Source organism: Micromonospora sp. CP22 (genome assembly GCF_009712475.1).
GTDB lineage: Bacteria > Actinomycetota > Actinomycetes > Mycobacteriales > Micromonosporaceae > Micromonospora.
This window is the reverse complement of sequence record NZ_VCJO01000015.1, coordinates 56,519-105,083: the sequence shown is the minus strand read 5'-3', so window position 1 is coordinate 105,083 and position 48,565 is coordinate 56,519. Positions and strand designations below refer to the sequence as shown.

Here is a 48,565-nt window from a genome sequence, read left to right as displayed (position 1 = left end):
TGCAGGTGTCGGCCTACCCGGACCACTACGCCCAGTGGGAACAGCAGGCCGCCGACCTGGTCGCCGAGCACTGGAACAGCTGACCTCTACCCCGTGGTGAGAACTCAACACCCGAACTGGCCGGAGCCCGCACCCTGGGGTCCGGCCAGTTCGGCGTCTGACGGCCGGTGCATGCCGTGCGGGCCCGATCCGCCGTGCGCCCCGGTTGCGGGTCCCGGCGAGGATGGGGCGATGTCTGCGTGGGACAAGTGGCGGGGCCGCCTGGGCACGGTCGTCGGTACAGCCGGACTCTCGGTGTTCATGCCGGTCACGGCCTGGGCATCGTCGGGCGGCGGCGAGATCGTGGTGCGGGCGGGACAGAACGCACGCCCCGCCAAGCCCGGGTTCAGTGGCGTCGACTGCTGCCTGATGGCGGTCTTCGGCATCGGCCTGCTGGTGGTGCTGCTCATCAAGCTCGCCCGCAACCGCCCCCCAGACTGACCCCACCCGCACCGCCCAGGCTGGCCGATGCCCTCCGGGCGAGCGGCTGGCCAAGGTCGCCCCCAGCCGAACCACCGATCAAGCCACCTCAGCCCGAGGCGACCAACTCCACCTCGTACCCCTGACCGTCCGTCAGGTACCCGGCGTACGTGTCGGGCCCGCCCGCGTACGGGTGCCGGTCGGCGAAGAGCAGCTCCCACCCGTACGCCGGTGCCTGCTCGACCAGCCGGTCCACGACGGTGGTCGAGCCCGCGTGGAAGGCCAGGTGGTTGAGGCCCGGGGCGAGCCGGTCGTGACGGCGGCCGGAGAGGGCGGGTGACTCCTCCAGCACGAGATAGGTCGAGCCGAGCCGCCAGGAGTGGCCGTTCGGCCACTGCTGGAACGACGTCCAGCCCAACTCGCCGAGCAGCCAGCCCCAGCTACGCATTGCCGAGTTCAGGTCGGGTATCCAGACCTCCACGTGGTGCAGCGCACCGAACGTCACCGGCCTCCGCCCGGCACCCATAGCACGTCTCCGTCCGGATTTGCCGTTCTTGACAGGATAAAGAGCAGATCCGACAGGCGGTTGAGATACTTTGCCGGGAGGTGGCTGGTCCGGTCGGGGTCGTGTGCGACGAGGGCCCACGCCGACCGCTCGGCGCGCCGGGCGATCGTCCGCGCCGCGTGCAGCAGCGCCGCGCCCGCGGTGCCGCCGGGGAGGATGAAGGAGTCGAGCTTGCTCAGGCGCGCGTTGTACTCGTCGCACCAGCCCTCAAGGCGCTCGACGTACTCCTCCGTGACCCGCAGCGGCGGGTACTTGGGCTCCGGTTCGACGGGGGTGGAGAGGTCGGCCCCCACGTCGAACAGGTCGTTCTGGATCAACCCCAGCACCCGGCGCAACTCGTCGTCGAGCTGGCCCAGCGCGAGTGCCACGCCGAGCGCGGCGTTGCACTCGTCGACGTCGGCGTACGCGGCGATACGCGGATCGTTCTTCGGCACCTGCTCGTTGTTGCTCAGCCTGGTCATGCCGGCGTCGCCGGCCTTGGTGTAGATGCGCGTGAGGTGGACGGCCATGACGCACAGCCTACGGATACCGGACCTGACGATCCCGGCGCGGCCGGACGCCGGCACGGGTTGGCCTGCGGGTGTCGGCCCGGGAGACGCCGGTGACGCCGCGATCACCGACGTCGACGTCATCCGGGTGCACGGTGGTGCCCGGCTGGCCGGGACGGTGCACGTGGTGGGGGCGAAGAACTCGGCGTTGAAGTTGATGGCCGCCGCGTTGCTCGCCCCGGGCCGGAGTGTGATCACCAACGTGCCACGGATCACCGATATCGCCATCATGGGTGAGGTGCTGCGCCGCCTCGGGTGCGACGTACGGTTCGACGCCGACGACCCGGTGGACCCGATGGTCACGGCCGGCGGGGTGGCCCGCTCCCGCTCGGTCACCATCGACGTGCCGGAGCAGCCGGGCGTCGAGGCCGACTACGACCTGGTCCGCCGACTGCGGGCGTCGATCTGCGTGCTCGGTCCGCTGCTGGCCCGGCGCGGGTACGTGCGGGTGGCCCACCCCGGTGGTGACGCGATCGGCTCGCGGGGCCTGGACATGCACATCTCCGGGCTGACCCGGATGGGCGCGGAGATCTCCGGCGAGCACGGCTTCGTGATCGCGTCGACGCCCGACCGGCTGCGCGGCGCGGAGATCGTGTTGGACTTCCCGAGCGTCGGGGCGACCGAGAACCTCATCATGGCGGCGGTGCTGGCCGAGGGCACCACCGTGATCGACAACGCGGCCCGCGAGCCCGAGATCGTGGACATCTGCACGATGCTCCAGCGGATGGGCGCCTTGATCGACGGCGAGGGCACCTCGACCATCACCATCGTCGGCGTACCCCGGCTGAACCCGGTCCGGCACGCCACGGTGGGGGACCGGATCGTCGCGGGGACCTGGGCGTTCGGTGCGGCGATGACCCGGGGCGACGTCACGGTGACCGGTGTCGACCCCGCGTTCCTGGAGGTCGCGCTCGACAAGCTGGTGATGGCCGGCGGCATGGTGGAGACCCGGGCGGACTCCTTCCGGGTACGCATGCAGGAGCGGCCCCGGGCGGTGGACGTGGTGACTCTGCCGTATCCGGGCTTCGCTACCGACCTGTTGCCGATGGCTATCGGCCTCGCCGCGCTCAGCGAGGGCGCCTCGCTGATCACCGAGAACATCTTCGACGGCCGGTTCATGTTCGCCAACGAGATGATGCGCCTCGGCGCGGACATCAAGACCGACGGGCATCACGCGGTGGTACGCGGCCGGGAGCGGCTCTCCGGCGCTCCGGTACGCGCGACCGACATCCGGGCCGGTGCCGGGCTCATCATCGCCGGGCTCTGCGCCGACGGGGTGACCGAGGTGTCCCACGTGCACCACGTCGACCGGGGATATCCCGACTTCGTGGCCGACCTGCGGGCGCTCGGCATCGAGGTGGAGCGGGCCACCGCACCGGAGGAACCCGAACTGACCATCTGAGCTGCCTTAGCTATCGTTCAGGCTCGCCGACTAGGGTGCAGACAGACACTCATTCGTAGCGAGGGAGAAGCAGCATGGCGGGTCGACTCGCGGTCATCGGTGCCGGGTTGATGGGTTCGGGCATCGCCCAGATGGCGGCCCAGGCGGGCTGGCACGTGGTACTGCGGGACCTGGACGACGCGGCGACGAAGCGCGGTCTGGACGGCATTCGACGGTCGCTGGCGAAGTTCGCCGAGAAGGGCAAGCTCTCCGACGACGACGTCGAGGCGACGCTGGGGCGGATCACCCCCACCACCGAGCTGGAGGCAGCCGCCGACGCGGACATCGTCGTCGAGGCGGTCTTCGAGAAGTTGGAGATCAAGCACGAGGTGTTCCGCGCGCTGGACAAGATCTGTCAGGCGGACGCGGTGCTGGCCACCAACACCTCGGCGATCCCGGTGACCCAGATCGCGGCCGTCACCGAGCGTCCGGAGGCGGTCGTCGGCACCCACTTCTTCTCGCCGGTGCCGATGATGAAGCTCTGCGAGCTGGTTCGCGGCTACAAGACCAGCGATGCCACCCTGGAGCGGGCGAAGTCCTTCGCCGAGGGGATCGGCAAGACCGTCGTGGTGGTGAACCGCGACATCGCCGGTTTCGTCACCACCCGGCTGATCTGTGCCCTGGCCATGGAGGCGGTCAAGCTGGTCGAGGCGGGTGTCATCTCCGCCGAGGACCTGGACACCGCCTGCAAGCTCGGCTTCGGGCACGCGATGGGTCCGCTGGCCACCGTCGACCTGACCGGTGTCGACGTGCTGCTCAACGCGACCCGCAACATCTACACCGACACCGCCGACGAGAAGTTCTTCCCGCCGGAGCTGTTGCAGCGTATGGCCACCGCCGGTGACCTGGGCCGCAAGACCGGCCAGGGTTTCTACTCGTACTGACCCGCTGCGGGGAGGGCCCGGCCGGGCCCTCCCCGGCTCAGCCGTCGCGGCGGGTGGTCCAGCGGAAGGTGGTCAGGCAGAGCACCAGACCGATCACGCACCAGACGCCCAGCACCAGGGCGACGCGGGTCAGCTCGAACGAGCCGCCGGGTTCGTCCGCGCCGAAGGTCTCCGGCAGGAACACCGACCGCAGCCCCTGGCACATCCACTTGAGCGGGAACAACGCCGCGACCTGCTGCATCCAGGACGGCAGGTTGGTGAAGACGAAGAAGACCCCGGAGATGAACTGGAGCACCAGCGCGACCGGGGTGACCACCGCCGAGCCGCTGCGGGCGGTCCGGGCCAGCGACGAGATGGCGATGCCGCAGAGCGTGCAGGCGGTCACGCCCAACCCGCTGACCCAGCCGAAGGTCAACCAGGCCGTGGTGGTGCTCGGCAGGTCCAGGTCGAACAGCGTCACCGACACCGCGAGCAGCAGCGCGGTCATCACCACGCTGATCACCAGTACCATGATCACTTTTCCGGCGAACCAGACCCACTTGGGCATCGGCGTGCCGCGATAGCGCTTGAGCACCCCCCGGTCCCGCTCGATCGGGATCCAGATGCCGAGGTTCTGGAAGCTGACGGTCATCAGGCCGGTCGCGATCATGCCGGTGATGAAGTACTGCGTGTAACTCACCCCGGGCGCGATCTCCTCGTTGAAGATCGACGCGAAGATCAGCACCATGATGAGGGGGAAGCCCAGCGTGAACACGACGGACTCGCGGCTGCGTAGGAACTGCCGGATCTCCAGCCGTCCCTGACGCAGGGCGAGGCCGGCTGCGCCGCGGCGCCGGGCAGGTGAGGCCGTGGTGACCGGCTGCGCCGGTTTCGCCGTGGTGGTCATCGGTGTCCGATCATCGTCAGGTAGATCTCCTCAAGGGTGGGCCGGGTGACGGTCAGGCCGGGCACCTCACCGCCGAAGCGCGCGGCGAGTTCCGCCACCAGCGCCGTCGGCGTCGCGCTCTGCGCGCTCTCCAGGGTGCCCTCCGGCGTACGCCAGGAGACCGTGGCCAGCGCCTCCTGCCGGTTGCCGAGGCGGTTCGGCGCGGCCACCTCGACCAGCCGGCCGGCGGCGATCACCCCCACCCGGTCGGCAAGCGCCTCCGCCTCGTCCAGGTAGTGGGTGGTCAGCACGATGGTGGTGCCGGCCGCCGCGAGGTCGCGGATCAGCTCCCAGAACTCCCGCCGGGCCTCCGGGTCGAAGCCGGTGGTCGGCTCGTCGAGGAAGAGCAACTCCGGGCGGCCGACGATGCCGAGCGCCACGTCGAGCCGACGCTTCTGACCGCCGGAGAGGGTGTGCGTACGGGCGCGGGCCTTGGCGGAGAGTCCGACCCGCTCGATCACCTTGTCGGGGTCGTCGGCGTCGGCGTAGAAGCCGGCGAAATGGTGTACCACCTCGGCGACGCAGAGTTCGTCGAACTCCCCGGTGCCCTGGAACACGATGCCGACCCGTTCGCGCCAGTCGCGGGGCGGGTCGGCCGGGTCGACGCCCAGGACGCGCACCTCGCCGGCGTCGCGTTGGCGGTAGCCCTCCAGGATCTCGACGGTGGTCGTCTTGCCGGCGCCGTTCGGCCCGAGCAGGGCGAACACCTCGCCCCGGTGGACGTCCAGGTCGAGCCCGGCGACCGCGAGACTCTCGCCGTACGTCTTGCGCAGCCCTCGGACGCGGATCGCGGCGTCGTCACTCATGCCGTCAAGTGTGCGGCCCACCCGCATCCGGCGTCGGCACCGGGGGGTGGTGGTACCCGCCACCGAAGGCGGGTTGTACCAGGGCGTCCGCCCTACCGCGCTGTGTGGTTTGGCACAGCCCGATGTACTGGACGGTAACTTAAACTCCGGCCATGGACGAGAAGTCACTCCCGGGCCGGCTGCCGGAGCGCGACCGCCCCTGGGTGATGCGCACCTACGCGGGGCACTCCTCGGCCGCCGAGACCAACGCGCTCTTCCGCCGCAACCTGGCCAAGGGGCAGACGGGACTCTCGGTCGCCTTCGACCTGCCCACCCAGACCGGGTACGACCCCGACCACGACCTCGCCGCCGGTGAGGTCGGCCGGGTCGGTGTCCCGGTGTCGCACCTGGGTGACATGCGCAGGCTCTTCGACGGCATCCCGCTGGCCGACATGAACACCTCGATGACCATCAACGCCCCGGCGATGTGGCTACTCGGTCTCTACGGCACGGTCGCCGCCGAACAGGGTGCCGAACTCGCCCGCTGCGCCGGCACCACACAGAACGACATCATCAAGGAGTACCTCTCCCGGGGCACGCACATCTTCCCGCCGGCTGCCTCGCTGCGGCTGACCGCCGACGTGATCGCGTACACGCTGCGCGAGATGCCACGGTGGAACCCGGTCAACATCTGCTCGTACCACCTCCAGGAGGCCGGGGCCACCCCGGTGCAGGAGGTGGCCTTCGCGCTGGCCACGGCGGTGGCGGTGCTCGACGCGGTACGCGACGGCGGTCAGGTCCCGGCGCAGCGCATGGGCGACGTCGTGCAGCGGATCTCGTTCTTCGTCAACGCCGGGGTGCGCTTCGTCGAGGAGATCGCCAAGATGCGCGCGTTCGGCGCGCTGTGGGACGAGATCACCCGCGAGCGGTACGGCGTCGAGGATCCGCGACAGCGTCGCTTCCGGTACGGCGTGCAGGTCAACTCCCTCGGCCTGACCGAGGCCCAACCCGAGAACAACGTGCAGCGCATCGTGCTGGAGATGCTGGGCGTCACCCTCTCCCGCACGGCGCGGGCGCGGGCGGTGCAACTGCCGGCCTGGAACGAGGCGCTCGGCCTGCCCCGCCCGTGGGACCAGCAGTGGTCGCTGCGCATGCAGCAGGTGCTCGCGTACGAGTCGGACCTGCTGGAGTATCCGGACCTGTTCGACGGCTCGCACGTGATGACCGCGCTGGTCGACGAGATCGTCACGGGTGCCCGCGCCGAGTTGGCGACGGTGCTGGAGATGGGCGGTGCGGTCGCCGCGGTGGAGAGCGGCTACCTCAAGAGCGCCCTGGTGGCCTCGCTGGCCGACCGGCGGCGACGGATCGAGGCCGGCAGTGACGTCGTGGTCGGCGTCAACCGGTTCACCGAGACCGAACCGTCCCCGCTGACCGCCGCCGGTGCCGAGGCGGTCGTGCAGGTCGATCCCGCCGTGGAGGTCGCCGCCTCGGCGGCCGTACGCGCCTGGCGGGCCGACCGCGACGCGGCGGCCGTGGACGCGGCACTGGCCCGGCTGCGCGCGGACGCCGCGACCACGACGAACCTGATGACCGCCACCCTGGAGTGCGTCCGCGCCGGGGTGACCACCGGCGAGTGGGCGGCGGTCCTGCGCGAGGTCTTCGGCGAGTACCGGGCGCCGACCGGGCTGACCGGCGCCTCCGGCAGCGGCGGCGACGAGGGGCTGGCCGAGGTGCGCGCCCGGGTCGCCGCCACCGCCCGGGAACTGGGCAGTGGACGTCTGCGACTGCTGGTCGGCAAGCCGGGCCTGGACGGGCACTCCAACGGTGCCGAGCAGATCGCGGTACGCGCCCGGGACGCCGGCTTCGAAGTGATCTACCAGGGCATCCGGCTCACCGCAGGGCAGATCGTGGCCGCTGCGGTGGAGGAGGACGTGGACCTGGTCGGGCTCTCCGTGCTCTCCGGCTCGCATCTGGCGGCGGTGCCGGCGGTGCTCGACGGGCTGCGGGCGGCGGGTCGCCCGGAGTTGCCCGTGGTGGTCGGCGGGATCATCCCCGCCGGGGACGCCGAGCAGCTGCGTGCGGCCGGAGTTGCGCGGGTGTTCACCCCGAAGGACTTCGCCCTGACCGGCATCATCGACGAACTCGTCACCGTCATCCGACAAACCAACGACCTGTGCCGGTAAGGAAGGGCACCCTGTTAACGCCTCGTGTATAGCAAGGGCCCCCTGCTAACACCGTGCTGCTGACACCTGCTGCTTACCGAGCCTGACGTCAACGGTGGCTGTAGGTCATGCAGTCGGCCAGGTCGGCGTCCGGGCCGACCCGGATCGCCGGCGCGTGGCACTCCAACTGCTCGTTGTGCCGGCAGTCGGCGCGCTGGCAGGCCCCGACCTGGGCGGTCTGCCCGTCCAGGCCGGCCCGCACGGCGGGCATCTCGATGAAGGTGTGGCAGTGGGCGTGGTCCTGGCTGCCGATCGTGATGGCGAAGGCGTGGCAGTCGCCGGTGTGGTTGTACGCACAGGCGGCGACCACACACTCCTGCACACGGGGCATCTCCATTGCCGCGGTCATGACCCGACCCCTTCCAGTTGGTTGCCCCAATTGTAGGTTTTGGGGCTGGTTGGGGTGGCGATTCGGTCGAGCCGACGACCGAGGTCAGACGCGGAAGCCCGCCTCGCGTGCCGCCTTCCGTTCCCGGCGCCGTTCCGCCCGACGACGCAGCAACCAGGGGAGGAAGAGCACCAGCCCCACCAGGAAGGCGAGCACCAGCACCGGCAGCACGATCGCGACGAGCGACATGACCACGCTGGTGGCGTCCTCGGCGGTGCTCGCCACCGGCGCGCCGAAGCCGGCCGTGGCCGCGTTGATCACCGGCCGGGCGGTCGCCTTCAACAGGTGTACGCCGAGCGCGATGAGCACCCCGACCAGCACCGGCAACCACTGACCGCCACTGGCGAAGAAGCTGTCCGGGTCACTCACGGTCACCGTCTCCGACGCGGAGCCGGCCCCGAACGCCAACCCGCCGGCCGTCGGCCGGACCACCGTCTGCACCACGTCGTTGATGTGGTCCACCACGGGAACCTTGTCCGCCACCACCTCGACGACCAGCAGCACCGCGAGGATGCCCAACACCCACTCGTTGCCGAGCCACTGCCACCCGCCAGGCAGGTCGATGACACTGGTGAACCGGGCCAGTAGACCCATCACCAGCAACGGAACGTAGGCGTTCAGCCCCGCTGAGGCGGCGAGGCCGGTACCGGTGAGTACTTCGAGCACCATCACAGCATGGCACCGCCGCGCCAGCGCTGCTCGGTGGCGATCTCCGGTGACTCCGCTACCCTGCTCGGGTGCGGTTGGTGATTGCGAAGTGCTCGGTGGATTATGTCGGACGGCTCTCGGCCCACCTGCCGCCGGCGACCCGGCTGTTGATGGTGAAGGCGGACGGATCGGTGTCCATCCACGCCGACGACCGGGCGTACAAGCCGTTGAACTGGATGAGCCCGCCGTGCCGGCTGGAGGAGGCTCCCGGCGTCTGGCGGGTGGTCAACAAGGCCGGTGAGGAGTTGCGGATCACCCTGGAGGAGATCTTCCAGGACACCTCGTACGAGCTGGGTGTCGATCCAGGGCTGCGCAAGGACGGCGTGGAGGCGCACCTTCAGGAACTGCTGGCGGCCAGCCCCGAGGCGCTGGGTGACGGGTACACCCTCATCCGCCGCGAGTACATGACCGCCATCGGGCCGGTCGACCTGCTCTGTCGGGACGCCGACCAGGGCACGGTCGCGGTCGAGGTGAAGCGTCGCGGCGAGATCGACGGCGTGGAACAGCTCACCCGCTACCTGGAGTTGCTCAACCGGGATCCGCTGCTCGCCCCGGTCGCCGGGGTCTTCGCCGCGCAGGAGATCAAGCCGCAGGCGCGGGTGCTCGCCACCGACCGGGGGATCCGTTGCGTGGTGGTCGACTACGACCGGCTGCGCGGCATCGAACGCGACGAACTGACCCTCTTCTAGCTAGACGCCGTCGGTCGTCGGTTGGCTCGGCGCGGCCCGGTGACCGTCTTGCCGGCCGCCCGCGTCACCTGCCGTAGAGCAGCTTGACCGCCTTCACCAGCCGGGCGACGTCGTTCGGGGTGCGGTCGAACGTGGTCGAGGGCAGCAGGGAACGCCCCCGGCGGCGGGTGACGGACTTGGCGCGGGCGAACTCACGCAGCCCGTCCTCGCCGTGGATCCGGCCGAAGCCGGACTCGCCGACGCCGCCGAAGGGCAGGGTGGACATGCCGGCGAAGGTGAGCGTCGAGTTGACCGAGGCCATGCCGGAGCGCAGCCGCCGGGCGATCGCCACCGCGCGCTGGTGTCCGAAGACCGAACCACCCAGCCCGTACGACAGGGCGTTGGCCCTGGTCAGTGCCTCGTCGATGGTACGCACCCGGTTGATGGTCAGAGTGGGACCGAAGGTCTCCTCGCGTACGGCGGCGGCGTCCTCCGGTACCTCGACCAGCACGGTCGGGTGCGCGTACGGCGGTCGGACCGCGTCCGACCCGCCGAGCACCGCACGGCCGCCACGGGCCAACGCGTCCTCGATGTGCCGCCGGATGACGTCCAGTTGACTCGGCATGGTGATCGGACCGATGTCGGCGTCGGGGCCGACGGTGAGGCGTCCGGCGCGTTCGACGACCTTGTCGACGAACGCGTCGAAGACCGGCTCGACCACGTAGGCGCGTTCGATGCCGATGCAGGTCTGTCCGGCGTTGGTCATCGCTCCCCAGACGCACGCCTCGGCGGCGGCGTCCAGGTCGGCGTCCACGTCCACGATCATGGCGTCTTTACCGCCGGCTTCCAGCAGCACCGGGGTCAGCGACTCGGCGCAGGCCGCCATCACCTTCTTCGCGGTGGCCGTCGACCCGGTGAAGGCGACCTTGTCGACACCGGCCCGGCACAGGGCCGCGCCGACGTCGCCGAGGCCGTGCACCGCGGTGAGCACCGGGTGTTCGGGCACCACCTCGGCGAAGCTGTCGACGAGCCACTGACCGACGACCGGGGTGTACTCGCTCGGCTTGAAGACCACCGCGTTGCCGGCCGCCAGCGCGTAGGCGATGGAGCCGACGGGGGTGAAGACCGGATAGTTCCATGGACCGATCACGCCGATGACGCCGTGCGGCTGGTACTCCAGATGGGCCGAGAACTCGGCCAGGACGAGCCGCGAGCGGACCCGACGCGGGCCCAGCACCCGCCGGGCGTTGCGGGCCGCCCAGTCGACGTGCTCAACCGCGGTCACGATCTCGACGAGCGCGTCGGCGACCGGCTTGCCGCCCTCGGCGTGTATCAGGTCGGCCAACTGCTCCATCCGCTGCGCGAGGAGCCGTCGCCAGCGCAGCAGACGCTCCCGCCGCCCGGTGAAGCCGAGACCCGCCCACCACTGACCGGCTGTGCGGGCCCGCTCGACAGCACGTTCGACGTCGACCGGGGTGGTGACCGGCACGCGCCCAGTCTCGTCGCCCGAGGCCGGGCTGGTGGAGATGAGGTGATCGCCCTGGATCGCCGGGGTGCCGGGGGGTCGCACAGCCGTCATGGCGGAAGTCTAGACCTGAGGATTACTCGCTGGTAGGGGTCGGGGAAAGGGGGGTTCCTGCTGCCCGTCAGGGTGGCTGAATCGGACGAACCTCCTGATCGGGTCGGTAGTTCCGGCACCGACCGTCGTGGAAGATGTGAACGCAAAGCACCCGGACGGTTACCGGTAGACATCCGGCTGGATGGTGGAGGTGAACACCTGGTGGTGACAGGCTGACCCCGGGGGATCGTCGCACGGGTGGAGGGGCTGACTGTCCATGGAGGAACATCCGCAACTGATGCCGCTGTTGACCGTGGCCGCCGGGCCGATGCGAGGGCGACGATTCCGGCTGCCACGCCGACCGCAGGTGATCGGCCGCGATCCGGCGGTCGACATCGTCGTGCACGATCCGCACCTGAGCCGTCGACACGTCGAGATCTGGCGGACCGGCGAGGGGTCCTCCCTGGTGGATCTCGGATCCACGAACGGCACCTGGGTGAACGGCCTCCGGGTCACCGAGGTGGTTCGCCTCAGCGACGGCGACGTGATCCGGATCGGCGGCACCGAGTTGCGGTTCTTCGACCCGAGCGTGGCACGGACGGACCCGGTGGGGCTCAGCTTCGAGCTGCCCCGTCAGGAGCGACGCCCGAGCCGACCGCTGCCCGCCACGGTCGCGACGCCCGTGGTGCCGGGGCCGTCCGGCGCGGCGGTGGTCGGCGTACCCCGCTGACGACCGTCCGCCCACCGGTCCGGCCCCTGGCCGCCGCCCACCGGAGGCGTCCTTGCCGGGTGGTTGCCGGCCACATGGACCGACGGTGCCGGTCGTGGCACCATGCCGCAAATGAGGACACAGCGGCAGGCGGTCACCGCGAACGGCATCAGCCAGTCCGTCCTGGTGGCCGGACCCGTGGACGCAGCGCCGGTGCTCCTCGTGCACGGCAACTGCTCCTCGGCCGCCTTCTGGGAGCCGCTTGTGCGCCGTCTGCCGGAGACGTTGCGGGTGGTGGCGCCGGATCTGCGCGGCTACGGCGACACCCAGACCGCCCCGGTCGACGCCGGTCGTGGCCTGACCGACTTCGCCGACGACGTGGCCGCGTTGCTCGACGAGCCGTCGCTGTTCGCCGAGGGTGTCCGGCCCGTGGTCGTCGGTCACTCGCTCGGCGGGGGAGTGGCGATGCGCCTGCTGGCGGACCACCCTGACCGGGTCGCCGGGCTGCTGCTGGCGGCACCCGTGTCCCCGTACGGCTTCGGGGCCACCCGCGACCTGGTCGGCACCCCGACCACGCCCGACCTGGCCGGTGCCGGTGCGGGCACGGCGAGCGGTGACTTCGTCGCGCGGCTGGTCGCCGCTGATCGCGGCACCGAGGCGCGGACCAGTCCGCGCAGTGTGCTGCGGGCCGCGTACGTGGCGGACCCCTCCTGCCTCGGCGACGACGAGGAACTGCTGCTCGACAGCGTGCTCTCCACCGCGACCGGCCCGGACAACTACCCCGGCGACGCGGTGGGCTCGCCGAACTGGCCGGGTAGTGCGCCGGGCGCTCGGGGAGTGCTCAACGCGCTCGCGCGTTTCCGGGTCGCGGAGGAGATGGTGGCGGTCACACCCAAGCCTCCGGTCACCTGGATCCGCGGCGACGCCGACGTGATCGTCTCGGACACCTCGCTGTTCGACCTGGCCCAGCTCGGGGCGCTGGGGGCGGTGCCCGGCTGGCCGGGGCGACAGGAATGTCCGCCGCAGCCAATGATCGGGCAGACCCGAGCGGTGCTCGACCGGTACGCCGAGGCCGGCGGCACCTACCGGGAGGTGGTGCTGCCGGGCTGCGGACACAGCCCACACCTGGAACGCCCGACGGAGTTCGTCGCCGAACTGCTCGCCCTCGCCGGGGTCGATCCGGCCTGACCATTCCGGCCAGGGTCGGCCGGCGGGGTGGCGGAACCCGGGCACCGGTGACATGTGCCACCGCGCCTCGACAACTGTGCGTGACGTGGCAGACTCGCGCGCATAACCTTAGCGGCCGTTCACGTCCGGCCGTGTCGTCGCGGACAGGGGAGGGCGGGTCGTGGCGCGCGAGTTCACCAGCGTCGGTGTGGTGGGTCTGGGCACCATGGGTGCCGGCATCGTGGAGGTCTTCGCCCGTAACGGCATCGACGTGGTGGCCGTGGAGATCTCCGACGCCGCGCTCGACCGTGGGCGGACGATCCTGACCGGTTCGACGGACCGGGCGGTGGCCAGGGGGAAGCTCGCCGAGGCCGACCGGGACGCCCTGCTGGCCCGGATCAGCTTCGCCGTCGGGTTGGACGCGCTGCACTCGGTGGACCTGGTGATCGAGGCGGTACCCGAACACCTGCAGCTGAAGCAGCGGATCTTCGCCGAGCTGGATCGGGTCTGCAAGCCCGACGCCATCCTCGCCACCAACACCTCGTCGCTGAGCGTGACCGAGATCTCGGTGGCCACCACCCGCCCCAACCAGGTCGTCGGCATCCACTTCTTCAATCCGGCACCGGTGATGAAGCTGGTCGAGGTGGTACGCACAGTGGTCACCTCGGCCGACGTGGTGGCCGACGTGGAGGCGCTCTGCGAGCGACTCGGCAAGGTCGACGTCACCATCAGCGACCGGGCCGGCTTCATCGCCAACGCGCTGCTCTTCGGCTACCTCAACCACGCCGTCGACCTGTTCGAGTCCCGCTACGCCACCCGCGAGGACATCGACGCCGCCATGAAGCTCGGCTGCGGACTGCCCATGGGGCCGCTCGCGCTGATGGACCTGATCGGTTTGGACACCGCGTACGAGATCCTGGACACCATGTACCGGCGGGGTGGCCGGGACCGCCGGCACGCCCCAGCGCCGTTGATCAAGCAGATGGTGACCGCTGGGCTGCTCGGCCGGAAGTCCGGCCGGGGCTTCTACACCTACGAGCGGCCCGGCTCGCCGAAGGTCGTACCGGACGAGCAGACGCCGACCACGACGGACCCGACGCCGACCGACTCAGCCGCGACCAAGGCGACCAAGGTCGGCATCGTGGGGTCCGGGACGATGGCCACCGGGATCATCGAGGTCTTCGCCACCGCCGGTTACGAGGTCGTCTCGGTGACCCGGGGCGCGGAGCAGTCGGCGAAGGTGTTCGAGGCGGTGCAGACCTCCCTCAACAAGGGCGTCGTCCGGGGCCGGCTCGCCGAGGCGGACCGGGACGCCGCGCTCGGCCGGATCAACTGGTCGGCGACGCTGGAGCACCTGGCCGACGTGGATCTGGTGGTCGAGGCGGTGGTCGAGGAACTCAGCGTCAAGAAGGCGCTCTTCGCCAGCCTGGACGAGATCTGCAAGCCGGGCGTGCTGCTGGCGACGACCACCTCCTCGCTGTCGGTGATCGAGATGGCGATGGCCACCCAGCGCCCGGCCGACGTGGTGGGCCTGCACTTCTTCAACCCCGCCCCGGTGATGCCGCTGGTGGAGATCGTCCGGACGATCCGTACCTCCGCCGAGACCGTCGCCACCGCTCAGGCCGTCACCGCCGCGTTGGGCAAGACCGGCGTGGTCTGCGGTGACCGGGCCGGTTTCATCGTCAACGCCCTGCTCTTCCCCTACCTCAACGACGCGGTGCGGATGCTGGAGGCCAACTACTCCACTGCCGACGACATCGACCACGCGATGAAGCTGGGCTGCGGCTACCCGATGGGGCCGTTCGAGTTGCTCGACGTGGTGGGTCTGGACGTGGCGCTGGCCATCCAGCGGGAGCTCTACCTGGAGCTGCGGGAACCCGGTTTCGCCCCGGCGCCGCTGCTGGAGCACCTGGTCACCGCCGGCTATCTGGGTCGCAAGACCGGCCGGGGGTTCCGCGACCACACCCGCCGCTGAGCGGTTCGCGGCGCACCGCCCGTACGCTTGATGACGTGAGTCCCCGTCGCAACCGTCCCCGCCGTGACGACACGGTGCGGCTCGACGTCGAGCGCGCCCGGCACGGCGTCGCCGCGGTCCAACAGTGGCGGGACGGCGAGTGGCAGGTACGCGGGATCAGCGGCGGCGCGTCCACCAAGACGTACCGCTGTCCCGGGTGCGATCAGGAGATCCGCCCGGGTGTGGCGCACGTCGTCGCCTGGCCGGCGGACGACCGGGGTGACCTCACCGACCGGCGGCACTGGCATACCGGCTGCTGGCGGGCCCGGGACCGGCGGGCCCCGGTGATCCAGCGCGGTCGGCGCAACGGGAGACTGGAGGCATGAGTTCACCGATCCGTGCCTCCTCGATCCTGCCGGGGCGTCGGGAGGACATCGAGCTGCACACCGCGGACGACCTGCGGTTGGTCGGCGAGCTGGCCCGCCCGGTCGACCGGGAACCGGCCGCGACCCTGGTCTGCCTGCACCCGCTGCCCACCCACGGCGGGATGATGGACAGCCATGTGTTCCGTAAGGCGGCCTGGCGACTGCCCGCGCTGGCCGACCTGGCCGTGCTCAGGTTCAACACCCGGGGCACCAGCAGCGTGCGCGGCACCAGCGAGGGCAGCTTCGACTCCGCCGTCGGTGAGCGCTTCGACGTCGCCGCCGCCATCGAGTACGCCGAGTTCCACGAGCTGCCGAACATCTGGCTGCTGGGCTGGTCGTTCGGCACCGACCTGGTGCTGCGCTACGGCTGCGATCCGGCGGTGACCGGGGCGATCCTGCTCTCGCCACCGCTGCGTTTCGCCGGCCGGGCGGACCTGGACACCTGGGCCGAGTCGGGCAAGCCGCTGACCGCGTTGGTGCCGGAGTTCGACGACTATCTGCGCCCGGAGCAGGCTCGGGAACAGTTCGCGGCGGTGCCGCAGGCCGAGGTGGTCGGCGTACCCGGGGCCAAGCACCTCTGGGTCGGCGACGCCGAGACCGTGCTGGACGAGGTGGTCCGGCGGGTCAACCCGGCGGTGTCGGTGCCACTGCCGACCAGCTGGGACGGCCCGATGGAGACCGGCGACGCCAGCGCGTACGCGGACCGGACGGTTGCCGCCTTCGCCGACACGCCGGTGTCGGGTCCACCGCAGCGCCGGTCCGAGTGACATCCGCCGGTGCGGGGTCGGCCGGTCAGCGGGCATCCTGGCGGGGGATCACCACCTCCCGGAGGATGAGCTGGACGGCGGCCACCGTCGGGATGGCGATCAGCGCGCCGATCACCCCCACCAGCGACACTCCGAGCAGCGCGGCCACCAACGCGGCGACCTCGTTGACCTGCACCGAACGCCGCATGATCTTCGGGTAGATGAGGTAGTTCTCGATCTGCTGGTAGATCACGAAGAAGACCACGCAGGCGATGCCGACCGAAGGCTCGGTGGCGAAGCCGACCAGGCTGACGATCACGGCACCGAGGGTGGCACCGATCTGCGGGATCAGGTCGGTCACCGCGACGACCACCGCCAGCGCGAACGGGTACGGCAGACCGACGACCAACGCGAACACGAAGGTGCTCGCGCCGGCCAACACCGCGATGACCAGCGCGCCGACCATGTACGCCCCGACCTTGGTCAGGATCTCGTCACCGATCAGTTGCACCCGCTGGCGACGGGAGCGCGGCACCAACGCGTAGGCGAGGTCGCGCAACCGGTCGAAGTAGACCAGGAAGTAGATGGTCAGCACCAGCACGGTCAGCACCCGGAAGACGGTGCCGAAGACCAGTTGGGCACCACCGAGCACCCCGCCCAACGCCCGGCCGACCACGTCCGCGCTGGCCGCCTCCTGAGCACGGCGCATCAGGTCGAACCGCTCGACCAGGTCGTTGACCGTCTCGTTGCGGCGCAGCGACTCCAGGTAGCTCGGCAACTGCTCGATGAACTGGCCGGACTGGGTCACGATCGGCGGCACCAGCGCCAGCACCCCGGCGGCGAGCAACGCCACCACGACCAGGACGACCGTCGCCACGGCCAGTCCGCGTGGAAAGCCCCAGGACCGTAGCCGGAGCACCGCCGGGTGCAGGCCCACCGCGAGGAAGAGGGCGATCACCACCAGGACCAGGATTCCCGCCGCGTTGCGCACCCCCAGATAGACCGCGTACGCGAGCAGTACGCCGAGCGCGCCGGTGAACCCGACCAGGAAACTGTTACGCCTCAGGGGACGCCCGGGAGTGCCGAAGCGCCCTCCGTCCGGGTGCGCCGCCGCGCCGACCGCCGAGGTCTGCGTACCGTCGCCGGTGGGTGTCGCCCGCGAGCCCGGCGGCGTGTTCTCCGTGCTCTCGCCGGACTGCGAGGCTGGCGGCGGTGTTGCGGGCCGCTGGCGCGGGCGTGGTCCGCCCCCTTGCTGCTCCCGCTCGGTGGGTCCCGGCTCGGCCTCGTCGGGCTCGTGCTGTGCCATCCGGTCTCTCCGTCGAGTGGTCCGGCAGTGCCGTCGGGCCATACTGCCCGGTTCGAGGTCCGTTCGGCACCCGCAATACCACCGTCCCAGCTCTCGCCCGAGCCGGTCGGCCGTACGAACCCTCGTCGCCGACCGTACGGCGATTCGTCCCCGGTCGCACGCTTGCCCTGCATGATCGCCCAGAGCCCGGGGTGGGACCGCTGCGCTCGGAGTGTGGTCGACCGGGCCGGACGCTGGACCGCCGGCCCTGGGGCGCCGAGGCCGAGGCCGCTGGGCCGCGCCCCCCCCGGGGGGTAGATGGTCAGTCGGAGGTGACCTTGCTGGGCTTGGCGCTGCGCTCGTCGGTGGTCGGCTTGGTGGGGCGCTTGCCGTTCTCGCCGGTGCTGGTGATCTTCGTCGGGGTGGCACCCCGGCCACCTTCGCCGGGCACCGCCGCCACCGTGGGCTCGCCGTCCAGTCCCTCGCTCGCGGTGCCGCCGTCGACGCTGGTCGGCTCGGTCGGCGGTCGGGTCGGCGAGGCGTCCTCGACCGTGGTGACCGGTTCCGCCACCGGCTTCGTCGCCGGACCGGTGTCGTCCGTGCTCGTACGGTCACCGGCCGGGGCGGAGTCGCTGGTCGGGCCCGCGCCGGTGGCCGTGTTGGTGGCGGGCACGCCGTCGCCGGAGGGCTGGGCACCGTTGGTCGAAGGGCTGGTGAGGAGTGCGCCGTTGGGCGACACGCTGGCGGGCGCGGACGCGGCCGAACCGTCGGGCGTCGACGCGGCCTGGAGCCGCAGACCGAGCAGCTTGCGCTCCAACTCGTCGGACTCCTGCCGGGACTTCCACGTCTCCTGGCGCAGGTCGGCGAGCTGCTGCTGGGCCTTGGCGATCTCCAGCATGACCTGGGCGAGTTGCTGCCGGCTGGCGGCGGCCTCCTGCTGCGTGGCGGCGAGGTGCTGCTGGGTGGTGGCCAGGTGCTGCTGGGTGGTGGCCGCGTACTCCTCGAACTGGCGACGGGACGAGGCGACGTACTCGTCGGCCTCCCGTCGTACGGCGGTGACGTGCTCGTCCGCCTCGCGCCGGGTGGTCTCGGCGTACTGGTCGGCGTCGCGGTGGGTGGTGGCCGCGTACTCGTCGGCTTCGCGCCGGACGGTCGTGACGTACTCGTCGGCCTCGCGTCGCTTCGCCGCCGACTCGGCCTCGGCCTGGCGCAGCAGCTCGCCGGCCTGCTCCTCGGCCTGCGCGCGGACCGTGGCGGCCTCCTGCTCGGCGGCCTGGCGGATCTGGTCGGCGCCCTGCTCGATCTCGTTCTTCCGCGCGGTGTACTCCGCCTCCAGCTGTGCCCGACGGGTCTCGAAGTCGGACTCCAGCTCGGCGGTACGGGCGCGCATCCGCTCGTCCAGCTCGGCGCTGCGGGTCTTGTACTGCTTCTCCAGCTGATCACGGCGGGCGGTGAACTCGCGTTCGGCGGTCGCCTTGCGCTCGGTCAGCTCCCGGTCGGCCGCCTCGCGTCGGCTGTTGACCTCCTGCTCCACCCCGGCCCGCCAGGCACCCAGCTCCTGCTGTGCCTGCGTTCGGGCATGCTGCACGTACGCCTCGGTCTCGCTGCGCATGCGCTGGGCGTACGCCTCGGTCTCGGCACGGGTGCGCTTCGCCGACTCGGCCGCCTGGGTGGTCAACCGCTCGGCCTCCTGGCGGGCCTTGTCGCGGGTGGCCCGGCCGGCCTCGGTGGCGTCGTCGATGATCTGCTTGGCCTCATGCTGGGCCTTGGCATGGGTGGCCCGCCCCGCCTCGGTGGCCTGGTCGACCAGCCGTCGCGCCTCCTGCTGGGCCTTCGCGTGCACCTCCTTCGCGGCGTCGCGAAGCTGGGTCGCCTCCTGCTGGGCGGTGGCCAGGGCCTCCCGGGCCGCCTCGCGCAGCTTGGTCGCCTCCTGCTGGGCCCGAGTGTGGATCTCCCTGGCGGCGTCCCGTAGCTGGGTGGCCTCCTGCTGGGCGGTGGCCAGGGCCTCCTGAGCGGACTTGCGCAGCCGGGCGGCCTCCTCCTTCGCAGCGGTCAAGGCGGCTTCCGACTCCGCCCGGCGAGCCTCGGCCTGCCGTTCCTCCTCCGCCCGCCGGGCGGCCAGTGCGATCTCGAAGTCCTTGAGCGCGGTCGCGGCCTCGGCGCGCGCCTCCTCGATGATGTGCTCGGCGGCGGCCCGCCGGGCCTCGATCTCCTCGTGGGCGGCGGAGAGGATGTCCTCGGCCTGCTCCTCAGCCAGCGTGAGGATCTGCTCCACCCGTGGCCCGAGGTGTCGGAAGGCGGCCCGGTCGACGACCCCGACCTGCTTGCGCACCTGGGCGAGGTCGCGTTGCAGCACCTCGACCTGACCGGCCAGCTTGTGGATCTGGGTGTACGCCTGTTCCCGTTCGGCCGCGAGCGCGGCGATCTCGTGCTCCGCACGAGCGACGTAGCGGTCGACCTGCCGTTTCTCGTATCCCCGCAGAGCGGACTCGAAGCTGGGCTCCGTGGTCACGTCCCCGCCGAGCGCGAACAGTTCCTCGCCGTGCGACATGCTCCCATCCTCACACGCATCGGGCCCTCCTGGGGCGATACGGACGCCCCTGTTGGGAGCTACTTCACGACCTGGAGAGGGGTACTGCGGACGCAGGGCGGCGCGGGGTGTCACCGGTCACCCGATGTCACCCCGCGCCGTGGATCATGCCCCGGTACGGGAGGCGGCTCAGCTGGCCGACTCGGCGGCGGCGGGCTTCTCGGAGCCCTCCGCCTTGGCGTCCTCCGCCTTCGTGGCCTCGACCTTGGCGACCACCGCGTCGGCCACACCCGGCACCAGACCGGCGAGACCGGCCAGGCTGGAGCGGATCTGGACGAGCTGGGCGGTGACCGCGTCCTTCTGCCGGGTGAGGTCCTCGACCTCGCGGCTGGCCGCCTGGGTGGTCAGCTCGGCCTCGGTGCGGGCCTCGTTGAGCAGGCGCTGCGACTCGGCACGGGCCTCGTTGAGCGTCCGCTCGGCGAGCGCCTTGGCCTTCTCCACCGTCTCGGTGGCGCTGCGCTCCGACTCGACCCGGCGGGCCTCGGCCCGCTGCTCGATCTCCTTGGCCCGGTCCTGCGCGGCCCGAGCCCGCTGCTCGGCCTCGTTGACCAGCTTCTGGGTCTGTGCGACCTGGGCGGCGTGCCGCTCCGACTCCTCGCGCTCGGCCTTCTCCCGCCGCTCCGCGAGCTGCAACTCCAGGGCCTGGAGGTCCTTGTCGCGCTTGTCGCGGGCGTCGGTGAGCAGCTTCGTCGCCTCCGCGCGCTTATCCTCGGCCTCGCGGGCGGCCTTGGCCCGCTGCTGGGTGATCTCACGCTCGGCGGTGGCCCGCAGGGTGGCCACCTCGCGCTCCACGGTGGACTTCAGTTCGGCGACCTCGTGGGCGGTCACCGTACGCAGCTGCTTGGTCTCCCGCTCCGCGTCGGCGCGCAGGGTGTCGGCCTCCCGCCGGGCCTGGACGCGGACCTCTGCGGCCTCGCGCTCGGCGGCGGTGCGGACGTTGCCCGCCTCCCGCTCGGCGGTCGCCTTCATGGCCGCCGCCTCGGCGCGTGCCTTGTCGGTGATCTCCCGTGCTTCGAGACGGGCGGCGGAGAGGATCCCCTCCGACTCGCGCTTGGCCTCGTTACGGTGGTCGTTGGCCTGCTCCTCGGCGAGCCGGAGGATCTGCTCGACCCGGGTGCCGAGGCCGGACAGCGTGGGCCGGCTGTTCTCCTCCAGCTGCTTGCTGGTGTCGGCGAGCTTCTGCTCCAGGGCCGTGAGCCGCTGCTCGGACTGCCGGAGCCGGCGCTGCGCGTCGTTGAGCGCCTGCTCGGCGTCGGCGCGGTCCTTGTTGGCCTGGCTCAGCGCGGCGTTCAGCCGGCCGATGAAGTCGTCGACCTGACCGGTGTTGTATCCGCGCAGGCCAACCGTGAAATCTGGCTGCGAGTTCGCGTTATCGAAGAACGCGAGAGGGGAGGACTGCTGCTGGGGCATTGGGACATACTGGCAGACCCCCCGGGGTGCTTCGCAAGAGCGTGGCGTCCGCATTACATGGTCAACACCACCGGGTGGCCGACCGCGCGATCTTGCCAGCTCCGGGGCGAGCCGGACGGGCGGAGCGGGTCCCGGAAAAAGGGCCGTGGGAGCTAGTCCCACGGCCCTTTGTTTCCGGCGTCGGCCGGTCGCACGAATGGGGGTCCGACCGGCTGTGTGGAAAGCCAATCGGCGATCACCGAATGGCCATCCGGGCCTCGGCCGTCAGGTCAGCGCCCGCGGAACCGGTTGATCGCCTCGGCGTGCCGGGCCCGCAGCTCGGGGTCACGTACGCCGAGTCCGTCCTCAGGGGCCAGGCAGCGGACGCCGACCTTGCCCTGGTGGGCGTTGCGGTGCACCTCGTACGCGGCCTGGCCGGTCTGTTCCAGGGCGTACGTCTTCGACACCGTGGGATGGACCCTGCCCAGCGACACCAGCCGGTTGGCCTCCCACGCCTCCCGGTAGTTGGCGAAGTGGCTGCCCACGATGCGCTTGAGGTGCATCCAGAGGTAGCGGTTGTCGTACTGGTGCAGGAAGCCGCTGGTGGAGGCGCAGGTGACGATGGTGCCGCCGCGCTTGGCGACGTAGACGCTGGCGCCGAAGGTCTCCCGGCCCGGATGCTCGAAGACGATGTCCGGGTCCTCACCGCCGGTGAGTTCCCGGATCCGTTCACCGAAGCGCCGCCACTCGTCCGGCTCCTGGGTCTGTTCGTCCGACCAGAACCGGAAGCCCTCGGCGGCGCGGTCGATGACCAGCTCGGCACCCATCCGACGGCACAGTTCCGCCTTCTCCGGCGAGGAGACGACGCAGACCGGGATGGCGCCACCGTTGAGGGCAAGCTGGGTGGCGTAGCTGCCCAGGCCGCCCGAGGCGCCCCAGATCAGCACCACGTCACCCTGCTTCATGTTCGCGCCGTGATGCGACACGAGCTGCCGGTACGCCGTCGAGTTGACCAGGCCCGGGCTGGCCGCCTCCTCCCAGCTCAGGTGCGCCGGCTTGGGCATCAGCTGGTTGGCCTTGACCACGGCAAGCTCGGCCAGGCCGCCGAAGTTGGTCTCGAACCCCCAGATTCGTTGCTGTGGGTCGAGCATCGTGTCGTCATGGCCGGCCGCGTCCTCCAACTCGACCGACAGGCAGTGGGCCACCACCTCGTCGCCCGGACGCCAGCGGCTCACCCCGGCACCGACCCGCAGCACCACCCCGGCCGCGTCCGAGCCGACCACGTGGTACGGCAGGTCGTGCCGCCGGGCCAACTCGGAGCTGCGGCCGTAGCGCTGGAGGAACTTGAAGGTGGGTAGCGGTTCGAAGATGCTGGTCCAGACGGTGTTGTAGTTGATGGCGCTGGCCATCACCGCGACCAGGGCCTCACCCGGGCCGAGTTCGGGGGTCGGCACCTCCTGTAGGTGCAGCGCCTTGCGGGGGTCCTTGTCCCGGGTCGCCAGGCCGTCGAACATCCGGGTCTCCTCGGCCCGGACGACCACGCCCCGATAGCTGGCCGGCACCGGTAGTCCCGCGACGCCGGCCAGCTCGCGCGCCGGGTCGGTCGACCCGTCCGCCGCCATGATGGCCTCAACGATGTCCTGCACGGTGACCTCCGGTTCTCGCCGCGACGGCGGCGGGCCTGGGGCTGCCATCGTCGACGCCGGTCGGTGGCGGTCACCATGTCGGCCGCCACCACATCCCGCGCCTTCGGGCTGCTGTGAGGCCGGAGGTTACTGAACGGTAGCTTGGGTGGATAGCCTGCTGTGAAAAAGTGCATCGGCCACTGCGCGGAGGTGCGCGCTCGCCCGAGCGAACATGCACCTCCGCGCCGTGCGCGGGTGGTCAGTGGGGTGCGTCGGCCGGTTGCACCAGCTCGACCAGCACGCCCCCGGCGTCCTTGGGGTGGACGAAGTTGATCCGGGAGCCGGCGGTGCCGCGTCTCGGGGTCTCGTAGAGCAGCCGCAAACCGCGCTCGCGCAGCGCCGCGCAGGCCGTGTCGATGTCCGCCACCGTGTACGCCACCTGCTGGACGCCCGGACCGTTGCGGTCCAGGAACTTCGCGATCGTGGACTCCGGGGACAACGGCGCGAGCAGTTGCACGCAGCCGTCCTCGGTGCGGGGCCCGACCGCCAGCATCGCCTCCCGGACGCCCTGCTCGGTGTTGGTCTCCGTGTGCACGCAGCGCATGCCGAAGGTGCGCTGATAGAAGGCGACGGCGGCGTCGAGGTCGGCCACCGCTATCCCGATATGGTCGATTCGGAGTAGTCCGATGTCTGTGACATAGTCGGCAGCGGGCTCGACGGGGGAGTTCTCAACCATGACGTTAGTCTGGCCGAACAGTCGTTAAGGCGTACAGGTCGGCACCCCCCCCTCGGAGGCAGGTATGGCTTCGGTGATCGTCAGCGGCGCGCGGACCCCGATGGGGCGCCTGCTGGGAAACCTCAAGGACCTACCGGCGACGAAACTCGGCGGCATCGCGATCTCCGCCGCGCTCGAACGGGCGGGAGTCGCACCCGACCAGGTGCAGTACGTGATCATGGGCCAGGTGCTCCAGGCCGGCACCGGGCAGATCCCCGCCCGGCAGGCGGCCGTCGAGGCGGGCATCCCGATGTCCGTACCGGCCCTGACCATCAACAAGGTCTGCCTCTCCGGCCTGGACGCGATCGCCCTGGCCGACCAGCTGATCCGGGCCGGTGAGTTCGACATCGTGGTGGCCGGCGGCATGGAGTCGATGACCAACGCCCCGCACCTGCTGCTCGGCCAGCGCGGTGGCTACAAGTACGGCGACGTGGTGGTCAAGGACCACATGGCGCTCGACGGGCTCACCGACGCCTGGGACTGTTGCTCGATGGGTGAGTCCACCGAGCGGCACGGCCACACCCGGGGCATCACCCGCCGCGAGCAGGACGAGTTCGCAGCTGCCAGCCACCAGCGTGCCGCGGCCGCGCAGAAGAACGGCCACTTCGCCGAGGAGATCACCCCGGTGGTCATCCCGCAGCGCAAGGGTGACCCACTGGTGATCAGCGAGGACGAGGGGATCCGGCCGGACACCACCGCCGAGTCCCTGGCCAAGCTCCGCCCGGCGTTCACCGCCGACGGCACCATCACCGCCGGCAGTTCCTCGCCGATCTCCGACGGGGCCGCCGCGGTGGTGGTCATGAGCAAGGCGAAGGCCAAGGAGCTGGGCCTGGCCTGGCTGGCCGAGGTGGGAGCGCACGGCAACGTCGCCGGCCCGGACAACTCCCTGCACTCGCAGCCGTCCAACGCCATCCAGCACGCGCTGCGCAAGGGTGGTCTGAGCATCTCCGACCTCGACCTGATCGAGATCAACGAGGCGTTCGCCCAGGTCGGCATCCAGTCGACCCGTGACCTCGGGATCAGCCCCGACAAGGTGAACGTCAACGGCGGCGCGATCGCGCTCGGTCACCCGATCGGCATGTCCGGTGCCCGGCTGGTGCTCACCCTCGCGCTGGAGCTGAAGCGGCGTGGCGGTGGCACCGGTGCGGCGGCGCTCTGCGGCGGCGGTGGCCAGGGCGACGCGCTGATCATCCACGTTCCCGACCCCACCGAGACCGATCTGTGAGCGAGTCGAACACCCGCGTCCCGGTGGCGGCCGCCGGCTCGGTGCGCCGCAGTCGGGACGTCCCGATGCTGGTCGAACGGGCTCGCGACGGTGACCCCCGTGCGGTCGCCCGGCTGATCACCCTGGTCGAGTCGGGCGACGAGACGGTCCCGGCCATCGCCGCGGCGCTCGCGCCGTACACCGGGCGGGCCCAGGTGGTCGGCCTGACCGGCTCTCCGGGCGTGGGCAAGTCCACCACCACCAACGAACTGGTCCGGGCCCTGCGCAGCCGGGGCCATCGCGTCGGCGTGCTGGCCATCGACCCGTCGAGCCCGTTCACCGGCGGTGCCATCCTCGGCGACCGGGTGCGGATGCAGGACCATGCCACCGACCCCGGCGTCTACATCCGTTCGATGTCCAGCCGGGGGCACCTCGGTGGGCTGTCGGCGGCGACTCCGCAGGCGGTGCGGGTGCTGGAGGGCGCCGGCTGCGACGTGGTGCTGGTCGAGACCGTCGGCGTCGGGCAGGCGGAGGTCGAGGTGGCCTCGCTGGCCGACACCACGCTGGTGTTGCTCGCACCCGGCATGGGCGACGCGATCCAGGCGGTGAAGGCCGGCATCCTGGAGATCGCCGACGTCTTCGTGGTCAACAAGGCCGACCGGGACGGCGCCGACGCCACCGTGCGGGACATCCAGGGCATGATCGCGCTGGGTGAGCGCGGGCCCGGTCAGTGGCGTCCGCAGGTGGTGCGGGCGATCGCCGCCCGGGGTGAGGGCATCGACGACGTCGCCGCCGCCATCGACAAGCATCGCGCCTGGCTGGTCGAGCACGACGAGTTGCGGCGACGGCGGGAGGCGCGGGCCGCCGCCGAGGTCGAGGCGATCGCGCTCGGTGCGCTGCGCGCCCGGATCGGCTCGCTGCGCGACGGTACGCAGTTGCCGGCGCTCGCCGCCGAGGTGGCGGCCGGTTCGACCGATCCGTACGCGGCGGCCGAGGCGTTGCTCGCTCAGCTGTCCGGGTGACCACGTCCACTGCGGACCGCCGAAGACGGTTAGGCTCGCACCGCCGCGTGGGTTGCGCGGGTGCTGCGAGGGCCGCTGGGGGACGCATGGACCACGAGATGACGCAGGAGCTGGCGATGACGCCCGACGCGGTCGCGGGTGGGCGTACGCATGTCTCGGACGAGGTGGTGGAGAAGATCGCGGTGGCCGCGGCGAAGTCCGTGCCCGGCGTGGTCGAGTTGGGTGGCGACATCGCCCGGTTCTTCAACGCGGTGCTGGACCGGGTCGGGCTCGACCAGGTCGGCGACGCCCGGCGGGGATGCTCGGCGCACGTGACCAACGGTGGTGCCGTGATCAACCTGGTCATCGTGACCGACGCCGGGCATCCGGTGCCCGAGGTGACCACGGCGGTGCGGGTCGAGGTGACCCGGGCGGTCGAGGCGTACGGGCTGCGGGTCGACGAGATCAACATCCGGGTGGACGACGTGGCTATCGGCGGTGACCCCGCCTGAGTTCGCGCAGCTCAGTTACTGGTCGGTACGAACTTCCTTATCGATCGTTCAGGTAAGGGCTCTACACTCGACGTGCAGTCGAGGACTCGAGGAGGAGCCCGGGGATGAACGCCGACGAGATCGCGGCCGGGCGGGCCCGCTGGCAGGCCCGCTACGACGCCGCGCGCAAGCGGGACGCCGACTTCACCACGCTCTCCGGGATGCCCGTCGAGCCGGTCTACGGGCCGCCGGAGGGGGCCGCGTACCCGGGCTTCGAGCGGATCGGCTGGCCCGGGGAGTATCCCTACACGCGGGGCCTCTACCCGACCGGCTACCGGGGGCGGACCTGGACCATCCGTCAGTTCGCCGGGTTCGGTAACGCCCGCCAGACCAACGAGCGCTACAAGATGATCCTGGGCGCGGGCGGTGGCGGGCTCTCGGTCGCCTTCGACATGCCCACGCTGATGGGGCGCGACTCCGACGACCCGCAGTCGCTCGGCGAGGTCGGCCACTGTGGGGTGGCGGTGGACAGCGCCGCCGACATGGAGGTGCTCTTCGACGGCATCGACCTCGCCGGGGTCACCACGAGCATGACCATCTCCGGCCCGGCGGTGCCGGTGTTCTGCATGTACCTGGTGGCCGCCGAGCGGCAGGGCGCCGACCTGTCGAGCCTCGACGGCACGTTGCAGACCGACATCTTCAAGGAGTACATCGCGCAGAAGGAGTGGCTGTTCGACCCGGAGCCGCACCTGCGCCTGATCGGCGACCTGATGGAGTACTGCGCGGCGGAGATCCCGCGCTACAAACCGCTGTCGGTCTCCGGGTACCACATCCGCGAGGCCGGCTCCACCGCCGCGCAGGAACTGGCGTTCACCCTGGCCGACGGCTTCGGCTACGTCGAGCTGGGGCTGTCGCGGGGACTCGACGTCAACGTCTTCGCCCCCGGTCTGAGCTTCTTCTTCGACTCGCACGTCGACTTCTTCGAGGAGATCGCCAAGTTCCGTGCCGCCCGCCGGATCTGGGCCCGCTGGCTGCGCGACGTCTACGGCGCGACCAGTGAGAAGGCGCTCTGGCTGCGGTTCCACACGCAGACCGCCGGTGTGTCGCTGACCGCGCAGCAGCCGGTCAACAACGTTGTACGCACCGCCGTCGAGGCGCTCGCCGCGGTGCTCGGCGGCACCAACTCGCTGCACACCAACGCCCTGGACGAGACCCTCGCGCTGCCCACCGACGAGTCCGCCGAGATCGCCCTGCGTACGCAGCAGGTGCTGATGGAGGAGATCGGGGTGACCAACGTGGCCGACCCGCTGGGCGGCTCGTGGTACGTCGAGGCGCTCACCGACCGGATCGAGGCGGAGGCGGAGGAGATCTTCGCCCGGATCCGGGCGCTCGGTGGCGACGGCCCGCACACCATCGGCCCGATGACCTCCGGCATCCTGCGCGGTATCGAGGACGGCTGGTTCACCGGGCAGATCGCCGAGGCCGCGTTCGCCTACCAGCAGGCGCTGGAGAAGGGCGAGAAGAAGATCGTCGGCGTCAACTGCCACACCGGCACGGTCGCCAAGGAACTGGAGATCCTGCGTATCTCGCACGAGGTGGAGTTGGAGCAGCGCCGGATGCTGGCCGAACGCAAGCGCGGCCGGGACGATGCCCGGGTCCGTGCCGCGGTCGAGGCGATGGTCGCGGTGAGCCGTACCGGGGAGAACATGATCCCGGCGATGCTCGACGCCGTCCGGGCGGAGGCGACGCTCGGCGAGATCTGCGACGCGCTGCGCGCCGAATGGGGCGTTTACCGCGAGCCCGCACGGTTCTGACCTTCGCCCCATCAGGCGGCTGGGCAGGGGTGACAGCGGCAACTGCGCGGGCCGAGGCTGATCGGAGTTCGGGGAACTGCGTGCGAGACTAGATAACCATGAGCGACCCACGGATCACCTCGTCGATCTTTACCCGCGGCGCGGTCGACCTCAGCGCGCTGCGCACCCCTGCCCCCAGTTCCGCCCCGGCGCCGGTCCAGGCCGGCCCGCCCGCCGGCGCACCCGGTGGTGCTGTCGGCGGGGTCACCGTCGTCGACGTGACCGAGGCGACCTTCCAGTCGGAGGTCCTGGAGCGCTCGCTGACAACACCCGTCGTGGTCGACTTCTGGGCCGAGTGGTGTCAGCCCTGCAAGCAGCTCTCCCCGGTGCTGGAACGACTGGCGGTCGAGGGTGGCGGTGCCTGGGTGCTCGCCAAGGTCGACGTGGACGCCAACCCGAGGCTCGCGCAGATGTTCCGGGTCCAGGGCATCCCGATGGTGTACGCGGTGGTCGGCGGGCAGCCGGTTGACGCGTTCTCCGGAGTGGTACCCGAGGCGCAGCTGCGTCAGTGGATCCAGGCCGTGCTCAAGGCGGGCGGGGTGAGCGTGGCCGAGACGGAGGACCCCCGGCTCGGCGAGGCGGACGACGCGCTGATGAGTGGCGACCTGGACGCCGCCGAGCAGGCGTACCGGAAGATCCTCGCCGAGACCCCGACGGACGCCGCCGCCGAGGCCGGGCTGGCCCAGGTGGGGCTGGCCCGCCGGGTGGCCGGCGTCGATCCGCAGGCCGCGCTCACCGACGCGGCGGCCAACCCCGACGATGTCGACGCGCAACTGCTCGCCGCCGACGTCGAGGTGCTCAGCGGTCTGGCTGATCAGGCGTACCAGCGGCTGGTCGGGCTGGTCCGCCGCACCAGCGGAGACGACCGGGAAAAGGTCCGTCAGCACCTGGTCGGCCTGTTCACCATCGCCGGGCCCGAGGATCCCGCAGTCGCCTCGGCCCGCCGGGCCCTGGCCAGCGCCCTTTTCTGACGTACCTGCCACCCCAGCGCGGGCCGGCGTCGCCGGCCCGCCCCTACTCACCAACGAACGGAAGGGGCTTGCGTGAGCGCGAGGAGTGAGCTTGCGAGCCCCGCAGCCGCGAACGAGAGCGGCCCATGATGCGCCGGATCGCCGTCCTCGACGCGCCGAGCAACCTCGGTCTGCGCCCACCCACGCCCACCTCGGTTCCCGGCTGCGCCAAGGCCCCCGGCGCCCTGCGGGACCAGGGCCTGCTGCCCCGGCTACGGGCCCGGGACGCGGGGTGCCTGACCCCGCCGCGCTACGACGCCGGTGACTGGCGACCCGGTGACGGTGTCTGCCACGCGAGGGAGATCGCCGACTACTCCGCGGCGCTGGCCGACCGGATCGGCGCGATCATCGACCGGGGAGAGTTCCCGGTGGTTCTCGGTGGTGACTGCTCGATCCTGCTCGGCTCGGCGCTGGCCATGCACCGGTTGGGGGAGGCGGTCGGCGGCCGGATCGGGCTGGTCTTCGTCGACGGCCATTCCGACTTCCGGCACCCCGGCAACGCCTCGTACGTGGGTGCGGCGGCGGGTGAGGGTCTCGCCCTGGTCACCGGTCGGGGTCAGGCCGACCTCGCGGCCATCGAGGGACGCCGGCCCTATTTTCGGGACGTCGACGTGGTGGTGCTCGGCATCCGGGCGCAGGACGAGTACCGTCTCGACCTCCAGGCCGCCGGGATCATCACCCGACCGGTGCCGGCGTTGCGCGCCGAGGGTGCGGCACGTACCGCCCAGTGGGCGCACGAGCAACTCGCCGACTGCGCCGGCTACTGGGTGCACGTTGACCTGGACGTGCTCGATCCTGCGGTGATGCCGGCGGTCGACGCGCCGGACCCGGGTGGCATCGCCTTCGCCGAGCTGGAGATCCTGCTCGCCGGTCTGGTCGACACCCCGCACTGCCTCGGCGTCGAGCTGACCGTGTTCGACCCCGACTACGACCCGGACGGCGCGTACGCTGCGGAGATCGTCAACACCGTCGTCTCCGGCCTGCGTCCGGTGACCGCTCCCGGCTCGATGCCGCCCCGGTTGCGTCCCGAACCGCCACCGCCCGCCACACCGCCGAGGCAATCGGCTCCGATCGGTCTCGTCTCGGCCGGTGATGCGGCCAGCACTCCCGTGATCGGCCGTCCGGTCGTTGCCGGGCCACCGACGGACACGCCGACGGGACCGGCCGGATCGGCTGGCCAGGAACCCGATGAACCCACCGAGCCGCCAGCGGGAACCGTTGAGGACGACGAGGACGTCCTCTCCCGCTGACGACGTCGCAGGAACCGGCGGGCCGAGCCACCGCGCGACGAGGAAGCCGAGGTCTCAGCGCTCGGCGGTTCGGAAAACGAAGCGAGCCACCCCCCGCTGTACCGCGACCACTTCTTCCGTTGTAAGGCCGAGTAGTCTTGCCGCCAGAGCGAGTTCTGCCGGCAGCGTGGAACGGCTTTCTATCGGGATGTCGGTGTTGAAGCTGACGGGTATGCCCGCGTCAAAGAAGACGCGCACGGGGTGCAGTGCGACCGATGCGACGGCGCCGAGCATCAGGTTGGAGGAGAGGGACACTTCGACCAAGACCTTGTCGTCCCGAAGCCGTTTGAGTAGGGACGGGCTACGGACGGCAGCCAGTGCATGGCCCAGTCGCTGCGCGCCCAACTCGTCAAGGGCCCGCCAGACGCCGTCGAGATCGCCGAATTCGCCGGCGTGCACGGTGACACCGAGCCCGATAGCCTTGGCAGCGGTAAACAGGTCGCGAAAGGCGGTGACGTCGGGGTATCGGCTTTCGTCTCCCGCAAGATCGACACCGACAAACGTAGCGGGAAGGTCGTCCAGGTGGGCGGTGCACTGCTCCAGGAAGTCCCTGGTGCTGTCGCGGTTGACCAATAGGATTCCTCTGATGGCAGGGCTTTCGAGTGGCTGCATCGTGGCGTGTGCGATCTGGAGGAACTCCTCAAGAGACAGACCGTCCACCAGGAACCGACGGGGCGAGAGCCGCAACTCGGCGTAGTCGACGTGTTCGTGCCGCTGCTCGGCGTGGATCTCCCGAATGAACGTACCGAGATCATCCCCTGTAACCGGTACTCGTGTGCGATTCCGCACGTCGTGGGAGGCGAAGAAGGCAGCTGCTGAGTTGCGGTACTGCGGTGCGGTGGGCAGACCAAGTTGTGCCCGCTTGCGTCGCTCAGGTTCCAGATGAAGATGAAGATGGGGCAGCACGTTCAGTCAATTTTCCTTAGCAGCGTCTTTGCCCACCTTTGTAGCGTCTGGCCCGAACTGTCCTCCTCCTCGGTCCACGCTCTAATGATGTCGAAGCCGGCACTGTCCGCGAACGCGCAAAGCTCGGACAATTCGTATAGGAAGAAGTGTCGTATCGTGTCCGATCGCCCTAGTGGCTCGCTGACCATGCCTCGGCCCTCCTTGACGGAGACCTGCATGATTCCGCCTCGCCATAACACCCGGTGGAGTTCGTCCAGGGCCCGCTGTAGGTCTTGTTGGCCGAGATGGAGCAGCACCGCCGAGCACCAGATGGCACCGACGGAGGCGTTGGCGAGAGGGAGGGACCGCATGTCCGCCACAACCCGGTGGAACTTGCTGCTCCACTTCACCTGCCCGAGTAGGGACGCGGAGGCGTCCAGGGCGATCACAGAGCGGCCGGTCCGGGCCATGTGATGAGCGTCCCGTCCAGCTCCCGCACCAGCGTCAAGCACCGGCCCCCCGGTCGCTTTGAGTAGCTCATCGATCTGGCCGGGCAGTGTCGAATTGGTGGCGAACGAGTTGGTGGCAGCCGCGTACCCCACGGCGTTGGCCTCGTAGGCGGCGATCGTCTCGCTAAGGATATCGATCTCCGTAGTGTGCCTCATGTGTGCCTCGTCCCGTCGGAGCTCACTGACAGTGATGCGACAATTCTCGATGTAGGGAAAAGCTGCCCAATCCCACATATCCGACAAGTTCATCAGACGTGCCCAGGCGCGACGCGCGTACTGCGAAACCGGCGGGGGCTCCAAGTTCAGATAGCGCGTCGCGGGCAACCAGGAGCAGAAGTAGTAGTTCTCTTGGCGCGAGGCAGCTGTAGCTAGTGGCTCCAGGTCGTCGATGGCGCTGGAACCTGGCGGCACCAGGCTCTGCGGGTCGGCCGCCAGGGGTAGCGGGAACAGGTGTAGGTGGCAGTGTGTGATACACCCGCCGCCAATTTGGCCAGCCTCCTTGCCGGACGAGCCGTGCTCGACCATCACCACGCGGCAGTCGAACACCCGTTGAATGAGTGCCGCGACCGAGCATGCCGTCCGGTGCAGCAGGTCCCGTTCCTCGGGCAAGAGGTCCCCGCTGCTGGGGACGTGGCGATGCGGTACGACAAGGGCATACCCGGGGACCAGCGAACCGAGCCCCGCCATGACGTCCAGGCCGGCCTCGCGCATGATCAATCGGTGCTGCTGTTGGGTGACCGGTGCCGGTGAGGCGGCAGCGTTACGTCGCACCTCCTGGCATAGCTCGCAGGTGTGCGATCCTGCCACCCTGTTCACCGACCGTCTGCCGGTCTCACCGTTCAGCTTGTCGCGGTCTCGTGCGGGGTGCCAGTTGTCGCGCGGCTCAGGACTGTCAATGGTCACGGCCCGTGCCCTCCGCGTAGCCGACTGCGAGCGCCCCACACCAGTTGAAAGACGAGCAGCAGCGCGGGAAGAATCAGACCCACGAGGAACTCGGTGCGGCCTACGGCGCGGACGAAGTACAGGATGGCCGCGCCGACCGAGTAGCCGACTCCGATCAGCCACAGAGCCAACGCGAGCCGGTGGCGGCGCATCCAGCCCACGACGACGTTGCGCATGAGCAGGGCGCTGGTCAGCTTCTTGGCGCTGGCCTGGGTCTGTATGAGGGCGCAACCGGGATACAGCAACTGGACCTCCCCGGTGCGGCCCGCGAACAGCGCCTCGCGCATTTTGGACAACGCCGACACGAACGGCCAGATCGCCCAGATCGATTCCCTCAGAGGGCTTCGAGGAAGCTCCCACGCCCCGGTCTTTCCCTGGTCTCGCACGATGGCCGAAACTGCGCTGAACAGTTTGGGTTGCAGGGGATCGACCCCCGCCGTCAGCAGCGCAGTGACGGCGACGGGGCCGGCGAAATGAGGAAGGGCGTTCTGGAACACAAGTTGACGGGTTCCGTCGGGATAAGGGACGTCGAACTCCTCCACCGTCGATGACCGTTCCGCATGTTCGCCAGGCACCAAGCGGTCGAGAATCCAGTCAGCAGTCTTGCTGATGGTATTCACGCTGAGCGCGCCTTCGAGCCTGGCGAGGGCGAGCAGTGCGAAGCTCGTATGCAGCAGGGTCGGCGCTGTGCCCGGCAGTGGACCCCAGGCCGGCGCGTCCGGGCTCTGAGCCCCGATCAGCCATTTCTTGGCGTTGTCGATGACCGACGGAGGCCCGCCGCACTCCTGCAGCGCCAGCATGCACAGTGCGGTGTGGAACACCCGGGAAGGCTGACCGGCGTAGGACGCCCAACCGAAGTCGGTGTTCTGGCTGCGTTCGAGGAAGTCCACGCCCTCCCGTAGGGACTCCGAGGCGGCGAGCCGGCCGGTGCCGGGAGGGCTCAGGGCGCGTACGACCCAGGCGGTGGCCTCAATGATTGGAAAGCCGTTGGTGGTCCGAACTGCCCAGCCGCCAGCCCGTTCGGGCGGTTCGACGACTTGATGATCGATTAGATACTTGATGATCTCGTCGACTCGTTCGAATTCCTGTGCAGCGAGCCGGAAGGTGAACAGCCCCACTGCCGAGGCCGTGATGCCCGGCGCGGGATCGTCCAGAAAGTGATACCACCCAGCCGCATTGTTGGATGACCGGAAGTTGACTCGGAGGCAGTCAAGTGCGCGGTCGATGGCACCTGTTATTTCCGAGCCGGAGAGACTGGCTGCTGGCTGTGTCAATTGATCTCCACGCCGAGGGTCGTACGGAATTGCCGACTGTAGGCAGGAGAAGCGAGTGCTGTCGTGGCGAGATGTCACTCCCCGGTTGGTCGCTGGCCAACTCACCGCACGATGGCTTGCTCATGCCCGTTCAGGCACCGTACCGGGCGGTTCGAGTGGAGACCACCCTGCTGTGAAGAGAAGGAGAGGGCATCAAAGTGACGTGGGTGCCCGTTGAAAACGGACACATCTCGGGACTGTCACGTATTGCGCTGCTCGGTCGGAAACTCGACGCAACCGCTGGCTAGCCGATTCTTAGCAGGGCAAGCAATTGGCGTACATCCGACAGACCGATTTTTTCGTGCGCGGAGACCTCGTTTCAGCGGGGGAGAGCACGCAGGAAGCGTTCCGCGATCGGTACCGCGGTACCGCTGCCCGAGCCGCCCTTCTCGACGAAGACCGCGACCGCGATGTCACCCTGCCAGCCGACGAACCAGGCGTGGGTGTTCTTCGGGTTGTCGTCGTACTCGGCGGTGCCGGTCTTGCCGTGCACCGGGCCGCCGGGCACGTCCCGCAGCGCGGTGCCGGTGCCGGCGGTGACCACCTCGCGCATCATTTCCCGGACGGCCGTGACGGCCTCGGGCTTGAGCTGCGGGCCCGGCTCGGCCGCCTGCTCCGGTGCCGGCTCCGACAGCAGCTTTGGCGGGACGAACTGGCCCTTGGCCACCGCGGCGGTCGCTGCGGCCATGGCCAGCGGGCTGACCAGGGTCGTACCCTGACCGATCGCCGCGGCGGCCTGTTCGGTGGCTCCGCCTCCCGCTGACACCTTCCCGGTGAACGCGTCGAGACCCAGGTCCCCCCACTCGCCCTCCAGGCCCAGTGCGCGTCCGGCGGCAGCGAGCCCGTCGGCGCCGAGCTGGGGCGCGAGCGCGGCGAAGGCCGTGTTGCAGGACTTCGCGAAGTCGGTCCGGAACGGTACGTCGCCGAGGGAGAAGTCGTTGGCGTTCTTGAAGGAGCGTCCGTCCACGGTGAACGTCTTCGGGCAGGCGACGATGCTGTCGGGCGTCACCGCGCCCTGCTCGACCAGCCCGTACGCGCTGACCATCTTGAACGTGGAGCCGGGGGGCACCTGCGCGGTGAAGGCGAGGTTCTCCCCGGCCGCGCCGGGGCCGTTGGCGGCGGCGAGCACGGCACCGTCGGTGATCCGTACGGCGACCAGGGCGGAGCGCCGACGTTCCCCGCGCAGCGCCCGGTCGGCGGCGTTCTGAGTGTCCACGTCGAGTGTGGTGCGCACCGGCTGGCCGGTCTGTGCCTCACGCTGGAACACCTCGGTGCCGGTCGGCTCCAGCGTGCCGTTCGGCCCGGGACGCTTGATGATGACGCTCAACCCCGGTACGCCCCGCAGCCGCTCGTCCCAGCGGCCCTGCAACCCACCGTGACCGACGAGGTCGCCGGCTGAGTAGCGGTCGGGATGCTTGGCGAGGTCCTCGGCGTACGCGGGGTCGACGGTGCCGAGCACGGCGCGGGCGAACTCGCGGGTGGGTGCGAGGTCCAGCTTGTCGGTCGGGAACTTGGTCCCCGGCAGGCCGTGGATCCGTGACTTGATCTGCCGGTACGCCTCGTCGCGCAGGGTGACCACCTCGACGAAGGCGTCTGGTTTCGCCTCCTTCAGGCGGTTGGGGAGGTCCGACAGGTCGACTGGCGGGGTGATGGCCGGACGGATGGCGCGGAAGGCGGCGTCCAACTCGCGGATCATGGCCTTGACGTCGGTCACCTCGTTGGGCTGCAGACCGACCCGGACCACGTCCCGTGGCGTCACGATCGGCTCGCCGGCGCCGTCGAGCACGGCGGCCCGGGTTGCCCGGTCCCGCCGCAGCCCCAGCCGGTCGCCCCGGGTGAGCTGTTCCTGGACGATCTGCGGCTCCCAGATCACCTGCCACTGGTCGTCGCGGCCCTGGGTGAGTCGCACCGGCCGGTCGTACGTCCAATTCGTCCCACCCGGCAGCGTCCACTCCGCGCGGACGGTGGCGGTGGCGGTGTTCTGGACCACCTCGGGATCGCCCTGTCGGGTCAGCGTGAGCGGGGCGTCGACGAGTTCGCCGGAGAGCTCGCGGATCTCCCGGACGACGTCCGCGGCGGGAACCTTCGCGCCGGTCGGGTCGACGAAGCCGACCGCGTTCAGGTCACCCTTGCGCCACCCCTCCAGGAAGGCATCGACGGTGCGCTGCGGGCCGTCCTCGCCGGAGCAGGCGACCAGGCTGGCCGCGCCGACCAGGCAGGTGACGGTGACGGTCAGGAGCGACCGGATGCGGCGGTGCCGGGGTGGGACGTACATCTGCGCTTCCTTCTGGTCGGCTGCTCCGCACGCTAGTACGCCGAGGCGCGGGCCACTGCCCCGGGCGGACGGGGCCAGGCGAAAGACGCTCTGGTAACTGTGTGATGAACAACTTCAGGCGGGGTACTCCGAACCCGGCCGAACCTCGTACCGCAACGGGTGAAAGGACGACGTCGAAGATCCGGATGGCCGGCCGGTGGTCCGCCGACGGCGAAACCGGGCGGTCGGCCTAGGCTTGGCGGCAGAGTGACCCACAGCGCTGTGGGTCGAGGGGAGTGGCACCGATGGACCGGCGTCCGGCGATCAACCCGGAACCCGACATCCGGCTGGCTGAGACCGGCCGGGACGACAGTTTCGACACGGCGACCGACGGGGACGGTTTCGGTCGGCTAGACACAGGTGCGACCGGGATGACCGGTTCCAGCATCGACACCCTCTACGATCTCGGGCTGCCGCCGGAGGCGCTCGCCGAATCGGAGGACGGCGAACTCGACGAGCCGGTGCCGAACGCCGAGCGGCTGGTGGCCCAGGCGGTGGCGCTGGCCGGCGACGACCACGACGCGGCGACCCTGGTGAGCCGGTTCTGGCGGTTCGCGCCCGACGAGGAGCTGATCGGGTTCACCGCCGAGGAGATGCTCGACGCCGCCCGCGAGCACCGGGAACTGGCCCGGCAGCGGGTGCCGGGTGAGTTGAAGCTGCGGATCCACTCACCCGACGCGGAGCAGCACCACAGCGTCATCGAGATCGTCACCGACGACATGCCGTTCCTGGTCGATTCGGTGACCGCCCTGCTCAACACCCACCATCTCGACGTCCACCTGCTGGTGCACCCGCTGGTGGTGGTGCGCCGGGAGCCGCTGGGACGGCTGGTCGAGGTCGCCGCCGACGTGGAGCCGGACGACGCGATCTCCGGCGACCTGGTCGAGAGTTGGATGCACATCGAGATCGACCCGGTCCGCGACCCGGAGGAGCGGGAGAAGCTGCGGCGCGAGTTGCAGCGGGTGTTGACCGACGTACGGGAGGCGGTCGAGGACTGGCCGAAGATGCGCCAGCGCGCCCTCAGCCTCGCCGACGAGTTGGCCGCCGCCCGGACCAGTGACAACCGGCCACCGGTGCCGGAGAAGGACATCACCGACTCGGTCGAGTTGTTGCGCTGGCTCGCGCACGACCACTTCACCTTCCTCGGCTACCGGGAGTACCGGCTGGTACCGAACTCCGCCGACGGCGGGTCGGCGCTGGAGGCGGTGCTCGGCACCGGGCTGGGCATCCTGCGTCAGGACTCGCCGGAGGCGCGGGCGCTGTCCTCGATGACGCCCGAGGCGCACGAGAAGGTCACCGAGAAGCGTCTGCTGATCATCACCAAGGCGAACTCGCGGGCCACCGTGCACCGCTCGGCGTACCTCGACTACATCGGCTTCAAGATCTTCGACGAGAACGGTGAGGTGGTGGGCGAGCGGCGTTTCCTGGGCCTGTTCTCCACCGCCGCGTACCGGACCAGCGTGCAGGAGCTGCCGGTGGTCCGGCGCAAGGTCGCCGAGGTGCTGGACCGCTCCGGACTGAGCCTGCGCAGCCACTCCGGCAAGGATCTGATGCAGATCCTGGAGACGTACCCGCGCGACGAGCTGTTCCAGATCAAGACCGACGACCTGTACCACGCGGTCATCGGGGTGCTGCGGATGGCCGGTCGCCGACAGCTGCGGGTCTTCCTGCGGCGCGACGCGTACGGGCGGTTCATCTCCTGCCTGATCTACCTGCCCCGGGACCGCTTCACCACCCAGAACCGGTTGCGCATGCAGGACATCCTGCTGCGGGAGCTGAACGGCGTCGGGGTGGACTACACCACCCGGGTGACCGAGTCGATGCTGGCCCGGGTGCACTTCATCGTGCGTACCGACCCGACGAATCCGCCCGGGGACATCGACGCCGACCTGTTGGCCGAGGAGCTGGCCGACGCCACCCGGTTGTGGGACGACGACTACCGGCTGGTGCTGGAACGCAAGCTCGGCGACGAGCAGGCCAAGCACCTGTTCAGCCGGTACGCCGACGCGTTCCCGGAGGGCTACAAGGACGGGCACACGCCGTACGAGGCGATGAAGGACCTGGCCAAGCTGGAGCTGCTGGAGGAGCCCGGCCAGCTGGAGATGCACCTGTTCCGTAAGCAGGCGGCACCGCGCGCCGGCGGTCGGGGCCCGAACGTCGACGAGTTGCTCGACGTCCGGTTCAAGGTGTACCGCTACGGCGAGCCGATGATGCTCTCGGCGGTGCTGCCGGTGCTGCACTCGCTCGGCGTGAAGGTCGTCGACGAGCACCCGTACGAGGTGGAACGGGTCGACGGCCGGATCTGGTTGTACGACTTCGGGCTGCAACTGCCCGAGGGGCACCAGGAGCTGGCCGAGGTACGCCCGCACGTGGAGAACGCCTTCGCGGCGGCGTGGCGGGGCGAGGCCGAGGTGGACCGCTTCAACGAGCTGGTGCTGCGCGCCGGGCTGACCTGGCGTCAGGTGGTGGTGCTGCGCGCGTACGCGAAGTACCTGCGCCAGACCGGCACGGTGTTCTCGCAGGACTACATGGAGTCGACGTTCATCGCGTATCCGCACCTGGCCACGCTGCTGGTGCAGCTGTTCGAGGCGCGGTTCGAGCCGGGCCCGCGTACCGCCGCGCAGCGCGAGCAGCACGGCGCGGAGTTGGTCGCCGAGATCAACGCCGGGCTCGACGACGTGGCCAGCCTCGACCAGGACCGGATCCTGCGGTCGTACCTCTCGCTGATCCAGGCCACCCTGCGGACCAGCTTCTATCAGAAGCCGGTGGGTGGGCGGCCCAAGCCGTACGTGGCGTTCAAGCTGGATCCGCAGGCGATACCGGAGCTGCCCGCGCCCCGGCCCAAGTACGAGATCTTCGTGTACTCGCCCCGGTTCGAGGGTGTGCACCTGCGGTTCGGGCCGGTGGCCCGGGGTGGCCTGCGCTGGTCGGACCGGCGTGAGGACTTCCGGACCGAGGTGCTCGGCCTGGTCAAGGCGCAGATGGTGAAGAACGCCGTGATCGTGCCGGTGGGCGCCAAGGGCGGCTTCGTGCTCAAGCAGAAGCCGGGCGACCGCGACGAGGCGGTGGCCTGCTACAAGGAGTTCGTCGGCGCGCTGCTCGACGTCACCGACAACATCGTGGCCGGCGAGATCGTGCCACCGGAGGACGTGGTCCGGCACGACGGCGACGACCCGTACATGGTGGTGGCGGCGGACAAGGGCACCGCGACCTTCTCCGACACCGCCAACGAGATCTCAACGGCGCACGATTTCTGGCTGGGTGACGCCTTCGCCTCCGGTGGTTCGGCCGGTTACGACCACAAGAAGATGGGCATCACCGCCCGGGGCGCGTGGGAGTCGGTCAAGCGGCACTTCCGCGAGCTGGGGCATGACACCCAGAGCCAGGACTTCACCGTGGTCGGGGTCGGCGACATGTCCGGTGACGTGTTCGGTAACGGCATGCTGCTCTCGCAGCACATCCGGTTGATGGCCGCCTTCGACCATCGGCACATCTTCCTCGACCCGGATCCGGACGCGGCAGCCTCGTACGCCGAGCGGAAGCGGCTGTTCGGGTTGGCCCGGTCCACCTGGGAGGACTACAACGCCGAGTTGATCTCCGAAGGTGGTGGGGTCTTCCCGCGTACGGCGAAGTCGGTGCCGATCTCGCCGCAGGTGCGTACCGTGCTCGGGCTCGACGACGACGTCGAGCAGCTGAGCCCGCAGGAGCTGATGAAGGCGATCCTCACCGCGCCGGTCGACCTGTTCTGGAACGGTGGCATCGGCACCTACGTCAAGTCGTCCAGCGAGACCAACGCCCAGGTGGGTGACAAGTCCAACGACGCGATCCGGGTGGATGGCCGCAACCTGCGCTGCCGGGTGGTCGGTGAGGGCGGCAACCTGGGCTTCACCCAGCACGGCCGGATCGAGTACGCCCAGGCGGGCGGCCGGATCTACACCGACTTCATCGACAACGCGGCCGGGGTGAACTGCTCCGACCACGAGGTGAACATCAAGATCCTGCTGAACACCGCGGTCGCCGACGGCGAGCTGACCCTGCCCGAGCGGGACGAGTTGCTCGCCCAGATGACCGACGAGGTCGCCGCCCTGGTGCTGCGGGACAACTACGACCAGGCGCGGGCGATCAACAACTCCCAGGCCCAGGCGACCTCGCTGCTGCCGGTGCACCGCCGCATGATCACCGCGCTGGAGCGCGCGGGTGTGCTGAACCGGTCGCTGGAGGCGTTGCCGACGGACGAGGAACTGGCGGTCCGTACCGAGACCGGGTTGACCGCGCCGGAGTTCGCCGTCGTGCTGGCGTACGTGAAGATCGCCCTGGAGAAGGAGATCCTCGCGGACCGGCTGCCGGACGAGGAGTGGACCGGCGAGGTGCTGGTCAACTACTTCCCGACGCCGATGCGGGAGCGGTTCGCCGACCGGATGGACCGGCACCGGCTGCGCCGCGACATCGTGACCACCGAGCTGGTCAACGAGGCGATCAACCGGGGCGGGATCTCGTTCGTCTTCCGGGTGGTCGAGGAGACGGGCGCGACGGCGGCGGACGTGATCCGGGCGTACGTGGTGGTGCGGGAGGTCTTCGGCCTGCGGCGGTTGTGGGACGAGGTCGAGGCGCTGGACAACCGGATCGATCCGGAGTTGCAGACCAACGTCTACCTCGACACCCGACGGCTGCTCGACCGGGCGGTGCGGTGGCTGGTGACCAACCGCCGCTCGCCGATCGACGTGCCGTCGGAGATCGCCCGGCTGCGCGACGGCATCACCCGGCTGCTGCCCAAGATGGAGACGCTTTTCTACGGCAGCGAGCGTGAGTCGATCGCCGCGCACATCGACTCCCTGACCGAGCGTGGTGTGCCGCGCGAGTTGGCCGAGCTCAGCACGCGCCTGATGTACAGCTTCGGCCTGCTGGACGTGGTGGAGACCGCCGCCGGCACCGGGCGGGACGTCGACGAGGTCGCCTCGGTCTACTTCGTGCTCTCGGACCGGTTCCGGGTGGACTCGCTGCTGTCGAAGATCTCCCTGTTGCCACGGGAGGACCGGTGGCAGACCCTGGCCCGGATGGCGCTGCGGTACGACCTGTATGCCGCGCTCGCCGCCCTCACCGCGGAGGTGCTCGAATCGACGTCGGCTGACCTTTCGCCGCAGGAGCGGGTCCAGCAGTGGGAGCAGTCGAACGCCACCTCGATCCACCGTGCCGAGCGGGCGATGGGTGAGTTCGACGAGTCCCGGGCGGACCTGGCGGCCCTGTCGGTCCTCCTGCGCCAGATCCGCACCCTCGTCCGTACCTCCGCCGCCACCTGATCCCCGCCGCCACCCTGACCCCCGCCACCCAACCGGGTCAGGGGGTCAGGGTGGCGAAGGCGATCACGTTGTCGGGGTAGTTGCCGGTCGCCTCGTCGAACTGGCCGCCGCAGGTGACGACCCGCAGTCCCGGTCGGTCGGTGGGGCCGTAGACCTGCTCGGTGGGAAAGGAGTTCTTCGGGTACGACGCGACCGAGTCCACCCGGAAGGTCGCCGTGCGGCCGTCGGCCCGTTCGACGGTGATGGTGTCGCCGGGCTGCACGGCACCCAGGGAGAAGAAGACGGCAGGTCCGATCGCGGCGGAGTCGACGTGCCCGACGATGACCGCGTTGCCCGACTCGCCCGGGCTCGGTCCGGGCTCGTACCAGCCGGCGAGCATCGCCTGGTCGAGCGGAGGTACCTGGACGGTGCCGTCCGGGTTGGTGCCGAGCGCCATGATGCTGGCCCGCACACCGATCCGGGGGATGTTGATGATCGTGGGGGTCGCGCGGGGTAGGCCCGTCGGTGCCCGCGTCGCCGGGTCGAGGTCGGCCTCGGTGAACGGGCTGTCCGGGGTCGGGTCGGTGGTGCCCGCCAGCGGCTGCGGCGGGCGTGCGGGCTCGGTGGTCTTGAGGGAGGCGCCGATCAGACCGGAGCCCAGCATGGCGAGCAGGACGACGACGGCGGTACCGACGGCGCGCCACGGTCTCCCGTGACGGCCGTCGGCCCGTCTCGTCGTCGCGTCAGGCCGTGAAGTCACTGGTCCGACGACGGCGCATCAGCACGAGGCCACCCAGTGCGGCGGCGCCGACCAGGCTCGCCCCGGCCGTGGCCAGGCCCCGGTCGGCGCCGGTGGCGATGCCACCGTCACCGCCGTCGACCCCACCGCGCGGCAGGACGACCAGTTCGCCCGTGCCGCAGGAGCCCTCCAGCTCGTACGTGCCGGGCTTGGCGTCCCGGGCCACCCGGGCTTCGCCGTAGTAGACGAAGTCCTTCTTGTGCTCCCAGCTGTCGGCTTCGTCGGCGGCCTGGTCGCGCTTGCCCGACCAGCCGTGCTCGCCGGACTCACCCGACCAGTCACGCTCACCCGACTCACCCGACCAGTCGCGTCCGCCGGACTCGCCGGACCAGTCGCGCTCGCCGGACCAGTCGTGTCCGCTGGACTCGCCCGACCAGTCGCGTTCACCGGACCAGTCGCGTTCGGCGGAGTCCGAGCCGTTCTCGTGCCGACCCGACCAGCCGCTTCCGGACTCCTCGCCCTTGCCGTCCTCGCGCTTCCAGTCCTTCTTGTCGCGGCCACCCTCGGCGTCCTGGCCGTGCTCCTCGCCCTTCCAGTCGTCGCGGGCGTCAGCGGCACCGCCACCCCAACCGCTGCCGGACTCGGCTTCGCCCGGCTGTGAACGCTCGTGGCCCGACCAGCCTTCGCTGTCCGCGCCGCGTTCGCCGTTCCCCCAGCCGTGGTCGCCCCGCGAGTCGCGGCCCTGGGCCGGCGTGAGCTTGACCTTCCCGGTGACCTTGGACCAGACGAAGGGCTGTTCCTGCGGCTCGCCGCAGATCTGCACGAGCTTGACCTCTTCGCCGGCCTTGACGGCGTGCGGCTTGGCGAAGACCTTGCCGTCGTCCGTGTCTGACTGGCCGTCGGCGTACGCGACCCCCGGCGCGAACACCAGCAGGGAGGCGCTGCCGAGGGCAGCACCCGCAACAACCTTCCCCAGCATGTTCTTAGCCATGACCTGTGTCACTCCATCCCTGTTGTCCTGCGGCCGGCAACAACCGAGCCAGAACCGACGTTAGACCGTTTCATGACTTATGCAGGGAAAGATTCGTGTTCTGGCATTAGTTCGGTATGCCGGGTTCTGTGGGGCTGCTCGACCGGAAAGGGCGCCCCGTCCGCCTGTCGGGTGGCACGCGCGGCTCGGAGCCGCGAAAGTGGTGGGGGATTTGTCCCGGTAGGGTTTCGAAAATATCGAACCATTGCCATGGAAGCGCTCCCATGCAAGAATCGCTGCACGCGGTGAGCCGAGCCACACCGCGTAGGCAGGTGTCGAGGGCATCCGGTTCGCCGGACGACCACCTAGCCGCCGACCGGTGAGACCGGTCGTCGCACCACCACCAACGCCCGTCCGGGTCGGGCGCTCCGAAGAATCCCGTTGGTACCGGCGGTCGTCCCACGGAGGACGTCCTTCGGGCCACGTGCCGGGCCGTACGCGGATCCGGTCTCGCCCAAGGAGATCAGTGGCATGAATGTGTGGAGAAGGCTGTCCGGCCGACGCCGGGCCGTCGCGCTGGCCGGCGCGAGCGCGCTGGTCGCGGGCGGTTTGGTCACGCTTCCCGTGACCGCGGCGCACGCGGCGACGCAGTGCGACGTGACGTACACGACCAATGACTGGCAGGGCGGCTTCACCGCCAACATCTCGATCAGGAACGTCGGCGACGCGCTCAGTAGCTGGACGCTCGGCTTCACGTTCCCCGACTCCAACCAGCGCCTCGTGCAGGGCTGGTCGGCCCGGTGGAGCCAGTCGGGCAGCAACGTGACCGCGCAGAACGAGTCGTGGAACGGCAACCTGGCCTCCGGCGCCAGCGTGGACATCGGCTTCAACGGGTCGTGGAGCGGCAGCAACCCGAAGCCCACCTCGTTCACGGTCAACGGTGTGGCCTGCAACGGCGGCACCACGCCGACGACCCCGCCGCCGCCCAGCTCCCCGCCGCCGAGCGAACCGCCGCCCAGCTCCCCGCCGCCGAGCGAACCGCCGCCCAGCTCCCCGCCGCCGACGAGCCCGCCGCCCCCCGGCACCAGGGTGGACAACCCGTACCTGAACGCCACGGGCTACGTGAACCCGGAGTGGAAGGCCAAGGCCGAGTCGGTCAGCGGCGGCAACCGGGTGTCGAACATCTCGACCGCGGTGTGGATCGACCGGATCGCGGCGATCGAGGGCACCGAGGACAGCCAGTCCAACGGCCCGATGGGCATCCGGGACCACCTGGACGAGGCGCTGCGGCAGAACGCGGACTACATCCAGTTCGTCATCTACAACCTGCCGGGCCGCGACTGCGCGGCGCTCGCCTCCAACGGTGAGCTGAAGGCCGACGAGCTGCCGAGGTACAAGGCCGAGTACATCGACCCGATCGCGGCGATCCAGGGTGACTCGAAGTACCGCAACCTGCGGATCATCAACGTCATCGAGGTCGACTCGCTGCCGAACCTGGTGACCAACACCACCGGTAACGCCGGCGGCACCGAGATGTGCGACACGGTGAAGGAGAACGGCGCGTACGTGCAGGGTGTCGGCTACGCCCTGGCCAAGCTGGGCGCGTTCTCGAACGTGTACAACTACGTCGACGCCGGGCACCACGGCTGGCTCGGTTGGGACAGCAACTTCACCCCGACCGCCCAGATCCTGAAGGAGGCCGCGACGGCCTCCGGCAGCACCGTGAACCACGTGCACGGCTTCATCACCAACACCGCGAACTACTCGGCCCTGATCGAGCCGTACGTGAAGGTCACCGATTCGGTGAACGGGCAGACGGTGCGGCAGTCCAACTGGATCGACTGGAATCAGTACAACGACGAGCAGAGCTTCGCTCAGGCGTTCCGTCAGGAACTGGTCCGGCAGGGCTTCCCCAGCAGCATCGGCATGCTGATCGACACCTCCCGTAACGGCTGGGGCGGCAGCGACCGGCCCACCAGCGCGGGCCCGACGACCAGCGTGGACGCCTACGTGGAGGGTGGCCGGGTCGACCGCCGCATCCACAAGGGCAACTGGTGCAACCAGGCCGGTGCGGGCATGGGCGAGCGGCCGAAGGCCGCGCCGGCGTCGGGTATCGACGCGTACGTCTGGATCAAGCCCCCGGGTGAGTCGGACGGCTCCAGCCGGGAGATCCCGAACAACGACGGCAAGGGCTTCGACCGGATGTGCGACCCGACCTACGAGGGCAACGAGCGCAACGGCAACAGCATGAGCGGCGCCCTGCCGAACGCCCCGATCTCGGGTGCCTGGTTCCCGGAGCAGTTCGCCGAGCTGATGGCCAACGCCTACCCGCCGCTGTCCTGACGGGTACCGGCATACCCGCCGCCGGCAGTAGGTGAGGCGCTGCGGCGGCAGGTCACCTGGGCCCCTGGTCCGACCGCACCGGTCGGACCAGGGGCCCCTCGCGCCGCCTGCGTCACGGTTGCCGTCACCCGCCTGACGTGCGGTACGCCGCAACCGGCCACCGCCGTCCTGGCGAGGGCGCACCGTGGCGCAGGCGGATCAGGGCACCGTCCTCTCGATGGCGGCACGACCGACCTCCTCCAGGTCACGCCGCGCCCGCTCGATGTTCTCGGCGGTCAGATCCTGCCCCCGGGCCATCACCAGATCCTCCGGCTCCCAGGGCTGCTCCGCGCCGGTACGGATGTTGTCCGGTGCGGCTCCGGTGCCGGTTCCCGTCGCCCCGGTCCCTGCGGCGTACGGGTCGGCGATGATGTTCTCGGTCGGTGCGTTTTCGGTCGGCTCACCCGGTTCGGCGAACACCGGATTGTCCCGGTCGGCTCCGCCTCCGGTGACGAGCTGAGGAACGGTGCTGTCGTCCTCGACCGCCGCGATCGCCTCGGGGCGCTCCTCCAGCGGTCGTTGTCGATCACGATCCGTCATCGTTGCTGCCCTCCTGTCCGTGGCGCTCTGGCGACGCGACCCTGATGCGCGTACCCGCCTCGCCGGTGGCCATGCCTGACGGGACACACCGAAGGCGGGTGCCCCCGGCTTCGGGGTCACCCGCCTTCAGCTGGTGTGGAGGTGCTGAGCCGGCGTGATCAGCGGCCGAGTACGCGGTCGAGGAAGTCCCGGTACTCGCGCACGGCCACCCGCAGCTGCTCGGTGTCGGAGGAATCGGACTCCTGCCAGCTGCCGAGCTTGTTGCGGTGCTCGGCCAGCGCGGCGGAGAGCGCCTGCATAGCCTCCTCGACCAGCGACTGCGCCTCACCGGCCGCCGCCCGGGGGTCGTCCACGAAGCGCAGCTGGACGTCGCGCCAACGATCCCGGAAGCCCTGCGCCGTCGCATCGTCGAACAGGGTCGCCGCCCCGGCCGGAACCGTCGCCCCGGAGGTGGCCGTGCCCGTACCGGCGGTCTGCGTGTCGGGGTCGACCATCGTGGGGGTGGCGCTGCCGAAGCCGGCCCCGCCCGCCGCCGCCGTGTCGTCGGCCGTCGCGGTCGCCCGGATGTCGTCGTCGGCCGTCGTCAGGTCCGTGTCGACGCGGTCATCCGCCGCCTCGCCGTCGACCGAGGCCGCCACGTCGTCGTCGACACCGTCCACGTCGTTGTCGTCGACACCGTCCACATCGGTGTCGTCCACGTCGTCGGTCCGGTCGAACTCGGCCGTCGGGTCCGCCCGCAGTCCCTCCCGCTCGCCGTCGACCGCGCCGTCGCCGGGGCGAGCGGTCTCCTCGTCGCGCGGGTCACGCTCGTCCTCGGGGCGTGGGCTGGCCATCGCCGAGGCGGCGACCGCGCCACCGACGGTGGTCGCGCCGAAGGCGGTCGGCACCGGACCCGGCTCGTTGAACTCGGCCGCTTCGTCGTCGGCGCCCGGACGGCCGTCCCAGGGGCGGCCCCGGTCCGGCTCCGACAGGTCACGGTCCGTGGGCTCGTCGAAGGCGTCGACGTCCGCGATCGTCTCCCGGTCGTCGTCGGTGGTCGGCACCGCCACCGGGGCGGAGCGTACGGTCTCCGGGTGGTCGTTGTTGAGCTGCTGCTCTTGCTGCCGCATGGTGTTCTCCTCAGCGGTTGGTGGCGTCGTGGGCGGCGTCGGGCTGGCGCTGTTCGGGTGCCCCGGCGGTGACCGGCGGCTCCTCGCCGAGCAGGTCGCCGAAGAGGGCGCGGTAGTGGACGACTGCCTGGCGAAGGTCCTCGGTGCTGGCCTCGCCCCGGGAGTTGCGCAGGTGAATCTCGTGCGCGTCGCGGTAGTGGCCCAGCGTGCGCGCGTGCTCGACGGAGAGATGAGCGATCTGGTCGTCGAACTCACCCGTGGGGTAGCCGCGTTCGGCGATCAGCCGGGTTACCAGTTCGTCGGCCTGGCCGACGGTCTCGGCGGGGGAGTCGACGAAACGCACCTGGAGTTCCTCCCACGCCTCGGCGTACCGGGCCCGGGATTCGGGGGCGAGCGGGACCAGTTCGAGTTCGGCGTGCCGGCGCTCCCGGTCCCGAAGTTCGCGCTCGGCGGCGGTGCGGCTGTCCTGCTCGGCGACGACATGGTCGTACTCGGGGCCGAAGCGCTGCCGGAGCGCCCGGCGGCGGCTGGCCACCACGACGGCGGCGGCGACGGCGGCGACCACCAGGATGACGATGACGGTGACGACTATCTGCGTGGGCGACATGGCTCCTCCTTCGCATGCAGGTATTCCCGCCACGCAGTGATCGCCAATCCCGTTCCGGAGCACTTTCCTGAGCCGACCCGGTCACGGTCGGGGCCGAACCCGACAAGCGGTTCGTCCTCGGAAGGTTCGGTAACGTACCGGTAGTCTCGACGGACGGTAGTGCGACCGGCGCGGATTACGTATCCTGCCCAAGGCGCCCGAGCCGGTGCCCCGGAGGACAAACCGGGGTGCGCCCCGGCGACGGCGCTGCCCGGCTGCGCCGGAGCCCTTCCAGCCACCCTTCCGGGCGAGGTCCGATTGAACACCCGCGACTGG

General features: G+C 70.3%; 40 protein-coding genes (1 of these 40 only partly in view). 19 read left to right on the top strand and 21 right to left on the bottom strand.

Going from position 1 to position 48,565, the window contains the following annotated elements; all coding sequences use genetic code 11:
- Positions 1 to 231: 231 nt before the first annotated feature.
- Positions 232 to 480 carry a hypothetical protein gene (locus FF096_RS21340; protein WP_155221234.1) on the top strand — a complete coding sequence of 83 codons (249 nt, stop codon included), beginning with the start codon at positions 232 to 234 and terminating at the stop codon, positions 478 to 480.
- An 88-nt stretch (positions 481 to 568) separates the two neighbouring features.
- On the opposite strand, the gene FF096_RS21335 is transcribed toward FF096_RS21340, so the two are convergent.
- Both FF096_RS21335 and FF096_RS21330 read right to left on the bottom strand, forming a co-directional pair.
- A complete protein-coding gene (locus FF096_RS21335; RefSeq protein ID WP_155221232.1) occupies positions 569 to 985 on the bottom strand; it encodes a VOC family protein in 417 nt (138 codons plus the stop codon).
- Complete coding sequence (locus FF096_RS21330) at positions 961 to 1,533, bottom strand: cob(I)yrinic acid a,c-diamide adenosyltransferase (protein ID WP_155221230.1); 573 nt, start codon at positions 1,531 to 1,533, stop codon at positions 961 to 963. Before FF096_RS21330 ends, FF096_RS21335 begins: the two co-directional genes overlap by 25 nt.
- Here FF096_RS21330 and murA point away from each other — a divergent pair.
- Positions 1,532 to 2,974, top strand: a complete 1,443-nt coding sequence (murA, locus tag FF096_RS21325; protein ID WP_155221228.1) for a UDP-N-acetylglucosamine 1-carboxyvinyltransferase — start codon at positions 1,532 to 1,534, stop codon at positions 2,972 to 2,974. The genes FF096_RS21330 and murA overlap by 2 nt on opposite strands.
- Positions 2,975 to 3,048: 74 nt before the next feature.
- On the top strand, positions 3,049 to 3,897 hold the full coding sequence (locus FF096_RS21320) for a 3-hydroxyacyl-CoA dehydrogenase family protein (RefSeq protein ID WP_155221226.1): 849 nt from the start codon (positions 3,049 to 3,051) through the stop codon (positions 3,895 to 3,897).
- Between the two features lie 37 nt (positions 3,898 to 3,934).
- On the opposite strand, the gene FF096_RS21315 is transcribed toward FF096_RS21320, so the two are convergent.
- Complete coding sequence (locus FF096_RS21315) at positions 3,935 to 4,783, bottom strand: ABC transporter permease (RefSeq protein ID WP_155221224.1); 849 nt, start codon at positions 4,781 to 4,783, stop codon at positions 3,935 to 3,937.
- Complete coding sequence (locus tag FF096_RS21310) at positions 4,780 to 5,628, bottom strand: ABC transporter ATP-binding protein (protein WP_155221222.1); 849 nt, start codon at positions 5,626 to 5,628, stop codon at positions 4,780 to 4,782. Before FF096_RS21310 ends, FF096_RS21315 begins: the two co-directional genes overlap by 4 nt.
- 152 nt (positions 5,629 to 5,780) lie before the next feature.
- On the opposite strand from FF096_RS21310, the gene FF096_RS21305 reads away from it, so the two are divergent.
- Entirely contained in the window at positions 5,781 to 7,790 is a 2,010-nt protein-coding gene (locus FF096_RS21305) for a protein meaA (protein WP_155221221.1), read from the top strand.
- 88 nt (positions 7,791 to 7,878) lie between these two features.
- Here FF096_RS21305 and FF096_RS21300 read toward each other — a convergent pair whose 3' ends face one another.
- Both FF096_RS21300 and FF096_RS21295 read right to left on the bottom strand, forming a co-directional pair.
- Positions 7,879 to 8,178 (bottom strand): DUF1540 domain-containing protein, encoded by a 300-nt coding sequence (locus FF096_RS21300; RefSeq protein ID WP_155221219.1) that lies wholly within the window; start codon positions 8,176 to 8,178, stop codon positions 7,879 to 7,881.
- A gap of 84 nt (positions 8,179 to 8,262) precedes the next feature.
- Positions 8,263 to 8,883, bottom strand: coding sequence for a DUF4126 domain-containing protein (locus tag FF096_RS21295; RefSeq protein WP_309223709.1), 621 nt, complete (start codon positions 8,881 to 8,883; stop codon positions 8,263 to 8,265).
- 71 nt (positions 8,884 to 8,954) lie between these two features.
- Here FF096_RS21295 and nucS point away from each other — a divergent pair, with 71 nt between their 5' ends.
- Entirely contained in the window at positions 8,955 to 9,614 is a 660-nt protein-coding gene (gene nucS / locus FF096_RS21290; protein ID WP_309223706.1) for an endonuclease NucS, read from the top strand.
- A 64-nt stretch (positions 9,615 to 9,678) separates the two neighbouring features.
- On the opposite strand, the gene FF096_RS21285 is transcribed toward nucS, so the two are convergent.
- Positions 9,679 to 11,172 (bottom strand): aldehyde dehydrogenase family protein, encoded by a 1,494-nt coding sequence (locus tag FF096_RS21285; RefSeq protein ID WP_155221215.1) that lies wholly within the window; start codon positions 11,170 to 11,172, stop codon positions 9,679 to 9,681.
- 256 nt (positions 11,173 to 11,428) lie between these two features.
- On the opposite strand from FF096_RS21285, the gene FF096_RS21280 reads away from it, so the two are divergent.
- From FF096_RS21280 to FF096_RS21260, 5 genes are all read left to right on the top strand, one after another.
- The gene (locus FF096_RS21280; protein WP_155221213.1) at positions 11,429 to 11,881 is read left to right on the top strand and encodes an FHA domain-containing protein; all 453 of its coding nucleotides are present in this window, start codon (positions 11,429 to 11,431) and stop codon (positions 11,879 to 11,881) included.
- Between the two features lie 111 nt (positions 11,882 to 11,992).
- Entirely contained in the window at positions 11,993 to 13,048 is a 1,056-nt protein-coding gene (locus FF096_RS21275; protein WP_155221211.1) for an alpha/beta fold hydrolase, read from the top strand.
- Positions 13,049 to 13,208: 160 nt separating this feature from the next.
- Positions 13,209 to 15,002: a 3-hydroxybutyryl-CoA dehydrogenase gene (locus FF096_RS21270; protein ID WP_309223705.1), complete on the top strand. Its 1,794-nt coding sequence runs from the start codon at positions 13,209 to 13,211 to the stop codon at positions 15,000 to 15,002.
- 74 nt (positions 15,003 to 15,076) lie between these two features.
- Positions 15,077 to 15,367 (top strand): hypothetical protein, encoded by a 291-nt coding sequence (locus tag FF096_RS21265; protein ID WP_309223708.1) that lies wholly within the window; start codon positions 15,077 to 15,079, stop codon positions 15,365 to 15,367.
- A complete protein-coding gene (locus FF096_RS21260) occupies positions 15,364 to 16,173 on the top strand; it encodes an alpha/beta hydrolase (RefSeq protein ID WP_155221207.1) in 810 nt (269 codons plus the stop codon). Before FF096_RS21265 ends, FF096_RS21260 begins: the two co-directional genes overlap by 4 nt.
- A gap of 25 nt (positions 16,174 to 16,198) precedes the next feature.
- Here the strand turns inward: FF096_RS21260 and FF096_RS21255 are convergent, their stop codons facing one another.
- The 5 genes from FF096_RS21255 to mce form a co-directional block, all read right to left on the bottom strand.
- Positions 16,199 to 17,458: an AI-2E family transporter gene (locus FF096_RS21255; protein WP_155221205.1), complete on the bottom strand. Its 1,260-nt coding sequence runs from the start codon at positions 17,456 to 17,458 to the stop codon at positions 16,199 to 16,201.
- Between the two features lie 301 nt (positions 17,459 to 17,759).
- Positions 17,760 to 19,988 carry a hypothetical protein gene (locus FF096_RS21250; protein ID WP_155221203.1) on the bottom strand — a complete coding sequence of 743 codons (2,229 nt, stop codon included), beginning with the start codon at positions 19,986 to 19,988 and terminating at the stop codon, positions 17,760 to 17,762.
- Between the two features lie 168 nt (positions 19,989 to 20,156).
- Positions 20,157 to 21,437, bottom strand: coding sequence for a DivIVA domain-containing protein (locus tag FF096_RS21245; RefSeq protein WP_155221200.1), 1,281 nt, complete (start codon positions 21,435 to 21,437; stop codon positions 20,157 to 20,159).
- 269 nt (positions 21,438 to 21,706) lie between these two features.
- Complete coding sequence (ccrA, locus tag FF096_RS21240; protein ID WP_309223704.1) at positions 21,707 to 23,062, bottom strand: crotonyl-CoA carboxylase/reductase; 1,356 nt, start codon at positions 23,060 to 23,062, stop codon at positions 21,707 to 21,709.
- A 238-nt stretch (positions 23,063 to 23,300) separates the two neighbouring features.
- Positions 23,301 to 23,777: a methylmalonyl-CoA epimerase gene (gene mce, locus FF096_RS21235; RefSeq protein WP_155221196.1), complete on the bottom strand. Its 477-nt coding sequence runs from the start codon at positions 23,775 to 23,777 to the stop codon at positions 23,301 to 23,303.
- A 64-nt stretch (positions 23,778 to 23,841) separates the two neighbouring features.
- Between mce and FF096_RS21230 the strand changes: the two genes are divergently transcribed.
- The 6 genes from FF096_RS21230 to FF096_RS21205 all read left to right on the top strand — a co-directional run bounded on the left by FF096_RS21230 (position 23,842) and on the right by FF096_RS21205 (position 30,625).
- Entirely contained in the window at positions 23,842 to 25,041 is a 1,200-nt protein-coding gene (locus tag FF096_RS21230) for an acetyl-CoA C-acetyltransferase (protein WP_155221194.1), read from the top strand.
- Between the two features lie 65 nt (positions 25,042 to 25,106).
- Positions 25,107 to 26,042 (top strand): methylmalonyl Co-A mutase-associated GTPase MeaB, encoded by a 936-nt coding sequence (gene meaB, locus FF096_RS21225; protein WP_155221258.1) that lies wholly within the window; start codon positions 25,107 to 25,109, stop codon positions 26,040 to 26,042.
- Between the two features lie 98 nt (positions 26,043 to 26,140).
- The gene (locus tag FF096_RS21220; protein ID WP_230462819.1) at positions 26,141 to 26,533 is read left to right on the top strand and encodes an Asp23/Gls24 family envelope stress response protein; all 393 of its coding nucleotides are present in this window, start codon (positions 26,141 to 26,143) and stop codon (positions 26,531 to 26,533) included.
- Between the two features lie 104 nt (positions 26,534 to 26,637).
- Positions 26,638 to 28,326 (top strand): methylmalonyl-CoA mutase, encoded by a 1,689-nt coding sequence (locus tag FF096_RS21215; protein ID WP_155221190.1) that lies wholly within the window; start codon positions 26,638 to 26,640, stop codon positions 28,324 to 28,326.
- A 98-nt stretch (positions 28,327 to 28,424) separates the two neighbouring features.
- Positions 28,425 to 29,336: a tetratricopeptide repeat protein gene (locus FF096_RS21210; protein ID WP_155221188.1), complete on the top strand. Its 912-nt coding sequence runs from the start codon at positions 28,425 to 28,427 to the stop codon at positions 29,334 to 29,336.
- A 125-nt stretch (positions 29,337 to 29,461) separates the two neighbouring features.
- A complete protein-coding gene (locus FF096_RS21205; protein ID WP_155221187.1) occupies positions 29,462 to 30,625 on the top strand; it encodes an arginase family protein in 1,164 nt (387 codons plus the stop codon).
- A 54-nt stretch (positions 30,626 to 30,679) separates the two neighbouring features.
- On the opposite strand, the gene FF096_RS21200 is transcribed toward FF096_RS21205, so the two are convergent.
- The 4 genes from FF096_RS21200 to FF096_RS21185 all read right to left on the bottom strand — a co-directional run bounded on the left by FF096_RS21200 (position 30,680) and on the right by FF096_RS21185 (position 36,588).
- Positions 30,680 to 31,570 carry a hypothetical protein gene (locus FF096_RS21200; protein WP_155221185.1) on the bottom strand — a complete coding sequence of 297 codons (891 nt, stop codon included), beginning with the start codon at positions 31,568 to 31,570 and terminating at the stop codon, positions 30,680 to 30,682.
- 2 nt (positions 31,571 to 31,572) lie between these two features.
- Positions 31,573 to 32,961 carry a methyltransferase domain-containing protein gene (locus tag FF096_RS27345; RefSeq protein ID WP_155221183.1) on the bottom strand — a complete coding sequence of 463 codons (1,389 nt, stop codon included), beginning with the start codon at positions 32,959 to 32,961 and terminating at the stop codon, positions 31,573 to 31,575.
- A complete protein-coding gene (locus tag FF096_RS21190; RefSeq protein ID WP_155221181.1) occupies positions 32,958 to 34,274 on the bottom strand; it encodes a prenyltransferase/squalene oxidase repeat-containing protein in 1,317 nt (438 codons plus the stop codon). Before FF096_RS21190 ends, FF096_RS27345 begins: the two co-directional genes overlap by 4 nt.
- A gap of 358 nt (positions 34,275 to 34,632) precedes the next feature.
- On the bottom strand, positions 34,633 to 36,588 hold the full coding sequence (locus tag FF096_RS21185) for a penicillin-binding transpeptidase domain-containing protein (protein WP_155221179.1): 1,956 nt from the start codon (positions 36,586 to 36,588) through the stop codon (positions 34,633 to 34,635).
- Positions 36,589 to 36,872: 284 nt separating this feature from the next.
- On the opposite strand from FF096_RS21185, the gene FF096_RS21180 reads away from it, so the two are divergent.
- Complete coding sequence (locus FF096_RS21180; RefSeq protein ID WP_155221177.1) at positions 36,873 to 41,924, top strand: NAD-glutamate dehydrogenase; 5,052 nt, start codon at positions 36,873 to 36,875, stop codon at positions 41,922 to 41,924.
- Between the two features lie 37 nt (positions 41,925 to 41,961).
- Here FF096_RS21180 and FF096_RS21175 read toward each other — a convergent pair whose 3' ends face one another.
- Together FF096_RS21175 and FF096_RS21170 are read right to left on the bottom strand one after the other, a co-directional pair.
- On the bottom strand, positions 41,962 to 42,567 hold the full coding sequence (locus tag FF096_RS21175; protein ID WP_155221175.1) for a class F sortase: 606 nt from the start codon (positions 42,565 to 42,567) through the stop codon (positions 41,962 to 41,964).
- Positions 42,568 to 42,646: 79 nt separating this feature from the next.
- Positions 42,647 to 43,633 (bottom strand): hypothetical protein, encoded by a 987-nt coding sequence (locus FF096_RS21170; protein WP_155221173.1) that lies wholly within the window; start codon positions 43,631 to 43,633, stop codon positions 42,647 to 42,649.
- Between the two features lie 510 nt (positions 43,634 to 44,143).
- On the opposite strand from FF096_RS21170, the gene FF096_RS21165 reads away from it, so the two are divergent.
- On the top strand, positions 44,144 to 45,955 hold the full coding sequence (locus FF096_RS21165; RefSeq protein ID WP_155221171.1) for a glycoside hydrolase family 6 protein: 1,812 nt from the start codon (positions 44,144 to 44,146) through the stop codon (positions 45,953 to 45,955).
- A gap of 198 nt (positions 45,956 to 46,153) precedes the next feature.
- Here FF096_RS21165 and FF096_RS21160 read toward each other — a convergent pair whose 3' ends face one another.
- From FF096_RS21160 to FF096_RS21150, 3 genes are all read right to left on the bottom strand, one after another.
- A complete protein-coding gene (locus FF096_RS21160) occupies positions 46,154 to 46,534 on the bottom strand; it encodes a hypothetical protein (RefSeq protein ID WP_155221169.1) in 381 nt (126 codons plus the stop codon).
- Between the two features lie 158 nt (positions 46,535 to 46,692).
- Positions 46,693 to 47,643 (bottom strand): hypothetical protein, encoded by a 951-nt coding sequence (locus FF096_RS21155; protein WP_155221167.1) that lies wholly within the window; start codon positions 47,641 to 47,643, stop codon positions 46,693 to 46,695.
- Between the two features lie 10 nt (positions 47,644 to 47,653).
- Positions 47,654 to 48,250 (bottom strand): hypothetical protein, encoded by a 597-nt coding sequence (locus FF096_RS21150; protein ID WP_155221165.1) that lies wholly within the window; start codon positions 48,248 to 48,250, stop codon positions 47,654 to 47,656.
- A gap of 297 nt (positions 48,251 to 48,547) precedes the next feature.
- Between FF096_RS21150 and FF096_RS21145 the strand changes: the two genes are divergently transcribed.
- A protein-coding gene (locus FF096_RS21145; RefSeq protein WP_155221163.1) for a nitrate- and nitrite sensing domain-containing protein crosses the window boundary here: on the top strand, positions 48,548 to 48,565 show its 5' end (the start). It continues 2,679 nt past the right edge of the window; 18 of the gene's 2,697 nt are visible here — the first part of the coding sequence; the start codon lies at positions 48,548 to 48,550; the stop codon falls past the right edge of the window.

Bases quoted from the DNA above. Each gene is read 5' to 3' on its own strand.
- FF096_RS21340 (WP_155221234.1), top strand. From the start codon at position 232: ATGTCTGCGTGGGACAAGTGGCGGGGCCGCCTGGGCACGGTCGTCGGT.
- FF096_RS21335 (WP_155221232.1), bottom strand. From the start codon at position 985: ATGGGTGCCGGGCGGAGGCCGGTGACGTTCGGTGCGCTGCACCACGTG.
- murA (WP_155221228.1), top strand. From the start codon at position 1,532: ATGACGCACAGCCTACGGATACCGGACCTGACGATCCCGGCGCGGCCG.
- FF096_RS21330 (WP_155221230.1), bottom strand. From the start codon at position 1,533: ATGGCCGTCCACCTCACGCGCATCTACACCAAGGCCGGCGACGCCGGC.
- FF096_RS21320 (WP_155221226.1), top strand. From the start codon at position 3,049: ATGGCGGGTCGACTCGCGGTCATCGGTGCCGGGTTGATGGGTTCGGGC.
- FF096_RS21315 (WP_155221224.1), bottom strand. From the start codon at position 4,783: ATGACCACCACGGCGAAACCGGCGCAGCCGGTCACCACGGCCTCACCT.
- FF096_RS21310 (WP_155221222.1), bottom strand. From the start codon at position 5,628: ATGAGTGACGACGCCGCGATCCGCGTCCGAGGGCTGCGCAAGACGTAC.
- FF096_RS21305 (WP_155221221.1), top strand. From the start codon at position 5,781: ATGGACGAGAAGTCACTCCCGGGCCGGCTGCCGGAGCGCGACCGCCCC.
- FF096_RS21300 (WP_155221219.1), bottom strand. From the start codon at position 8,178: ATGACCGCGGCAATGGAGATGCCCCGTGTGCAGGAGTGTGTGGTCGCC.
- FF096_RS21285 (WP_155221215.1), bottom strand. From the start codon at position 11,172: ATGACGGCTGTGCGACCCCCCGGCACCCCGGCGATCCAGGGCGATCAC.
- FF096_RS21280 (WP_155221213.1), top strand. From the start codon at position 11,429: ATGGAGGAACATCCGCAACTGATGCCGCTGTTGACCGTGGCCGCCGGG.
- FF096_RS21275 (WP_155221211.1), top strand. From the start codon at position 11,993: ATGAGGACACAGCGGCAGGCGGTCACCGCGAACGGCATCAGCCAGTCC.
- FF096_RS21260 (WP_155221207.1), top strand. From the start codon at position 15,364: ATGAGTTCACCGATCCGTGCCTCCTCGATCCTGCCGGGGCGTCGGGAG.
- FF096_RS21255 (WP_155221205.1), bottom strand. From the start codon at position 17,458: ATGGCACAGCACGAGCCCGACGAGGCCGAGCCGGGACCCACCGAGCGG.
- FF096_RS21250 (WP_155221203.1), bottom strand. From the start codon at position 19,988: ATGTCGCACGGCGAGGAACTGTTCGCGCTCGGCGGGGACGTGACCACG.
- FF096_RS21245 (WP_155221200.1), bottom strand. From the start codon at position 21,437: ATGCCCCAGCAGCAGTCCTCCCCTCTCGCGTTCTTCGATAACGCGAAC.
- mce (WP_155221196.1), bottom strand. From the start codon at position 23,777: ATGGTTGAGAACTCCCCCGTCGAGCCCGCTGCCGACTATGTCACAGAC.
- FF096_RS21230 (WP_155221194.1), top strand. From the start codon at position 23,842: ATGGCTTCGGTGATCGTCAGCGGCGCGCGGACCCCGATGGGGCGCCTG.
- meaB (WP_155221258.1), top strand. From the start codon at position 25,107: ATGCTGGTCGAACGGGCTCGCGACGGTGACCCCCGTGCGGTCGCCCGG.
- FF096_RS21220 (WP_230462819.1), top strand. From the start codon at position 26,141: ATGACGCAGGAGCTGGCGATGACGCCCGACGCGGTCGCGGGTGGGCGT.
- FF096_RS21215 (WP_155221190.1), top strand. From the start codon at position 26,638: ATGAACGCCGACGAGATCGCGGCCGGGCGGGCCCGCTGGCAGGCCCGC.
- FF096_RS21210 (WP_155221188.1), top strand. From the start codon at position 28,425: ATGAGCGACCCACGGATCACCTCGTCGATCTTTACCCGCGGCGCGGTC.
- FF096_RS21205 (WP_155221187.1), top strand. From the start codon at position 29,462: ATGATGCGCCGGATCGCCGTCCTCGACGCGCCGAGCAACCTCGGTCTG.
- FF096_RS21185 (WP_155221179.1), bottom strand. From the start codon at position 36,588: ATGTACGTCCCACCCCGGCACCGCCGCATCCGGTCGCTCCTGACCGTC.
- FF096_RS21180 (WP_155221177.1), top strand. From the start codon at position 36,873: ATGGACCGGCGTCCGGCGATCAACCCGGAACCCGACATCCGGCTGGCT.
- FF096_RS21175 (WP_155221175.1), bottom strand. From the start codon at position 42,567: ATGCTGGGCTCCGGTCTGATCGGCGCCTCCCTCAAGACCACCGAGCCC.
- FF096_RS21170 (WP_155221173.1), bottom strand. From the start codon at position 43,633: ATGGCTAAGAACATGCTGGGGAAGGTTGTTGCGGGTGCTGCCCTCGGC.
- FF096_RS21165 (WP_155221171.1), top strand. From the start codon at position 44,144: ATGAATGTGTGGAGAAGGCTGTCCGGCCGACGCCGGGCCGTCGCGCTG.
- FF096_RS21160 (WP_155221169.1), bottom strand. From the start codon at position 46,534: ATGACGGATCGTGATCGACAACGACCGCTGGAGGAGCGCCCCGAGGCG.
- FF096_RS21155 (WP_155221167.1), bottom strand. From the start codon at position 47,643: ATGCGGCAGCAAGAGCAGCAGCTCAACAACGACCACCCGGAGACCGTA.
- FF096_RS21150 (WP_155221165.1), bottom strand. From the start codon at position 48,250: ATGTCGCCCACGCAGATAGTCGTCACCGTCATCGTCATCCTGGTGGTC.